The sequence below is a fragment of the Brevibacillus sp. Leaf182 genome (genome assembly GCF_001423865.2).
GTDB classification, from domain to species: Bacteria; Bacillota; Bacilli; order Brevibacillales; family Brevibacillaceae; genus Brevibacillus; species Brevibacillus brevis_C.
In genome coordinates, this window is the sequence record NZ_LMPN02000032.1 from 57,672 (window position 1) to 115,342 (window position 57,671).

General features: G+C 46.3%; 57 protein-coding genes (2 of these 57 cut by a window edge). 22 read left to right on the forward strand and 35 right to left on the reverse strand.

What is annotated here, in order from left to right; genetic code table 11:
* On the reverse strand, positions 1-914 hold the 5' portion of the coding sequence (locus ASG16_RS23495; protein ID WP_241970820.1) for a bifunctional diguanylate cyclase/phosphodiesterase. Its footprint begins 1,348 nt before the window's first position; only the first 914 of its 2,262 coding nucleotides appear in the window; the start codon lies at positions 912-914; its stop codon lies off the left edge, out of view.
* A 346-nt stretch (positions 915-1,260) separates the two neighbouring features.
* Here ASG16_RS23495 and uvsE point away from each other — a divergent pair, with 346 nt between their 5' ends.
* Positions 1,261-2,187, forward strand: a complete 927-nt coding sequence (uvsE, locus tag ASG16_RS23500) for a UV DNA damage repair endonuclease UvsE (protein WP_056490012.1) — start codon at positions 1,261-1,263, stop codon at positions 2,185-2,187.
* Here uvsE and ASG16_RS23505 read toward each other — a convergent pair.
* Positions 2,146-2,460 carry a hypothetical protein gene (locus ASG16_RS23505; RefSeq protein WP_082517224.1) on the reverse strand — a complete coding sequence of 105 codons (315 nt, stop codon included), beginning with the start codon at positions 2,458-2,460 and terminating at the stop codon, positions 2,146-2,148. The genes uvsE and ASG16_RS23505 overlap by 42 nt on opposite strands.
* A 152-nt stretch (positions 2,461-2,612) precedes the next feature.
* Here ASG16_RS23505 and ASG16_RS23510 point away from each other — a divergent pair, with 152 nt between their 5' ends.
* The 3 genes from ASG16_RS23510 (at position 2,613) to ASG16_RS23520 (ending at position 5,657) form a co-directional block, all read left to right on the forward strand.
* Positions 2,613-3,110: a hypothetical protein gene (locus ASG16_RS23510; RefSeq protein WP_241970821.1), complete on the forward strand. Its 498-nt coding sequence runs from the start codon at positions 2,613-2,615 to the stop codon at positions 3,108-3,110.
* Between the two features lie 512 nt (positions 3,111-3,622).
* Positions 3,623-5,137 (forward strand): histidine ammonia-lyase, encoded by a 1,515-nt coding sequence (gene hutH, locus ASG16_RS23515; protein WP_056490003.1) that lies wholly within the window; start codon positions 3,623-3,625, stop codon positions 5,135-5,137.
* 79 nt (positions 5,138-5,216) lie between these two features.
* Positions 5,217-5,657: a thiol-disulfide oxidoreductase DCC family protein gene (locus tag ASG16_RS23520; RefSeq protein ID WP_056490000.1), complete on the forward strand. Its 441-nt coding sequence runs from the start codon at positions 5,217-5,219 to the stop codon at positions 5,655-5,657.
* A 60-nt stretch (positions 5,658-5,717) separates the two neighbouring features.
* On the opposite strand, the gene ASG16_RS23525 is transcribed toward ASG16_RS23520, so the two are convergent.
* The 7 genes from ASG16_RS23525 to ASG16_RS23555 form a co-directional block, all read right to left on the reverse strand.
* Positions 5,718-6,014 (reverse strand): RNA polymerase alpha subunit C-terminal domain-containing protein, encoded by a 297-nt coding sequence (locus ASG16_RS23525; RefSeq protein ID WP_056489998.1) that lies wholly within the window; start codon positions 6,012-6,014, stop codon positions 5,718-5,720.
* A 14-nt stretch (positions 6,015-6,028) separates the two neighbouring features.
* Positions 6,029-6,949: an aldo/keto reductase gene (locus ASG16_RS23530; RefSeq protein WP_056489996.1), complete on the reverse strand. Its 921-nt coding sequence runs from the start codon at positions 6,947-6,949 to the stop codon at positions 6,029-6,031.
* 75 nt (positions 6,950-7,024) lie between these two features.
* Positions 7,025-7,534 carry an acyl-CoA thioesterase gene (locus tag ASG16_RS23535; protein ID WP_048032354.1) on the reverse strand — a complete coding sequence of 170 codons (510 nt, stop codon included), beginning with the start codon at positions 7,532-7,534 and terminating at the stop codon, positions 7,025-7,027.
* Between the two features lie 56 nt (positions 7,535-7,590).
* Positions 7,591-8,355, reverse strand: a complete 765-nt coding sequence (locus ASG16_RS23540) for a DUF3109 family protein (RefSeq protein WP_056489994.1) — start codon at positions 8,353-8,355, stop codon at positions 7,591-7,593.
* Positions 8,352-8,672 carry a hypothetical protein gene (locus ASG16_RS23545; protein ID WP_048032352.1) on the reverse strand — a complete coding sequence of 107 codons (321 nt, stop codon included), beginning with the start codon at positions 8,670-8,672 and terminating at the stop codon, positions 8,352-8,354. The genes ASG16_RS23540 and ASG16_RS23545 overlap by 4 nt, the downstream gene beginning before the upstream one ends.
* Positions 8,673-8,783: 111 nt before the next feature.
* Complete coding sequence (locus tag ASG16_RS23550) at positions 8,784-9,068, reverse strand: 4a-hydroxytetrahydrobiopterin dehydratase (RefSeq protein WP_048032351.1); 285 nt, start codon at positions 9,066-9,068, stop codon at positions 8,784-8,786.
* Positions 9,069-9,144: 76 nt separating this feature from the next.
* Positions 9,145-9,882 carry a class I SAM-dependent methyltransferase gene (locus ASG16_RS23555; RefSeq protein ID WP_056489993.1) on the reverse strand — a complete coding sequence of 246 codons (738 nt, stop codon included), beginning with the start codon at positions 9,880-9,882 and terminating at the stop codon, positions 9,145-9,147.
* Positions 9,883-10,058: 176 nt separating this feature from the next.
* Here ASG16_RS23555 and ASG16_RS23560 point away from each other — a divergent pair, with 176 nt between their 5' ends.
* Both ASG16_RS23560 and ASG16_RS23565 read left to right on the forward strand, forming a co-directional pair.
* A complete protein-coding gene (locus tag ASG16_RS23560; protein WP_056489990.1) occupies positions 10,059-10,484 on the forward strand; it encodes a VOC family protein in 426 nt (141 codons plus the stop codon).
* Between the two features lie 33 nt (positions 10,485-10,517).
* Positions 10,518-11,108, forward strand: a complete 591-nt coding sequence (locus ASG16_RS23565; RefSeq protein ID WP_056489988.1) for a TetR/AcrR family transcriptional regulator — start codon at positions 10,518-10,520, stop codon at positions 11,106-11,108.
* A gap of 69 nt (positions 11,109-11,177) precedes the next feature.
* On the opposite strand, the gene ASG16_RS23570 is transcribed toward ASG16_RS23565, so the two are convergent.
* From ASG16_RS23570 to ASG16_RS23585, 4 genes are all read right to left on the reverse strand, one after another.
* Positions 11,178-11,870, reverse strand: coding sequence for a deoxynucleoside kinase (locus tag ASG16_RS23570; protein WP_048032347.1), 693 nt, complete (start codon positions 11,868-11,870; stop codon positions 11,178-11,180).
* A gap of 42 nt (positions 11,871-11,912) precedes the next feature.
* A complete protein-coding gene (locus ASG16_RS23575; protein WP_056490129.1) occupies positions 11,913-12,554 on the reverse strand; it encodes a deoxynucleoside kinase in 642 nt (213 codons plus the stop codon).
* 154 nt (positions 12,555-12,708) lie between these two features.
* Entirely contained in the window at positions 12,709-13,782 is a 1,074-nt protein-coding gene (splB, locus tag ASG16_RS23580) for a spore photoproduct lyase (RefSeq protein ID WP_056489986.1), read from the reverse strand.
* 73 nt (positions 13,783-13,855) lie between these two features.
* The gene (locus tag ASG16_RS23585) at positions 13,856-14,083 is read right to left on the reverse strand and encodes a hypothetical protein (RefSeq protein WP_017247807.1); all 228 of its coding nucleotides are present in this window, start codon (positions 14,081-14,083) and stop codon (positions 13,856-13,858) included.
* A gap of 129 nt (positions 14,084-14,212) precedes the next feature.
* Here ASG16_RS23585 and ASG16_RS23590 point away from each other — a divergent pair, with 129 nt between their 5' ends.
* Both ASG16_RS23590 and ASG16_RS23595 read left to right on the forward strand, forming a co-directional pair.
* Positions 14,213-14,737 (forward strand): sigma-70 family RNA polymerase sigma factor, encoded by a 525-nt coding sequence (locus ASG16_RS23590; RefSeq protein WP_056489983.1) that lies wholly within the window; start codon positions 14,213-14,215, stop codon positions 14,735-14,737.
* A 5-nt stretch (positions 14,738-14,742) separates the two neighbouring features.
* Positions 14,743-16,077, forward strand: coding sequence for a DUF4179 domain-containing protein (locus ASG16_RS23595; RefSeq protein WP_056489980.1), 1,335 nt, complete (start codon positions 14,743-14,745; stop codon positions 16,075-16,077).
* A 62-nt stretch (positions 16,078-16,139) separates the two neighbouring features.
* Here the strand turns inward: ASG16_RS23595 and thiD are convergent, their stop codons facing one another.
* On the reverse strand, positions 16,140-16,934 hold the full coding sequence (gene thiD, locus ASG16_RS23600) for a bifunctional hydroxymethylpyrimidine kinase/phosphomethylpyrimidine kinase (protein ID WP_056489976.1): 795 nt from the start codon (positions 16,932-16,934) through the stop codon (positions 16,140-16,142).
* A gap of 108 nt (positions 16,935-17,042) precedes the next feature.
* Between thiD and ASG16_RS23605 the strand changes: the two genes are divergently transcribed.
* The 3 genes from ASG16_RS23605 (at position 17,043) to ASG16_RS23615 (ending at position 18,979) form a co-directional block, all read left to right on the forward strand.
* Positions 17,043-17,849 (forward strand): sensor histidine kinase, encoded by an 807-nt coding sequence (locus ASG16_RS23605; RefSeq protein WP_056489973.1) that lies wholly within the window; start codon positions 17,043-17,045, stop codon positions 17,847-17,849.
* On the forward strand, positions 17,846-18,493 hold the full coding sequence (locus ASG16_RS23610; protein ID WP_007724217.1) for a response regulator: 648 nt from the start codon (positions 17,846-17,848) through the stop codon (positions 18,491-18,493). Before ASG16_RS23605 ends, ASG16_RS23610 begins: the two co-directional genes overlap by 4 nt.
* An 81-nt stretch (positions 18,494-18,574) precedes the next feature.
* Positions 18,575-18,979, forward strand: a complete 405-nt coding sequence (locus ASG16_RS23615; RefSeq protein WP_012685826.1) for an SET domain-containing protein — start codon at positions 18,575-18,577, stop codon at positions 18,977-18,979.
* 87 nt (positions 18,980-19,066) lie between these two features.
* On the opposite strand, the gene ASG16_RS23620 is transcribed toward ASG16_RS23615, so the two are convergent.
* The 4 genes from ASG16_RS23620 to ASG16_RS23635 are packed head-to-tail and all read right to left on the reverse strand — an operon-like array spanning position 19,067 to position 22,946.
* Positions 19,067-20,521: a M1 family metallopeptidase gene (locus ASG16_RS23620; protein ID WP_241970822.1), complete on the reverse strand. Its 1,455-nt coding sequence runs from the start codon at positions 20,519-20,521 to the stop codon at positions 19,067-19,069.
* Between the two features lie 24 nt (positions 20,522-20,545).
* Positions 20,546-20,998, reverse strand: coding sequence for a GNAT family N-acetyltransferase (locus ASG16_RS23625; RefSeq protein WP_056489971.1), 453 nt, complete (start codon positions 20,996-20,998; stop codon positions 20,546-20,548).
* An 18-nt stretch (positions 20,999-21,016) separates the two neighbouring features.
* Positions 21,017-22,009 carry a TIGR03943 family putative permease subunit gene (locus ASG16_RS23630; RefSeq protein ID WP_056489968.1) on the reverse strand — a complete coding sequence of 331 codons (993 nt, stop codon included), beginning with the start codon at positions 22,007-22,009 and terminating at the stop codon, positions 21,017-21,019.
* Between the two features lie 10 nt (positions 22,010-22,019).
* Positions 22,020-22,946, reverse strand: coding sequence for a permease (locus ASG16_RS23635; RefSeq protein WP_483296481.1), 927 nt, complete (start codon positions 22,944-22,946; stop codon positions 22,020-22,022).
* A gap of 230 nt (positions 22,947-23,176) precedes the next feature.
* Between ASG16_RS23635 and ASG16_RS23640 the strand changes: the two genes are divergently transcribed.
* From ASG16_RS23640 to ASG16_RS23650, 3 genes are all read left to right on the forward strand, one after another.
* On the forward strand, positions 23,177-23,590 hold the full coding sequence (locus ASG16_RS23640; protein ID WP_056489962.1) for an ArsR/SmtB family transcription factor: 414 nt from the start codon (positions 23,177-23,179) through the stop codon (positions 23,588-23,590).
* Between the two features lie 140 nt (positions 23,591-23,730).
* Complete coding sequence (locus ASG16_RS23645; protein ID WP_056489960.1) at positions 23,731-24,771, forward strand: flavin-containing monooxygenase; 1,041 nt, start codon at positions 23,731-23,733, stop codon at positions 24,769-24,771.
* A gap of 27 nt (positions 24,772-24,798) precedes the next feature.
* Complete coding sequence (locus ASG16_RS23650) at positions 24,799-25,812, forward strand: cation diffusion facilitator family transporter (protein ID WP_056489957.1); 1,014 nt, start codon at positions 24,799-24,801, stop codon at positions 25,810-25,812.
* 49 nt (positions 25,813-25,861) lie between these two features.
* Here ASG16_RS23650 and acsA read toward each other — a convergent pair whose 3' ends face one another.
* A complete protein-coding gene (acsA, locus tag ASG16_RS23655; protein ID WP_056490119.1) occupies positions 25,862-27,577 on the reverse strand; it encodes an acetate--CoA ligase in 1,716 nt (571 codons plus the stop codon).
* Positions 27,578-27,738: 161 nt separating this feature from the next.
* On the opposite strand from acsA, the gene ASG16_RS23660 reads away from it, so the two are divergent.
* The 5 genes from ASG16_RS23660 to ASG16_RS23680 all read left to right on the forward strand — a co-directional run bounded on the left by ASG16_RS23660 (position 27,739) and on the right by ASG16_RS23680 (position 33,281).
* Positions 27,739-28,638 (forward strand): metallophosphoesterase, encoded by a 900-nt coding sequence (locus tag ASG16_RS23660; RefSeq protein ID WP_056490115.1) that lies wholly within the window; start codon positions 27,739-27,741, stop codon positions 28,636-28,638.
* 42 nt (positions 28,639-28,680) lie between these two features.
* Positions 28,681-29,688 carry a PucR family transcriptional regulator gene (locus tag ASG16_RS23665; protein ID WP_056489954.1) on the forward strand — a complete coding sequence of 336 codons (1,008 nt, stop codon included), beginning with the start codon at positions 28,681-28,683 and terminating at the stop codon, positions 29,686-29,688.
* Positions 29,689-29,800: 112 nt separating this feature from the next.
* Entirely contained in the window at positions 29,801-30,916 is a 1,116-nt protein-coding gene (locus ASG16_RS23670) for an ABC transporter ATP-binding protein (RefSeq protein ID WP_056489951.1), read from the forward strand.
* Between the two features lie 111 nt (positions 30,917-31,027).
* Positions 31,028-31,798, forward strand: coding sequence for a Cof-type HAD-IIB family hydrolase (locus tag ASG16_RS23675; RefSeq protein WP_056489948.1), 771 nt, complete (start codon positions 31,028-31,030; stop codon positions 31,796-31,798).
* Between the two features lie 85 nt (positions 31,799-31,883).
* Complete coding sequence (locus ASG16_RS23680) at positions 31,884-33,281, forward strand: S8 family peptidase (protein ID WP_056489946.1); 1,398 nt, start codon at positions 31,884-31,886, stop codon at positions 33,279-33,281.
* Positions 33,282-33,387: 106 nt separating this feature from the next.
* On the opposite strand, the gene ASG16_RS23685 is transcribed toward ASG16_RS23680, so the two are convergent.
* From ASG16_RS23685 to ASG16_RS23715, 8 genes are all read right to left on the reverse strand, one after another.
* Positions 33,388-36,468: a hypothetical protein gene (locus ASG16_RS23685; RefSeq protein WP_056489943.1), complete on the reverse strand. Its 3,081-nt coding sequence runs from the start codon at positions 36,466-36,468 to the stop codon at positions 33,388-33,390.
* Positions 36,469-37,845 carry a bifunctional UDP-N-acetylglucosamine diphosphorylase/glucosamine-1-phosphate N-acetyltransferase GlmU gene (glmU, locus tag ASG16_RS23690; RefSeq protein WP_056489940.1) on the reverse strand — a complete coding sequence of 459 codons (1,377 nt, stop codon included), beginning with the start codon at positions 37,843-37,845 and terminating at the stop codon, positions 36,469-36,471.
* A 22-nt stretch (positions 37,846-37,867) separates the two neighbouring features.
* Positions 37,868-38,026 (reverse strand): YwzD family small protein, encoded by a 159-nt coding sequence (locus tag ASG16_RS30730; RefSeq protein ID WP_157966782.1) that lies wholly within the window; start codon positions 38,024-38,026, stop codon positions 37,868-37,870.
* 114 nt (positions 38,027-38,140) lie between these two features.
* The gene (gene glmS / locus ASG16_RS23695) at positions 38,141-39,973 is read right to left on the reverse strand and encodes a glutamine--fructose-6-phosphate transaminase (isomerizing) (RefSeq protein WP_056489937.1); all 1,833 of its coding nucleotides are present in this window, start codon (positions 39,971-39,973) and stop codon (positions 38,141-38,143) included.
* 42 nt (positions 39,974-40,015) lie between these two features.
* Complete coding sequence (locus ASG16_RS23700) at positions 40,016-41,377, reverse strand: nucleotide sugar dehydrogenase (RefSeq protein WP_056489935.1); 1,362 nt, start codon at positions 41,375-41,377, stop codon at positions 40,016-40,018.
* Positions 41,378-41,402: 25 nt separating this feature from the next.
* Positions 41,403-42,206, reverse strand: a complete 804-nt coding sequence (locus ASG16_RS23705) for a response regulator transcription factor (protein ID WP_056489933.1) — start codon at positions 42,204-42,206, stop codon at positions 41,403-41,405.
* Between the two features lie 27 nt (positions 42,207-42,233).
* Positions 42,234-43,637 carry a glycosyltransferase family 2 protein gene (locus ASG16_RS23710; RefSeq protein WP_056489930.1) on the reverse strand — a complete coding sequence of 468 codons (1,404 nt, stop codon included), beginning with the start codon at positions 43,635-43,637 and terminating at the stop codon, positions 42,234-42,236.
* 22 nt (positions 43,638-43,659) lie between these two features.
* Entirely contained in the window at positions 43,660-44,514 is an 855-nt protein-coding gene (locus ASG16_RS23715; protein WP_133257454.1) for a hypothetical protein, read from the reverse strand.
* Positions 44,515-45,085: 571 nt separating this feature from the next.
* Here ASG16_RS23715 and ASG16_RS23720 point away from each other — a divergent pair.
* Positions 45,086-45,415, forward strand: a complete 330-nt coding sequence (locus ASG16_RS23720; protein WP_056489924.1) for a helix-turn-helix domain-containing protein — start codon at positions 45,086-45,088, stop codon at positions 45,413-45,415.
* Between the two features lie 196 nt (positions 45,416-45,611).
* Entirely contained in the window at positions 45,612-45,773 is a 162-nt protein-coding gene (locus tag ASG16_RS23725; RefSeq protein WP_082517223.1) for an anti-repressor SinI family protein, read from the forward strand.
* A 100-nt stretch (positions 45,774-45,873) separates the two neighbouring features.
* Here ASG16_RS23725 and ASG16_RS23730 read toward each other — a convergent pair whose 3' ends face one another.
* From ASG16_RS23730 to ASG16_RS23760, 7 genes are all read right to left on the reverse strand, one after another.
* Positions 45,874-46,386 (reverse strand): DUF3907 family protein, encoded by a 513-nt coding sequence (locus ASG16_RS23730; RefSeq protein ID WP_056489921.1) that lies wholly within the window; start codon positions 46,384-46,386, stop codon positions 45,874-45,876.
* Positions 46,387-46,572: 186 nt separating this feature from the next.
* On the reverse strand, positions 46,573-47,751 hold the full coding sequence (locus ASG16_RS23735; RefSeq protein WP_056489918.1) for an ABC transporter permease: 1,179 nt from the start codon (positions 47,749-47,751) through the stop codon (positions 46,573-46,575).
* A complete protein-coding gene (locus ASG16_RS23740) occupies positions 47,741-48,931 on the reverse strand; it encodes an HlyD family secretion protein (RefSeq protein ID WP_056489915.1) in 1,191 nt (396 codons plus the stop codon). The genes ASG16_RS23735 and ASG16_RS23740 overlap by 11 nt, the downstream gene beginning before the upstream one ends.
* A gap of 35 nt (positions 48,932-48,966) precedes the next feature.
* A complete protein-coding gene (locus ASG16_RS23745) occupies positions 48,967-49,545 on the reverse strand; it encodes a TetR/AcrR family transcriptional regulator (RefSeq protein WP_056489913.1) in 579 nt (192 codons plus the stop codon).
* A 129-nt stretch (positions 49,546-49,674) separates the two neighbouring features.
* Positions 49,675-52,881, reverse strand: a complete 3,207-nt coding sequence (locus tag ASG16_RS23750; protein WP_056489910.1) for an AfsR/SARP family transcriptional regulator — start codon at positions 52,879-52,881, stop codon at positions 49,675-49,677.
* Between the two features lie 122 nt (positions 52,882-53,003).
* Positions 53,004-53,618, reverse strand: a complete 615-nt coding sequence (locus ASG16_RS23755; RefSeq protein ID WP_217366405.1) for a YhcN/YlaJ family sporulation lipoprotein — start codon at positions 53,616-53,618, stop codon at positions 53,004-53,006.
* 75 nt (positions 53,619-53,693) lie between these two features.
* Positions 53,694-54,524 carry a copper amine oxidase N-terminal domain-containing protein gene (locus tag ASG16_RS23760; protein ID WP_056489907.1) on the reverse strand — a complete coding sequence of 277 codons (831 nt, stop codon included), beginning with the start codon at positions 54,522-54,524 and terminating at the stop codon, positions 53,694-53,696.
* A 222-nt stretch (positions 54,525-54,746) separates the two neighbouring features.
* Here ASG16_RS23760 and ASG16_RS23765 point away from each other — a divergent pair, with 222 nt between their 5' ends.
* On the forward strand, positions 54,747-56,777 hold the full coding sequence (locus ASG16_RS23765) for an exo-beta-N-acetylmuramidase NamZ domain-containing protein (RefSeq protein ID WP_056490110.1): 2,031 nt from the start codon (positions 54,747-54,749) through the stop codon (positions 56,775-56,777).
* A gap of 69 nt (positions 56,778-56,846) precedes the next feature.
* On the opposite strand, the gene ASG16_RS23770 is transcribed toward ASG16_RS23765, so the two are convergent.
* Positions 56,847-57,671, reverse strand: partial view of an acyl-CoA synthetase gene (locus ASG16_RS23770; protein ID WP_056489904.1) — the 3' portion only. It continues 741 nt past the right edge of the window; 825 of the gene's 1,566 nt are visible here — the last part of the coding sequence; the start codon falls outside the window, past its right edge — the gene reads right to left on this strand; its stop codon occupies positions 56,847-56,849.

Genomic DNA, 57,671 nt, shown 5'->3' on the forward strand with positions numbered 1-57,671 from the left:
ACTCCCGTAATCTGCTGATCGACAAATACGGGGGTATGGGTCATATTCAGATGAAGCTGACGACCCTCGCTTGTGGTCAAGGTGATCTCGTAGTTGTGCGCTTCACCATGCACTGCATTTGTAAAATGTGTCGATATGAGCTCGGCATCTGTAGAAGCACACATCGTCATTAATTTTTCGAGAGGCAGGCTCTGCTCCTTTGTCAAACGCATCGCCGCAGGGTTCATGACGCTTTGGCTACCATCGATCGAGTAAAAGATCACCCCGTCGTAATTGTGCTCAAATAGCGATTTATAGCGCTGATCACTTTCTAGTACGCGCATGGTTTTCCCTGCGAATTGCTTGTCCACGTACACAGAAGCCAAGGTCACGACCAGAATCAACACGATGACAATGCCAATCATGGTAGCGATTAGCCCCGAATCATCATGCGCGATCACTGTGGTTGTCATGTGCTCGTGAGCGACGAACGTGGTGGCGTACATACCCGTGTAATGCATACCGGTAATGGCTGCCCCCATCAACAGCCCTGCGAAAATTTTACGCCAGAGACCTTTTACAGGGTCTACCGAACGCAATTGAAACGTAAGAATCAACGCAACCATCGAAACCAGAATGGCAACGAAAATGGATACGGTAAACCATAGCCAATCATACAGAATAATGGCGTTCATCATCATCGCTGCCATCCCTGTATAATGCATTCCGGCGATACCAGACCCAATGACAACCGATCCTGTTATTACCCTCGTTTTGGACATGGACTGCTCGCTCACGATCCATAACGTAAGCGCTGATGATAAAACGGCCAAAACAATCGAGAAAAATACAATCAGGTTATCATACTGGACGGCAATCGGTAGATGCAAAGCAAGTATGGCAACAAAATGCATAGCCCAAATACCAAGCCCCATGGAAACGGCTCCAGCACATAACCAAAACACACGTCCCCTGCCTTTTGCATAATGGAGACGTGCGCCTAGATCTAATGCTGTGTATGACGACATTGCTGAAATAAAATAGGAGAGAAAAACCAGAGTCATACTATAGGATTGGTCAAGACTATTCATTGCATTCTCCTTCAAAACCCTCTACCGAAGTCTACTCACGAAGAACGTCCGCGCTTCTAAGGAATGTTTATCGACGTCCCTGTGACATTCTCCCATCTTATCCGTTTTATAATTCTCTGGCAAGAAGCCGACGACGTTCCCGTTTTGGAGATACTACAAAGGAATGCTGCTGCGAAGGAGGGAGATTTCCTTGATCCGTATGGGCTATGCCTGCATCAGTGTAAAGACGAAAAACAATCCAAACAAAAAAACGACGGTTGCCCAGGTAAATAAATTAGATCCCCAAGCTCGGTTAAAAAAGCTGCGGCAAGTTATGCAGGCAAACTTTTTCAATTTAATGGATTTGCTTGCTTATAATGTAGAAAATCATATCTTTGTGTATCGACTTCCTTCTGAATTTGTGCCACTGGCTACTCATCCAGTAGCAGCGCAATGGGATTGGGCAAAAGAATTCGCATGGGACTTCCAAAAGGCAGGGAATTATATCCGCAATCATGGCATTCGTTTGACAGCTCATCCCGGGCATTACAGCATATTGAACAGCGACAAGCCTTCTGTGCTGGAATCGACGATTGCCGATTTTTCCTACCATGCAAAAGTGTTTGATTTACTGGGGCTCGACGATAATTCCGTCTTGGTGACGCATGTGGGAGGAGTATACGAAGATAAGGCCTCTTCTCTCGAGCGTTTTGCATCCAACTTCGAGCAGCTTCCTGAAAACGTCAAACGTCGTTTAGTCGTGGAAAACGATGACATGTCTTTTACCATGCGTGAGGTATTGGAGCTGTGCGAACGGATCGGTGTGCCGATGGTGCTAGATATTCACCATCACAACTGCCATTCTGATGGCGAAGATTGGACCGAATACCTTCCCCGGATTATTCAAACCTGGGGAGAGCGCACACCGAAGATGCATATGTCCTCGCCTAAGTCAGCGAATGATTTTCGTGCCCATGCAGACGATATTGATCCAGAGGCGTTCCTTACATTTGTCACTGCGCTTGCGGATTACAATGTGGACATCATATTGGAATGCAAAAACAAAGATGATGCCCTTCTTACATTGAGGCGCGAGTTAAAGAAAAAAGGAGTTGCGGTTGAAGCATTTACGAATTGAGTATGAAAAAGGACGCCGCTTAATTAGCTGGCGTCCTTCCTCATGTACTTCAAAATGAACATCCGCAGCCACACCCTCGTCTATGACCCCGTCTATGTCCGCAATGGCATCCGGAGGAAGAGCTACTGCCACCCGAAGATGAAGATGATGAGCCTCGACCAAAGGAACTGCTACCGTCATTCCATAATTGGCAACGGTCATGATAATGGTGCATTCTCCGTTCATGATGCTTGTAATGTTTGCGGTATTCCATGTATTTGCGGCGATTTTCACGATGTTCATCGCATTTGTGGCGGAAATACTGCATCCGGTCCATATGGAATTGGAATTTGAACAGGAACAGCTCCAGATCTCTTCCTATGTTCTCATTCGGTCGCGCATTCGGCCTGACATTCGGTCTAATATTTGGTCTAAGATTTGGCATCATGTTTGGACTTTCATTCGGCCGCACATTTGGTCTGATATTTGGTCTGATATTCGGTCTTACATTTGGCATCATGTTTGGACTTTCATTCGGCCGCACATTGGGTCTGACATTTGGCCTTACATTTGGTCCAACATTCGGCCTCATGTTTGGACTTTCGTTTGGCCTTACATTCGGTCTGACATTTGGTCTCATGTTTGGACTCTCATTTGGTCGCACGTTTGGTCTCACATTGGGCCTTACATTTGGCTTCATGTTTGGGCTCTCATTTGGCCTTACATTCGGTGAAGCGTTAGGCATAGGGTTTGCCGGCATTCGATTCGGTGGCATGGGCATGGGCATTGGATTCGACGGTTTGAGGTTTGGTGGCATCGGATTTGGTGGCATTGGATTCGCTGGCATCCGATTTGGCGGCATCACGTTCGGCACATTCGGGTTAGCCAGATTGGGAGCAGGCATGATCGGTTTTTGTGGCATTGGGCGCGCCGGAATAGAATGATTCGGATTGATTGGACTTTCCGACTTGGGCTTTTCAGGAGAAGGCTTCATAGGTGACGGCAATGGCATCGCTGAAGAAGGCGGTTTCGGCATTTCTTTAGGACGCCTGGGGAGTGCGGTAGGCATAGGCGGCATCTTACGTCGCTTTTCCACGGAATTCTACACGTCCTTTCGGATAAACTAACACAGTACATGGTATGACATTTATCCAACTCGAGAGACGACTCTCGCCCAGTTTGAAAAAATGGAGTAAGCCCGTTTTTTGCTCTCTAGGGAAGCCGCCGTGACAAGATCATCTTGACTGCACGTAGGCATTTGATACAATGATAGCAATAGCTAAAATAATCAGACAGTTGCACATGAACGAAAGTGAGGAAGAACGTATGCCGCGACGAATGCAGGCTTACACGTTTTTATCCAATCACATACATGCTCTCGAGCGAGGGGTTAGGAGATGATATCCTAACCCCTCGCTCTTTTCGTTCTCTGCTCTGCTAAAGGAGGAAATTACAGATGAATCAGCAAGCAAACGTTGTAAAAGTAGATGGGGATCAATTGCGTATCGAAGATGTTGTTTCCATTGCAAGAAAGGCCACCCACATTCAATTGACCGACGAAGCATTGCATCGTGTTCGTGCTTCACGTGCCATGGTGGAGAGAATGGTATCCCAGCAGCAAGTCGTATACGGAATCACTACTGGCTTCGGAAAATTCTCCGATGTCATGATCCACGATGAGGACGTAAGCAAGCTGCAAGAAAATTTGATTATGAGTCATGCTTGCGGAATGGGCGACCCTTATGCCGTTGAAGTTGTTCGTGCGATGATGGCTTTGCGCATCAATGCGTTGGCAAAGGGCTATTCGGGAATTCGGGAAGAAACATTACTGCAGCTAGTAGAACTATGCAATCGAGGAGTTCATCCAATTATTCCTCAACAAGGCTCCCTTGGTGCCAGCGGCGATCTAGCCCCTCTCGCCCATATGGTTTTGGTCATGCTCGGCAAAGGTGAAGCGCTCGTCAATGGTAAGCGGCTATCTGGAAAAGAAGCCCTGAGTGAAGTGGGTCTTTCCCCAATTCGACTGGAGGCAAAAGAAGGTCTCGCTCTTATTAACGGTACACAGGCAATGACTGCACAGCTTTGCCTCGCCTTGTATGATTCGCGAGTACTGCTTGAAAGCGCTGAATTGATTGCGGCGATGACGATTGAAGCGCTTCGTGGCATTCCAAAAGCGTTTGATCCCCAGCTCCATCTCGTCCGCCCGCATCCAGGACAGCAGGAATCAGCAAAGCGCTTGCTCCAGCACTTATCCGGCAGCAAACGTACCACAGCGCAGGGTGAGCTACGTGTCCAAGATCCTTACAGCCTTCGTTGCCTCCCGCAAGTACATGGGGCAACTCGTGATACGCTGGAGTATGTATGGACCACGGTTACACGCGAATGCAATAGCGTCACCGATAACCCTATTCTTTTCACGGAAACAGGCGACGTCATCTCCGGCGGTAACTTCCATGGTCAACCAATGGCATTCGCAGCTGATTTTCTTGCCATAGCCATCGCTGAGCTTGCAAATATTTCCGAAAGACGCACCGAACGTCTCGTCAATCCACAGCTAAGTGGTCTTCCCGGATTCTTAACCGAAAATGGCGGACTCCATTCTGGATTTATGATTACGCAATATGTAGCCGCTTCCATTGTTTCTGAAAACAAAGTGCTCTGCCATCCCGCATCGGTCGATTCGATTCCCTCATCTGCCAATCAGGAGGACCATGTCAGCATGGGTACGACTTCTGCTCGCAAGCTTCGCACGATCGTATCGAATGTCAGCAAGGTGCTTGCTATTGAATATCTGGCAGCAGCACAAGCTATCGATTTTGGCTCGGGGGATCTCGGGACAGGTACAGCGAGAGCCTATGAGCAGTTGCGCCGGGTGATTCCCCGCCTGCATGAAGACCGCGAAATGCATCCTGATCTCGTAAAGGCAGAAGAGCTGATCCAGCAAGGGACACTCGCGTTTGTGACGGAATAATCGTTTGTGTATAGGAACGATTGTCTTTCTTTGTTATGATGGAGCTAAGGATAAGCAATTAGACCAAACCACTTGAAGTATGGAGGGCTGTCTCATGAAAGCAGGCAGAGAACTGGACCATCCTGAGTACCTGTTACTGTTTGATGGGGTTTGTCATCTGTGCCACGGTGCCGTGCAGTTTATTTTGAAGCGTGATTCGCATGGACACATTCACTTTGCTTCCTTGCAGTCACAAAGAGCACAGGAAATTTTGTCTCATTACAACTATCAGGAAAAAGACATGTCATCCGTGGTCTTTATCGCCAACGGACAGCTATATACAAAATCGGATGCGATCTTGCATGTCGGCCGCAAGCTTCAAGGTGGATGGCCTCTGTTGTCAAATGTAGCTCGGCTCATCCCTAGACCTGTCCGCAATCCGATTTATGATTGGATCGCGAGAAATCGCTATCGGTGGATGGGCAAAGCAGAACAATGCATGCTTCCCACCCCCCAGATCAGATCCCGCTTTTTGGATTAAAAGCAAAAGGAGAAGTCGCTGTCCTATCGCGGCTCCTCCTTTTTTATTCTATGTGCCCAATCATTCACTCTTGAATGACAATCCCTTTTCCTTCAATGCTGTCCGAAGCTTCGGCATAGATGCTGGCCCCATCCCATGATATTTCAGGATTTCTTTTTCGCTGTAACTAGCGAGCTGTTCTAAAGTTGTGATTCCATTGTGTTCCAATGCCCTTCTTGCTGGTGCAGAGAGCTGAGAAAGAAATCCTATGTCCGGTTTGCGTTCTTGCTCACAGATTGGACAAGTCGGACAATCACTACTTTTCACGTAAGAATGACCATTCGCGCAAGTTCTTACCGTTTTTTTGGAAGTTGTCATGGCACGTATCCTTTTTATTTTGACGTCGCTTGTGGATGCTCATCGCTCACATAGTCAGCCGCTTTGGCATTTGCCTCTACCTGCGCCGGGCTCTTGCTGCCTGGGATCACGGTCGTGACAGCCGGATGCTTAAGGCACCACGCCAATGCCCACTGTGCCATATCCATACCCTCTGGAACTTCATTTTTCTTGATTTCTTCTACTTGGAGCAACAGCTTGTTGACATGCTCCTGATCGTGTCGGTGTCGCACATCGTTTCCACCGAATACAGAACCCGGCTTATACTTTCCGCTCAAATAACCACTCGCCAACGGAACGCGAGCCAGCACACCCAGGTCCTGCTGCTGGCAAGAAGCAAAAACACCTTCTTCCGGCTTTTGATCCAAGCGATTGTACACTACTTGAATTGCTTTTGCATTTACCGAAGTAGCGGCGGATGTTTGATGCATGTTGTCGTTTTTCGCAATCGAGAGGCCGATATGACGGATCGTTCCTGCCTGCACCTGCTTGTCGAGGTAGGTCCACAAGTCATCATTGTCAAAAGCCTCGTCAGGTCCCGAGTGGAATTGGTACAAGTCAATATAGTCGGTCTGCAAGGCTTGCAGCGATTTTTCCAATTGCTGCTGAACTTCAGTTGCTCCGTAATGATTGGTTCGAGAAAATTTGTCATGAAAATGATGTCCGAATTTCGTCGCCACAATCCAGTCTTCCCGGTGGCTTTTTTTCAAATATCCTCCGATAAGCTGTTCGGACAGATGATCTCCGTAGCATTCCGCTGTATCAATCAGGTTGATGCCGAGATTCTTTGCTTTGTCGAGAATTTGGTCAACAGCTTCTTGCGAGAAATCCATTCCCCACTCCCCGCCGAATTGCCAGGTACCTACACCGATTACGGATACGTTCAGGTCTGTTTTTCCTAATCTACGGTACTTCATTGCCCGATTCCTCCTCATCATGGATAAACGAGAATCCCCTGAACGAATGTTCGCTCAGGGTGTAGACTAAAAAAATTATATGCTTTTCTCGATGTTCAATTGGCTCACAAAATCTTGCAGATTCCCTTTTCGTTCCTTGCGCATTTTCTTACGCTCATCCGCAGTGGCCATCAATCGCTCTTCTTCCTCTGTTTCAGGGGAAATAGCTGGTACATCAGTCGGATTCCCTTCCTCATCTAAGGCAACAAAGGTGAGAAAAGATGTCGCGGTCAAAATACGCTTGCCAGTCTGGAGATTTTCCGAGATGACTTTTACGAAAACCTCCATAGACGTTCTGCCTGTTGAGGAAACAAATGCTTCCAGGCAGATAGAATGTCCCATTTTGACGGGAGCAAGAAAGTCAATCGAGTCAATCGATGCTGTCACAACAGGGCGACGCGAATGTCGCATCGCAGCGATTGCAGCTACCTCATCTATATAAGCCATCATCGTACCACCAAAAATAGTCCCATGGTAATTTGTATCAGATGGCTGAACCAGTGATGCCTGAATTGTACGAGATTCTTGAGTTGTCTTGACGTTCATTGCTGTTGCTCCTTTATCAATCTACTTGATGTATACATCATCATATCACAAGGCATTCAACGTTCCAATTGATAGCTGCTCGCAAGCATGCCTTCTATTCTCTCTGCATGTTCTTGCAAAATGTAACGTAACAAAGGGAGATTCCACTCATAGGCTGGGCGATAGCCGTCTAAAGCAAACAGCTTGTCATCTATATGCGTGGCAAGCTTTCGGCGGGCCGGACTGGCACAGTAAAACTGCTCCAAATAATCTGTACCCCATCTGGAAAAGGAAGACGTTTCGATGGTAACCGCCGTTAGCAGAATCCCTTCCCCTGTCTCAATCAAATCGATTGGATACAGTTGACAGCTAAATGGCTTGAGAGGCTCTACTTCACGACCAGCCTGCTCGGCATAAGCATGAATCGCACAGCCGTAACGCCCATTGTTTTCTTGATAAAAAAGACAATTGCCATGTCGCATGCGAATGGTTCCTGGAGGCTCATTGCGATCCCAAACCCCATGCGCAAGCCAATGATTGCGTTCAGATTCATCCTGGAGTCCAGCAGAGATAGAGGGGATTTCCCCCTCCATGATTGGAATCTGCCACTCTTCTACCGCGTAAGGTTGTCCACCCTCACAGCAGGTCTCGCGATGAACTGTCCTGCAATTCCAACAGTCCAAGTGAAACAAGGCCTGGAGGGCTGTAACATCAACCAAATATTGTCCCGCTCTCACCAAGGAATGTTTGTTTTTCTTTATATATTTTTCGCAGTGGTACGCCTCTTTATCAGACATGGGATCGGGCGTGCCTACATAACGAAAAGCTCGCTTCGTTTTCATTTTTGCAAAACAATCTCCGCTTCTGTTCCAAAAATGCGCAAATGGCCTTCCTCATAGCTAGCCAAATCTACTTCATCACCCGGAATCTCCATCAGAATTTCCATTTCTTCACCCTCTGCTGTCGTAAACACGAGGAGGAGATCTTTTTCTTCAAATTCATTGTCAGTCAGCTTGGTTTCGAGGAGCTGAGCCTGAAATTGTGTTACCTCTTCCTCTTCTTCACTATCGGTATCCCATTGGGTAAAAGTCACGGTAACCTTTTGATTTTTATACTCTGCTAACAGTTGAATCAATTGCTCGTGTTGTTGAATGTCCATCTTGTAATCCCTCCGAAATGGTTCATACTGCCCATCATAACAAAGTAGCTCTTAAAAAGCCAAAAAGAAATACCGCTTCGCTGTGGGAAGCGGTTATTTCTCTTCTGCCAGTTAGCTTACCTTGCTAATGGTCTGGGCTAACGCAAAATCTTTGCCAGTTAAACCTTTTGCCTCGCGGGTGGCTAACGTAAACGTGACCGTTCCACCTGCCAAATGAATTTCCACGTGCTGATTGTCATGCTCAAGCATCTCTGCCACACGGTTGACGAAACTGACCGCAGTGGAAAAGTCACGACAGTGGTACGTGCGTGATAGTGCCATTCGGTCTTCTACCAGCTTCCAGCCAGGTACCTTGCTCAGATACAATTTGACCTGTTCCAAAGACAGCTTGCTCATTTTAGCAATGCCCCCTTTTACCCGATGAATGGTTGTTACACCATCATATTCACGAGACGTACAGGTTATCCGCACCCTATTGCTTCACGGCATAAAAAATCATACGTGGTGATTCATGTGCCACATATTCTTCAAATTGGTAATTTCCAAATACTTGAATTTTTTCGAATCCCGCCTCTGTAAGCATCGAGATCATTTGCTCGGCAGAAAACAAGCGAACCTGTTCCATATACTCACGCGGTTCGTTCGACGATTCATCGGAAATCAGTATCCGCTTTTTCACAAAACCATCCTGAATCCAGCGTTCTTCTTTAATCAGCATCCCACTGACTTCCTTCGTAGAGTGCGGCACGAGATTATCGATGACGTACGCTGCATTTAAGAAATCGATGACTACTTCACCTTTTGTTTTGAGTGCTTGTGCCATGTTACGAATAACGTTAGCATTTTCTTCATCGGAGGAGAAATAACCAAAGCTGGTAAACAAATTCACCACGATATCAAATTCATCGTGAAACGGAATGTCGCGCATGTCACAGCGGGCAAAACTTAGCTGTGGATAGGTGTTTTGTTCCTCAGCCAACTGTAAGAGAACAGGCGACAAATCCACACCAACTACTTCATAGCCCCGGCGAGCCAGCGCACGCGAATGACGCCCGCTCCCGCAGCAAAGATCTAGTACGCGTCCTGTGTCCTTTACCGGCAATCTTTCCAACAGATTAGCGATCTCTCCATCTGCTGCCGAATCGTCCCTATGACGATACACAAGCACATAATCTTCGCGAAAGCTGCGTTCAAACCATTCTTCTGCCATGTCTGAGCCCCTTTAATTCCAAGATGTTCTTATTATACCACAGCGGGGTTTATCCGTTGCCGATTTGCATGCGGCAAAGTGTACGAAAGCTTTGTTGAAAAATATAGAAAGCACTTTACATACATACTGTATGTATGTTAAATTAACCTCATCCAATCGTGAGGGAGAGATCCATAATGAAAGTGAACAGCTTTTATCCTGTCATCTTGACAGAACAAATAGAGGCTAGCGCGAAGTTTTATCGAGAACACTTTGGATTTGAAATTGTTTTTGAAGCAGATTGGTATGTGAGCCTGCAAAATCAGAGCAGCACTCCGTCATTTGAGCTAGCCATCTTAGATCCTTCACACAGCACGATTCCACAGGGATTCCGAAAGCCAGTTGATGGTGGTCTTATCCTTAATTTCGAAGTCGATGATGTTGACGCTGAATACGAGAGACTTATTGTAAAAGCAGGTCTTCCCCTCCATCTCGACATTAGAGACGAGGAATTCGGTCAGCGGCATTTTATTACATCCGATCCAAACGGCATTTTACTTGATATCATAAAAGTAATCCCGCCTTCTGAAGCATTTGCTGAAAGTTATGTTGACCCTGTATAATCTGGCGTGAAATAAGTAAGGAGATCGTACAGTATGAAGTTGTCCAAAGCAGAGCAAAAACAGCAGACGATGCAAAAACTGATCGAAGTGGCAAGAGAGATGTTCTCCTGGCAAGGCTATGCGGATGCCGCCATGGAAGACATCGTGAAACAAGCCGGGGTGACCCGTGGCGCACTGTACCATAACTTTGGGAGCAAAGAAGGATTATTTGAGGCAGTACTGGCTTCTGTCCAACAAGAAATCGGAGCGCGCGTAGAAGCAGAAGCTGCGAAAAGTGAGGATCCTTGGCAACAATTGATCTTGGGTTGCTTGGCCTTTGTCTCCTCGGCTGTTGAACATCGAAACAAGCGGATTTTGCTTATCGATGGCCCTTCTGTCATTGGGTGGGAAACGTGGCGTCGAATGGACGAGGAAAACTCCATGCGCCATCTCAGGGAGCAGCTTCAAGCGATGCAGGAGCAAGGGTACCTACGTCCCGTTTCGATCGATGCTCTGACGCATTTGCTGTCTGGTGCGATGAATGAAGCGGTGCTCTGGATTTCGGAGACGCCTGATCATGAGAAATCCCTTGAGGACATTTCAGCAGCAATGACCCTTCTCTTGGAAGGATATCGCACCAAATAAAAGCAAAGCACCCCTACTTTAGCCTCTTACCGGCAAAATGCAGGGGTGCTCTGTTATTGTAAAGGGTTTTTATGATGAAAAGCGGGTAGCTCGTCCAAGCCGAATTTTTTCAGCAGCCCGAGCAATAATGCTCTCTACCGAAGATGGGTCATCCACAACATCGTATTCGTTGATATTGACCCGCAAAATCGGACAGGAAGTAAAGGAGGCAATCCAGCTATCATAGCGGCCAAACAAATCCTGCCAGTAATCCACCGGCGTTTGTTGCTCCATCGGACGCCCGCGCTCTTTTACGCGGCCAATAATATCATCAAAGCTTCCCTCTAAATAGATCAAAATATCCGGATGCGGGAAGTAAGGCGTCATGACCATCGCTTCAAAAAGTTCTGTATAAGTGCGGTAATCTTCTTCTGTCATGTTGCCTTGCTCGTACAGCATACGGGCAAAAATCCCGGTATCCTCATAGATGGAGCGATCTTGGACAAAACCGCCACCATAATCAAACATCCGTTTTTGTTCCTTAAAGCGTTCTGCCAAAAAGAAAATTTGCAAATGGAAGCCCCAGCGCGATAAATCGTTATAGTAACGGCCCAAATACGGGTTATTGTCAACCTTTTCTACCGACACACGAAATCCGAGCTGATCTGCCAAGGCATGTGTAAAGGTGGATTTTCCTACCCCTACTGTCCCTCCGATCGTAATCACTGCGTTGTTCGGTATCCCGTATTTTTCACGAAGCGTGCTGTTTTGAAACCTAGACATGTTCGCAACTCCTTATCCCCATGCTTACTTTTCCTTTGTTCCCTAACCTTTTTGTCCCATCAACTCTTGAATCCGTGGTGCAATTCGATCCAGTACAACCTTCAAATCTTCTGGTCTATGTACGAAATCCAAATCGTCACAATCGAATTTGATGACAGGCGTATCCTGATGATGCTTTTCAAATGCTTCCATAAACTCGTTGTAATCAGCAATCAGGTTCTCCATATAGGTGACATCCATGCTGCGCTCCATTTCGCGATCGCGCATCGCAATCCGCTTCATCACGGTCTCAATCGAAGCTGTCATGTAGATCACCAAATGGGCCTGAGGCAAATCCTCTGTAAGGATATCATAAATTTTGAGGTACTTTGGCAGGTTATCTCCTTGTAACGTCCGTTTGGCAAAAATCGTATTTTTGAAAATATTGTAATCAGAAACAACGGAAATACCTTGATTCAGGAACTTTGAATGAATATCCTGCAACTGCTTGTAACGATTGCAGAGGAAAAACATCTCGAGTTGAAAGCTCCATTCGGCAATATTTTCATAAAATTTACCCAGGAACGGGTTTTCGTAGACGATCTCTTCCAGTAGTTGCAAGTTGCATGCACGGCTTAGTTCCCGCGATAAAGAGGTTTTCCCAATACCAATAGGTCCCTCAACGGTAATCAATATGGACTTCATGTATGCTTCGATTCCTTTCAAGAAAATGAGAGCACCCCATATTCTAGCACGTATGTAAGCGTTTGTCGAAAACATTCGCATCGTGTCGTTTGGTATCGTTTGGTACTTGTTTTTTATTAAGAAAAACTGCTCTTCAGAAAGAGCAGTCTAGTTCTTACGTAAAATATTCAACACGAGCCTGTGGAAACAGTCGGGCAATTTCGCTTTCCAAATGTGCCTGCAAAGCCTTTGCTTGGATATCGGGATAGACATACTTCCCTTTCCCGTATTTGCCCCATTTGTACTTGCGCTCTTCTTCCTTCATCTCCAGCTTCGTTTTCGGGTAGCGCTGGAGGATCAAGCTTTTCGCAATCTTGGTAAAACGGTGCTGGATCAGTTCGAACGTCAAGTCCTCCATCGCTTCTGGAACCAACTGCGAACGCAGCCTTTCCAGCAAATCGGTATACCCCGCTTCCCATCCGTCAAACCAATACAAAGGCGCTAAAATAAAGCCGAGCGGATAACCAGCCTTGGCTACCTTCCCTGCTGCCTCCAGTCGCTGATGAAAGCTGGATGTGCCTGGCTCGAAATTTTTGATGACATAGTCGGCATTCATGCTGAAGCGAAATCGGGTATGCTTGTTGTGCTTGGCATCCAGCAAGGAATCCACGTGGTGAAACTTGGTCACGAAGCGCAACCGCCCAAACTCCTGCTGGCCCATAAACTCAATCGCTCGTTTCAGATTGCCCGTAAGATGCTCAATGCTAACCGGATCGGATGTACAAGCTGCCTCAAAACGCGTAATCTCACCCGGGCGTTCTTGGATATACTTCTCGGCTTGCGCAAGAATCTCATCTGTATTGACGTATACCCGCACGTACGGCTTAGTCCCGATGTTTGTGTTCAAATAGCAATAGTGACAGTGGGCAGCACATCCCGTAGCCAATGGAATGGCATATTCTGCGGAAGGCTTGGAAGTCTCGAACTTCAATGTTTTGCGTACACCAATGACCAACGTCCGCTTCGCATTGCGATACTTCTCCACTTCTGTATCCCCAGGGATGCCACGGACCTGATTATGGCTGGTCGTCATCTGCATCGGAATTCCTTCCTTTTGAAAACGACGATACAGCTCTTGACCAAGTGGATAATTCAATGCATGTGGCTCGACGAAAATATAATCCGGAACAAACAGCTTGCTACCTTTCTGCTCCGTCTTTTCCGATCTTTCCAAAAGGGTCGTTCCCATAGCCATCATCCCCCCTTCACCTAGTATGCCCGTGCCTTTCGACTGGACGTAAGGGGAAGTATGGCTGTGCCCGTCATTTCAGGGTGTTCTTAAAGTCGCGTAGCAGTGCCTTTGCTTGCTCCTGTTGAGCTAGCGGTACTTGCAGTGTATAGACATGTCCTGCTTTTTTGGTCTGTCTGGACAAAAGTCTGACCCGAATTCCTTTCATTTCTAAATAACGCCGACATTCCTGAGCAATCCGCGGGAGGCCATACGATTCATGAATCGTAACCCATTTGATCCACATGCACCTGCACCCCATCCTTACACACTTCTTTCTTTTACAGTAAGCAGTGGACGGGTGATTGGTTCAAAACAAAAGAGAGTTACTGGCATTTTAGGAAAACCGTTTTTGCCTCTGAGCCGTCTAATGGTATAGGAGGGGGAAAAAGTGAATCTGGAACAGCTCGTTTCACGCGCAAAAAATGGGGATGATGATGCCTTTTTTCAACTCGTCAGCCTTCATAAAGAACAACTGTATAAAATCGCCTACGCCTTTCTTCGTAATGAGACAGATGCATTGGAAGCCATTCAGGAAGCGACGTGCCGTTCCTATCTCAAGCTGGCACGATTAAAACAGCCTGCGTATTTTCGTACTTGGCTGACGCGCATCCTTATTCATATTTGTCTGGATGAACAAAAGCGCCGAAAACGGATCATCTTGGACCCCATGGTAGATGACGTCGAAAGTCGGGCAAGTATTCCTATGGACGACCAAAATGTCGAGCGTATTCAAATCGAAGAGGCTCTTGCTCGTCTCAGTCCGAACTATCGTCACATTATTATTTTGAAATATTTTGAAGATCGAACGATACGCGATATTGCAGAAGTACTCGGTCATCCGGAAGGCACTATCAAAACATGGCTACACAAGGCTTTAGGTGCACTCCGCAAAGATCTCGGGAAAGGCTGGTGAGCTTTATGCGTGATAATGAAAAAAAGAATGCGAGTCCATTCATAGTTCCCGCTGAGATTGATCAATACATTCGAAGAGGGATGGAACAAGCAAAAGAGCTGCGTCAAAATCGGAGCCGCAATCGGTGGATACGCGTTGGTTCTAGTCTCGTTGCTTGCTTGTTCATTTTTGTGTTTATTTTTTCCGTTCGCCTTTCACCCGCTGTTGCCGCTTATGTCAGCTCGATTCCTGGAATGGAAAAGATCGTGGATTTCCTTCGGGATGACAAAGGCTTGCAAAAGGCAGCCGAACACAATCTTGTCCAAAATATTGGCGCCAGTGGTTCACTTGACGGTGTCACTTTTACGATCGATCAGGTATTGGCAGATGAAAAACGGATGCTCCTCTTCTATACACTGAAGAATGATCTTCCCGATAAAGAAGTAGCACTTCATAAAATCGAGTTGTTTGATCAATCAGGAAAGGAGTGGGAGCACGGTGTTTCCTGGTCCGGCATGGGCAGCGAAGACCCTGTGATCCGAAACCGCATTGATATTATCATCAACGAAGCTACCGAAATACCTGATTTCATGGCAGCGAAAGTCTCGTTGGAAATCGATCATATCAAACAAGATAATCCCCTATCAATTGACTTTGTGGTCGACAAAAGCAAGTACAAGACTTTTGAGAAAAAAGTGTATCCGGTGACGAAGGAAGTCACGGTTGACGGACAGCGGTTTACGATTGAACAAATTGCTGTCTTTCCTACACAAACAGAAGTAAGTATCCGATTTGACCCAGCCAATAAAAAACATGTCTTTGACTTCGATAAGCTAAGACTTGAGGATGAAAAAGGGCAAACGTTTGCTTTTTGGGGGAATGGCGTTCCTGTTCGTGACAACGGAGAAAACGGAAAGATATACCATCTGGAAAGCATCTATTTTGTGGAACCCGAAAAACTCTACCTAAAAACAGATGGCATCCGTGCTTTGGACAAAGATCAATTACAAATCGTGATTGATGCGAAGACAGGTACACTCACAAAAGTCCCGAATGATCGCCTGAAACTAACGGCGCTGCGTCAAGTCGATGATGTGGTAGGCATGGACTTCTCTTTGAAGGTGCCGCCTCAAGATAATCACTCTCATATCTCTCTTGGGTATAACATGACGGATGACCTAGGAAATGAATATGAATACGTGCAAGGAAGCTCTTCATCTGCAACGAAAGATGAATCCATTCAAAACTATTCCATGCTATTCAAACGAAAAACAAACAAAGGTACACCTACTTCCTATTCCTTTCTACTGTCCAGCTATCCTGAACGACTTCAAGGCACTTTTTCTATTGAAGTCAAATAATAAATGCCCCATCAGCGATTGCTTGTACGGCATCGCTGTGGGGCATTCTTCATGTGATAACCTTAGTCTACAACCGCCCAGTGGTTGGTCGGCCCATGCCCGCCACCCAATTGCGGAGCTGTCTTAATTGCTTCGAAGATAAAGCGATTTGCTTTTTCAACCGCAGTGATGAGCGGTGTATTTTTGGCTAACTCTGCTGTAAGAGCCGCTGAAAACGTACAGCCTGTGCCGTGCGTATGACGTGTATGGATACGCTCATGGGACAATTCATGGAATGCCGTGCCATCGAACAAAATGTCCACGACAATGTCCCCCTGCATATGTCCACCCTTCATCAGGACATTGCGGGCTCCTAACGCATGTATCGCTTTTGCCCCTTCGCGCATCTCATCAGTCGTCTCGATTCTCATGCCAGTCAAGCATTCTGCTTCCGGCAAGTTGGGTGTGACGACTTCTGCGAGAGGCAACAACTCTTTTTTCAATGCAACGATCGCCTCATCCAACAGTAGTTTTGACCCTCCCTTGGCAATCATCACCGGGTCTACTACCAGCTTTTTCAGGCCAAATGCTTTGACCTCTTCTGCAACAGCACGAATGATATCAGCGTTAAACAGCATTCCCGTTTTCGCCGCGTCCGCGCCAAGATCACGCAGCACCTCATGCATTTGCTGGGCAACCGCCGCTGTCGGCAACGGATAAACGCCTGCTACGCCCAATGTATTTTGTGCAGTGATTGCTGTGATCGCACTCATTCCGTACACACCGAGTTGATGAAAGGTTTTCAGATCTGCCTGAATCCCAGCTCCCCCACCGCTATCTGAACCCGCTATCGTCAATGCTTTCGCAATCGTGCTCATGACATTCCCTCCTGCTTTCCACCTTTTCTCACCTGAGTATACCATCCGCTCGTCCTATTCGGTATACTAAAGGAATGTTTGCCAACAGTCATGCAAGGAGGCATCTGCATGTCCTATCGGATCTTTTATTGGTTGACCTTTTTGATACCAACCATCATCATCGGGGGGTTTGAATTCATCCGTCACGACTTTCTGCTGCCCTATATGTCTATGGAAGCCGGGAATGTGTACATTACCCTCTTGACGCTCTTTCTTTCTTTTTTATTCGCTACCTGGATGTTTCACACGCTTAAACAAATGAATGCACGAATTGTCGAGGAGCAAGCTCGTCGCGCTGTTTATGAAGAACGGGAACGCCTTGCCCGCGAATTACACGACGGGATTGCACAGTCTCTGTTCTTCCTCAATGTAAAGCTGAAGCAGGGACAATTGGACGATGCGCGGGTCGCTGTTTCTGCCATCGACAATCATGTACGCCAAGCCATTTTTAATTTGCGCTCATTGCCAGAAGAAGGCAGTCTGGATCAACGCCTTGAGAAATGGTTGGCGCAATGGAGCGCTTTATCTGGAATCGACGTTGCTAGCGAATTGCATGTCAAAGATGGCTTTTTCACTCCCACCGCAGAAGTACAACTGTTCGGGATCATCCAAGAAGCTTTTGCCAACATTCGCAAGCATTCTCAGGCCAAGCATTCGTGGATTCACCTCACGACAGATGAAACAACTGGCTGGGTTCTCGCTGTTGAGGATGACGGCATTGGGATTTCCAACCCTTCTCCCGATACGAAAAAATACGGTTTGTCCATGATGCGCGAGCGAGCACGCCAGTTAAACGCCACCATTGACGTTCAGTTACGACCGGCAGGCGGTACGATCATCCGCTTATCTTCTCATTCAGGAGGAAAAATACAATGAACGCTTACCGTGTATTGATCGCCGACGACCACCCGATGGCTCGTATGGCCATTCGCAGTCTACTTGATCCTGATCCCTCTTTTGAAGTCATCGGAGAAGCGCAAAATGGGGAGGAAGCTTTTCTCTTATGCGGACAAATACAACCGGACCTTGTGCTCATGGACATCAACATGCCGAAATGGAGCGGACTCGAAGCAACCCGCGAGGTTAAAAAAGCATACCCGCACATCAAGGTCGTCATTCTCAGTGTCTCCGATGACGTTGCTGACCTGATCACGGCTATTCAGTTCGGCGCCCAAGGTTACTTGCTGAAAAATTTAGAGCCTGATGACTGGATTAACTACTTGCATGCCTTGCTCGGCGAGGACAGTGAGTTGACTCGTGAAATGGCAACCCGCCTCATGTACCGCTTCCGTCAAGAAGAGGCGACAGATGAAATGGTACCAGATGTTCTGACCCCGCGAGAGCGAGAGATTGTCATGTATGTAGGAGCAGGAAAAACGAATCGGGAAATAAGTGAGGCACTGATCATCGCAGAAAACACTGTGAAAAACCACCTGAAAAACATTCTCGAGAAGCTGCAATTGGCTAATCGTGTCCAGCTCGCTGCTTATGCAGTTCGCCATCATTTGGTCATCAAATAAAAAACATTGCTTTCTGCTCGATCAACTGTCATCCTTAGTAAGATACGTTTTCCACAGACATAAGAAATGCAGGTGATCCGCATGATCGAAGTCAAGACCTCCAAACTAAGCAATGGAGAATTAAATAGAGGTGTATTTGCAACGCAAGATATCCGAAAAGGCGACCTGATTCATGAAGCGCCCGTGCTGCCCTATTTGAACGAAGAGCATGAGCATATCGAGAAAACCTTACTCGCGGATTATGCATTTGAGTACGGTGCCAATCACACAGCCTTCTTGTTAGGCTATGGTATGCTATTTAATCATTCCTACACGCCAAATGCCACGTATGAGATTAACTTCGATAACCACACGTTTGATTTTTATGCTTATACGGACATTCAAGCGGGTGAAGAAATCTTAATCAACTACAATGGTGATGAGGATTGCGATGATCCTCTCTGGTTCTATGAGGACCAACAGAAAGAAACAGATGATACCAAATAAGCAAAGGTCTTAAGGAAGTAAGAAAACCCGGAAACAGACACTTGGAATAAGTGCCCGTTATCCGGGTTGTTCTGTGTAGAGGGTCAATTATAAACGCAACCACTTGGCGAAGTACTGTTCGTTCACTGGAAAATATGCCGTGGCAAAACGAATAAACTCAGGCGTATCCACCTGTTTGTAGGCGTACGTCTGATAATAGTCATGCAAAAACTCCCAGCCATTCGCCTCATCGCCGTAAGTTGTAATCAGCTTCCATAACTCTTTCACTGGCTGTCCGTACACCGGACCCGTGATCGGTCCCTTGTCAAACGCATCCAACGGCAGGTTGGAAACCGACTTGGTCGCATCCGCTTGCTCGGCAAAATAAAAGCTGGCGTCCCCTTTTTTCTCCACATCGTAAAAATAGACCGTTGTGGCCAATTCTGTTATTCCTTCATCCAGCCAGGCGTGATGGAACGGATCATTCGAGACCACTCCATAAAACCATTGATGGGCAATCTCATGCACCACGGTATGACTCAAATCAGGGTCCACACTCCCCGTGTGTCCGACAGTCACCACGCCGGGATATTCCATACTTGCAGTTTCATCCAACAGGATATCGAGTTGTTTATGCGGGTAGGGACCCAATTTATCCGTGAATTGTTCAAACGATTTTTCGGCAGCTTGCAGAGCGGCTGTCATCGCTTCCTTGTCTGCGTCCTTTCCCCATACTCGAAGCTCGACACCTTTGACCTTTTTGCTTTTACTCTGCATTCCTTTTACAACTGCGATGAATACTTCTTTCGTATTTTTCACTTTTATTTTACCGCTCTGACTATTCGACGCCTTGTCCTGATCAGACGAGCTGATGACGGTATACCCTTGCGGCAAGCGGTACGAAATAGAAAAATCCGCATGGCTCGTATGATACGATTCGCCTCGAAGCGAGTACGGCTTTTTATTCCATCCGTCCTTCCCCTGGTAGGAGGCGAGCATCGGATATGCTTGCGCCAAATGGAAGCCATTTTCCGTACGGTCAAAGCGCAAACCTTTTCTAGGAACAGTAAACTCATATGTTACGGTTACATCTCGAGTCTCATGTGGCGCAAGCTTTTCGGCAAGTGGGATGGCAAGCGTATCACCGGTTAGCTGATACTTTGCTTTCACATCATCTAGCTTGACATCACGAATTTTCACTTCGGCTGCGTCCTCGAAGAATGGGGGTTTGTTCTCTTTTGTAAATGCATTGGGCAGGAAATAAAAGACCAACTGATCCCATTCGTCCTTAGAACGATTTTCAACAGTGATCTTGGCCTCAGCGGTAAACATTCCTTCTGGCGACATCTCGAACTTCAGGTCGTACGTGCCTTTACTGCCATCTGCTACGGGCTTGGCTGTGAAGTCGTCTATCTTCCCCACCGAAGGAGACTCCGCCTCTACCCGTTCTGGCATCCACCAGCCACTTCCAGATCCACCGAGCACCAAAGTCAACGCGGAAGCCATTACCGTCACCTTGAGCAAACGCTGCTGCCATTTGATTTCCTTCGTAATCGATTTCAACTCCAGCCCTCCCAACCTTTCGCCTTATCGTTGAATCGTTTTCTCGAAAAAAGACAGCCGCAGACCGGGCCTCACTTCTTTTTGATCCTTCAAGGTAAAACCATGTCTTTCATACAAGCGAACAGCCGGTTCATTCAAGGACCCCGTCGCAACGACGATCTTGCTGCAACCATGCTCGTGGACAGAGGCAAGCAATTGACTCGCGATCCCCTTGCGAAAATGAACAGGATCGACAATCATCCGATGAATATCCAACGTTTCCCCCTCGATCACAAAAGAAACCGCCCCTGCCAGCTTGCCTTCCTCTATGAAGCCATAAAACGTTTCTTCACATGTCCTCAGTTGTTCTACTGATTCTCGCAGAGGAGGAATATCTTCCGTTCCAATTAACTCCGCCTCTACACGATACGCTCTTTGCTGCATATCCCAAAGTTTTTGTACTGTTTGTTCATCCTGTAAATCTAGACGCATGATCATTTCGGTTTCCCCCGCATGTTAACTGTCTGGTGCTGCTTCAAAGCTATAGTACACATAAGGATCTTTCGGTGCGGAGACGGCTTCAACCTGAGAGGCTTTGAGAACGAGCATGTCATATCCGTCCACCTGACGTAGCTCGAGCTTTCCGCGAACTTTTACCCAGCTATCTTTTGCCCATTTGTTGGCGTCCTCCTTTTCCACCAAAACGCCATAAACACTGGAATCTGCTGTACAGCAGGTGACGGAAAAGCGCGCTACGACAAACTGTTGCTTCGTAAAATCAGGCTGCCGATAGACAAACCCGATCGTCTCAAGCTCTTTTCCAGCAAATTCTTTTGCATATAGCTCCATCGTAGTGAGTCCGTCCAGGAACACTTTGTCATTCAGTTCAATCACTGGCTGTTTATGTAAAAAGACGGCGATATCCGTGTAAAAGTCACCAAATCCCCCGTTCGAGAATCTTTGCCGCAATTGTTCGTCATCTGTAGCCTGCACCGGGGGTGTTGCTACTTGATTGGCAGCCTCTGGCTGTGGTTCTACGCTTGGCTTGGCATCTTCTTTTACCTCTGCTGTCTGCTTCTCATTCTCTGTTGCATTCGCGTTCGCGTTCGCCGTAACATCCGCCAGCTTTCGTACATCATTGCTGAGAAGGGTGATTCCCCGCTTCTCTGCTACATCACTGCCAAGAATTTTATCCGGCATGACAAAACCCATCACGATTGGGAGTACAAACAAGCCATAAACCAAAAGGGAGCCCATGGGAGTACGCGGTACTTTATGCTGCTCCTCACAATCGCAATCGTAAACACTACTGCCAACAAAAATTTGCCGGATGCTGACAATTGTCAACAAGGACAGGATGACGAGCGTGACATAACTGAACATGTGTAATCGCGGTGCGAGGTAGTGACTGAGCGTTTCCGACAGGATCAAATAGGCCAACAACGCTGTAATGCCCGCCAATATCAAACTGCGCATGACATGATGACGCTTTAATTTGTTCTGATCCATATTTTCCTCCTTACATCGGTATGAGCATAGTGACGCAAATGACCAAAAGCGTAATAGCTACGACTAGCTTGACAACAAAACCAAAGCGAAACGTTCCAAATAGCATCAACGTCGTTTTTAAATCGAGCATGGGACCGAAAACCAGAAAGGCAAGCAACGAGCTGCTTGAAAATGTATTGGCAAAGGAAGCAGCGATAAATGCATCTGCCTCTGAACAAAGCGAAAACAAATACGCCATCCCCATCATGACCAAATTGGACGTGAGCGGTGTTTGACCGATGTCCATGAGCGTGTCCCGACTAATGTACACCTGTAGTAGCGCGCTGATAAACGCACCAAACAACAAGTATTTTCCCATGTCAAAAAATTCATCTACAGCGTGGGCAAACGTCGAGGACAGCTTTCCACTCGTCGCTTTTACATGTTCGGCTTCATGACTGTTTTGCGATTCCATGCCGAGCCGTATCGGATTTTTTTTGACAAACAGGAAGACGAGCATGCCTACAATGAGGGCAACAACAAATCCCGCAATGCCTCGATACAGAGCCATTTCCGGCTGACGGGCAAAAGCGACATAGGTCGATGACAAAACAACGGGATTCACAATCGGTCCCGCCAATAAGAAAACAATCCCGACTGACAGCGGCATCCCTTTTTGGATCAGGCGACGAACCACAGGGATAATGGCACATTCACATACAGGGAACAAAAACCCCAGCAACCCGGCAAACGGCAGGGCTACGAGTGGATGCTTCGGTGTCCAACGCCTCACCTGCTCTTCAGTCACAAACGTCTGGATAAACGCAGAAAAGAATACACCCAAGAGGACAAACGGGATTGCTTCCAGCCAAATACTAAGGAAAAAGGTTTTCACATCTAGCCACAAAGGGGACCATTCTATACTCCAACCGGAAAACAAGCTGCTGTCTCTGCCCATGGTTAACCAAACGACACTTAGTCCAAGCAGGAGCGCCCCGATTATTTCAACCAGGAATTGGCGAATCTTCAGAATCAAGTGGGAATTCTCTCCTCTCCATTTGCAAATAGGTATCATTCCTATTTATATACAGACATCTAAATTTCCTTCTTGTCCTTAACCTTTTTTTACAAGATGAACAGGTTGTACAGCCTTCCCTTCCCCCTCTATCCGTCTTATAATGGTGAAAAATGGTACGGTTCGGGGTGAATGAAGTGAGCGATGATATTCAGCGCATTCCCACTGATCTAGAGGTTTGTGAGGTACAGACGATCGATGAAGAAAAAGTAAACAGGCTTCGGCCCAGAATGGTGGAGACGGCAGGTGTCGCCCCTCTTTTCAAGGCTCTCGCAGACGATACGCGAGCAAAAATCATTTACGCGCTGGCACTTGAAGGAGAGCTATGCGTTTGTGATGTAGCAGCAACCATCAATAGTTCGATCCCTAATACCTCTCACCATCTGCGCTTGTTAAAAAACATGGGCCTCGCCCGGTACCGCAAAAACGGCAAGCTCGTCTATTACTCGCTCGATGATGATCATGTCCGTCATTTAATCATGTGTGGTATTGAGCATGCTGCCGAATTAAAGCAATCAAAACCGTAAAACCACTGGCTACATACAGGTCCGTCACTATAAGTGGCGGCTTTTTTTGCGTATGCTCAAAAAACATTCAAACAATTACTTGAATATAATAATGAATATGGTATGATTTAGTTAATCCTTACCGAAAGAAGGCACTAATCATGAACGACTATGATGTCATCGTAATTGGCGGAGGGCAGGCAGGACTTGCTCTCGGATATGCACTCAAGCGCAAAAATCGCCGTTTTGTCATCGTGGAGCAAAACCAACGGATCGGGGACAGTTGGCGGCAACGCTACGATTCACTGGTGCTTTTTACACCACGTAAACATAATCAACTACCTGATCTTACGTTTCCCGGAGAACGGAATTCGCTCCCGAACAAGGATGAAGCGGCAGACTACCTCGAATTGTACGCCAAACATTTCGAATTGCCTGTCATGCTGGGTACGACTGTTTTGGAGCTCAGCAAAATTGGTTTCCGCTTCCAAGTACGGACACAAGACCGTCTGCTCTATGCGAAGCAAGTCGTCATTGCAACAGGGCCATTTCATACGCCGTTTATCCCAGGTATTGCGAATAGCTTGGACCACACTGTTCATCAACTGCACACTTCGCAGTACAAGAATGAGAGCCAGCTCATCGACGGCCCGGTCCTTGTCGTTGGCAGCGGCAACTCCGGGGCACAGATTGCGGTAGAGCTCGCCGCTCATCGACCCGTTATTTTTTCACAGGGAGATTCACGCTCTTACTTGCCAAACTTCATATTTGGAAAACCTATATTTGATTACATGAAGACACTTGGATTACTTGATGCTCCCCACTCCACCTGGATCGGCAAGAAAATGCGCAGCTCACCCGATCCGATATTCGGCTACAAAAAGCAGGTACGCGAGCTCTCTCGCTCAGGAGCATTGCGGTTGGTTTCTCGAACCGTACAGGTTAATGGGCATACCGTTTATTTTGCAGATGGAACAGAGGCAACAGTCAATAACGTATTGTGGGCCACTGGCTTTCGACCAAACTACGATTGGCTGAGTATTCCAGATGTGCTTGATTCGAAAGGCAGACCCATTCATCTTCGGGGTGTCACAAAAGTGCCTGGCCTATCCTTTCTCGGACTTCCCTGGCAGCATACGAGGGCGTCAGCGCTTATGGGCGGCGTAGGAAAAGACGCCCTTTATCTAGTGGAACATCTATAAATTATTTTCTAGAAGGAGGATTCTATCATGGGCTTTCACCATCACGATCATGGAGATGGACACGATCACCATCACCATGGAAAAGGAGCCAGTAAACGTGCTCTTCTCACTGCTTTCCTCATTATCGCTGTATTTTTGGTCGTAGAAACCATTGGGGGCTTCATCACTAACAGTTTGGCATTGCTATCCGATGCTGGTCATATGCTAAGCGATGCATTAGCGCTTTTGTTGAGCTTGATTGCTGTCCATTTCGCATCACGTCCCCCTTCTGCCAAGAGAACGTTCGGGATGAAGCGCTTTGAAATTTTGGCTGCGCTGACCAATGGCGTCACTCTCGTCGTGATTTCCTTGTTCATTTTCTGGGAAGGATTCGAACGTATGTGGAATCCACCTGAGGTAGCCAGCGGCTCAATGATCATCATCGCTACTGTAGGGCTCCTCGCCAATATCGCTGCAGCCATGGTACTCATGCGTGGTGATACCAAGAACAACGTCAATTTACGCAGCGCATACCTTCATGTACTCGGCGATCTACTCGGTTCCGTAGCCGCGATACTAGGCGGTATTCTCATGTGGGCATTTGGTTGGTATATTGCCGACCCGATCATCAGTATCATTGTTTCTATCCTGATCATGCTGAGCGCATGGCGCGTCACGAAAGAATCCATCAATATTTTGCTGGAAGGAGCTCCATCTCGGCTGGATACAGCCAAAGTAGAACAAAGACTCAGCCAGTTAACCGGAGTAGTCAAGGTGCATGATCTTCATATTTGGACTGTTACTTCCGGCTTTGATTCTCTTACCTGCCATCTCGTTGTCGAGGATGATTTGCCCAGCTACCCTGTTTTAAATGACGCGCTTGCCCTGTTGGAAAAAGAATTTGGCATTACACACGCGACCATCCAGATTGAGAACTCGTCTACTACACACGGTGACTTACATTGCCAGGCAACAGCCGATTCCCACGCTCATGATCACGATCATAACCATGAGCACAACCACGACCATCCGCATGATCATAAACAACATAGCCATTCCTAAATAAAAGAAACCATCTCCCGACATTTTCGAGAGATGGTTTTTCTTGTGATTAATCCTCCATGGTAGACAGGTCACCAGTCGGTAGACCTAATTCCCACGCTTTCAAGACGCGGCGCATGATTTTTCCGGAACGCGTTTTTGGCAACTTGTCGCGGAATTCAATTTCACGAGGAGCAGCATGTGCAGCCAATCCTTCTTTCACAAACTTGCGAATTTCTTCCATCAACGCTTCACTTGGCTCATAGCCAGCTCGCAGCGCGATGAATGCTTTAATAATTTCACCACGAACCGGATCTGGTTTGCCGATGACACCCGCTTCGGCTACTGCTGGATGCTCCACGAGCTTGCTCTCTACTTCAAACGGACCGACTCGCTCACCGGAAGTATTGATCACATCATCAATACGGCCTTGGAACCAGAAGTAACCTTCTTCATCCTTGTATGCAGAATCCCCGGATACATACCAGCCCGGGATGCTGAAGTATTCCTCGTACTTCGCTGGGTTGTTCCAGATTTTTCTCATCATGGCTGGCCAACCAGTACGGATTGCCAGATTCCCCATTCGATTCGGCGGCAGCTCATTTCCACGGTCGTCAATAATCGCTGCATAAATACCTGGGAACGGCTTACCCATCGATCCAGGCTTGATCGCCATACAGCGATAGTTAGAGATCAACTGAGCACCTGTTTCCGTCATCCACCAGTTGTCGTGAATGCGTTGATTGAACACGCGCATTCCCCAGTGAACGACTTCAGGATTGAGTGGTTCACCAACGCTCAGGACGTGACGCAGACTGGATAAGTCAAATTGCTTGACGAGTTCATCCCCTGCCCCCATGAACATGCGGAACGTAGTCGGAGCACTGAACCAGATCGATACTTTGTTTTTCTCAATGACTTTATACCAGTCTTCGGGAGTGAAACGTCCACCACGTACGACGATAGTCGCTCCATTCAACCAAGGTGAAAAGATGCCATAAGAAGTACCTGTTACCCAGCCTGGGTCTGCTGTGCACCAATAAACGTCATCCTCTTGCAAGTCGAGAATCCATTTCCCAGTCTGGTAATGCTGGATCATGGCATTGTGAACATGCAGAACACCCTTTGGCTTGCCCGTTGAGCCTGATGTGTAATGCAGGATCATGCCATCCTCACGATCAACCCATTCGATTTCCAGCTCTGTGGAGGCTTCTGCCATCGCTTTTTCAAAGCGGATGTAACCTTCTTTTAGCTCCTCTTCTGCACCTACAACAATTACGTGTTTTAAGGCAGGCAGGTCGTTTACGGGAATGCGCGGCAGGAGTGCAGGTGTCGTAACGATCGCAACTGCTTCGCTATTTTCCAAGCGATCACGAACAGCTGCTTCCATGAACGCTTCGAACAGCGGTCCTACGATTGCACCAACCTTGATCGTGCCTAAAACGCTTACATAAAGCTCAGGCGAACGCGGCATAAAGACGAAAACGCGGTCCCCTTTTACAATGCCCAAATTCCGCAAAACATTCCCGAATTTATTGGATAATTCACTTAATTGCGCAAAAGTGTACGTCTCGTCTCTCGTCGCATTGCTGTACATCAATGCGATTTTGTCTTTCCGATCAGTAGCGAGATGTCGATCAATGGCTTCGTACACCATGTTCACTTTCCCGGTCTCATACCAAGAGAATTGCTTCTCCACATCCGCCCAATCAAAATTCGCATATGCTTCGTCATAATTTTCCAGATTATAAGGGCCTTCCATTGCTGGAATTTTCTCCACGTTCATGTCTTCACTCTCCCACTCTACATCGTTTTTCTCACTACGCAACATTCATAATATTTCTACATTTTTTGCGTAATTCCTCCTGCCAGAACCTACTTATTCGATTGCGAACTTTTTCTTGTATAATGACGGTATTATGACCGCAAAGGAGATGGCTGACCATGATGATCTGGCTTATTTTACTTGGCGCTATCGCCTTGTTGCTTTTTCGAGCCTATCGCAATACATTTGATGTTCAAATAAAGGAAATAGCCATACCCTTGAAAAAATCCCGACACCTTCAACAACCGCATGAGTTTGAGCCGCTTTCGATCTTGCATTTGTCTGATTTGCACATGGAAAACTTATCTGTATTGCCCCAGTGCATTGTCGATGACTTCTCGGAGCGTCAGGTAGACCTGATTGCGATTACCGGCGATTTGCTTGACCGCGAAAAAAACATTCCGAAGGCAGTTGCTTTTGTGCAATGTCTTCAGCAATTGCAGCCAGCACTTGGAACCTATGTGGTTTTTGGCAATCACGACTACGTTCTTACCCCTTTCAAGCTCGCTCAGTTGAAATCAGAGTTAGAACGTATTGGCTGTCGTGTTCTTATCAACGAAAATGAAACCATCTATCACAAGGGCCAGCCCCTGCACATTATCGGTGTGGATGATTTCAGCACGCGCCATAGCAACCTGGACAAGTCTTTCTTCGGTGTACCCGAGACAGGAGCAAGGCTCGTCTTGACTCATGATCCTAATATAGTTTTGCACATGAAAGAGTATGCTTACGATTATTTGTTGTCAGGGCATTTTCATGGCGGACAGATCCATTGGCCTCGCCCCTTTCATCTTGCAACGATGGGGAAGCTGCCTAAGCTGAATATCGTGAAAGGTCTTCACGAGATGGATGGTCGTCTCTTTTACATCAGTGAGGGCCTGGGGCAAACAGGGGTAAATATCCGTCTGCGTTCCCGTCCCGAGATAACTTTGCATGTACTGGGCAGTGATGCTCCATTCAACGAGATGGCCGCTCCAGCTTTGGCGCTACAAGAAACAGCTGCCACGCTTGCCCTCGACTAAGGTATAATAGCCTTACTTTCATGTCGAGATGGGGGTCACCTTGTGGAAAAATGGAAGAGAGATGTTGAGCACATCCGACAAGCGACAAATTTACCTATCGAATATGTACATGTCTCACAAACAGAAGCAGCACAAGTCCAACTGGAATGGGTACAAAAGGGCTGGGAGCAAGTTGCCCTCCATTCGAGCAACGGTGAAATGACATTGATCCTTGTCGAAACGGCATCTTGGGATACTTCAGCCCGGGCGTTGTTGGATCTGATTTTTCCTCATGTGGATGATTCAGCAACCCTTCCCCTCTCAAAACAGATATTCAATTGGCTTTCGGGCATTGTCTCTGGCTCCCCTGTTGCAAGCCCTGATCAGTTGGAAGCGAAATGGCCGTGGAAAGAAGCACGCGTCTCATTTTTATTAGAGCGATGCAGACCAGACCGCAAAGGAGAATGGGGTTCCTTGCAGCCCTTGTTGCAAGATTTTTTCGAAGGTTCACCCGATTTCATTTCGTTGACCCAAACACATGCCCTTCTCATCGTCCCTGTCTCCATGCTCGATCATCAAAAATCGGCATCAGAGCTTTTGGAGTGGGCATCTGGCTTACATGATCTGATTTCGATGGAATGGATGGAACCCGTTCGCCTTGTTGTTGGATCGCCAATCACGAGTCCACTTGCATTGGGCGACACTCTTTTACGACAAGTATCACTCGCCCGCGCCCTTCAATCCTATCGACCACAAATGATGGTTGCTGGGGATTGGTCTTATCCGTTAGAACGATGGGCAGCTTCTCTCCCCAAAGAAATAGCAGTCGCAATCGCCAACGAGCTTGCCGCTGTCATAACCGTTCCGCAAATGACAGATGAACAACTGGAAACATTAGATACGTTGTTCGCCAGACAATTGAATGTAAGCGATACAGCACGGCAGCTTTTCCTTCACCGGAATACACTGCTGTATCGATTGGACAAGCTGACGGAACAAACGGGATTAGACCCGCGCTTGTTTCCTGATGCCGTCATGCTTCAGCTCTATCTTCTCTTTCGTCAAAATTAACAAAACATTTTGTATATACTGTCCGTATCCATCTTGCATGTGAATTGGTACCCTACCCTTACAGACATCCAAGAATTTGCTCTCTTCACAAACCCGAGGAGGTGCCTTTTTCATGGCAAAGGTAAGTCTTTCCCACATTTATAAACGATATGGAAGCAACGTTACGGCAGTTGACGATTTTCACTTGGAAATTCAGGATCGCGAATTCCTCGTTCTAGTCGGACCATCTGGTTGTGGAAAATCTACCACACTGCGCATGATTGCAGGTCTGGAAGAGATTTCGGAAGGTGATTTATACATAGGCGATCGCCGTGTCAACGATGTGGCTCCCAAAGATCGCGACATCGCCATGGTTTTTCAAAGCTATGCACTCTATCCGCATATGAATGTATACGAAAATATGGCTTTCGGCCTGAAATTGCGCAAATTCTCAAAATCCGATATTGATAAGCGCATTCAAGATGCAGCTCGAATCCTTGATATTTCCCATTTGTTAGACCGCAAGCCAAAAGCGCTGTCAGGGGGACAAAGACAACGTGTCGCATTGGGTCGTGCGATCGTTCGTGAGCCGCAAGTATTTTTGATGGATGAACCGTTGTCCAACCTCGATGCGAAGCTGCGTGTACAAATGCGCACGGAAATATTGAAACTGCATCAACGTTTGAATACGACGATTATTTATGTAACGCACGATCAGACGGAAGCCATGACTATGGGAGACCGGATCGTCGTCATGAAGGACGGCCTTATCCAACAGGTGGCAACCCCGACTGAAATCTACAATTACCCAGTCAATCTGTTTGTTGCGAGCTTTATTGGCTCACCTGCGATGAACTTTGTGAAAGGGAATCTTTCCGAGAAAGACGGGGCACTCTATTTTGATGCACAAAATATTCATGTACGCTTCCCAGAAGATAAAGCCAAAACGTTACGGGAAAAAGGTTATGTAAATAAGCAGGTTATTTTTGGTATTCGCCCGGAGGACATTTACAGCGACGCCTCTTTTATGGAAGCCAATCCATTTGAGAGCTCACTGGAAGCTGAAGTTGAAGTCGTAGAAAACATGGGCTCCGAATTGTACGTCTATTTCCACAATATCGGGGATACCCAGATGGTAGCACGCGTGGATTCTCGTGAAGCGCTAAAACCAAAGATGAAGGTAAAACTAGCGATGGATCTTGCCAAATGTCATGTATTTGACAGCGAGACAGAAGTAGCTGTATTCTAATAGCGAAATGAGAAGGAGTGTCCCAGCAGGCATTCCTTTTCCTATTTTTTTGTGCAAAAGCTTTTTATAGAGAGAACAACTAGAGATAGCGTGGAGAGGAGCGGATAAGAAGTGGCTTATCAAATCGTCTTTTTTGACATTGACGGAACCTTACTGAACACCGATCACATCATTCCACAAACAACGGTGGACGCCGTACAAACATTAAAACAAAATGGTGTCCATGTCGCGATCGCAACTGGCCGAGCTCCTTATCATTTGATGCCAATCGCAGAGCAATTGGGCATTGAGACTTTCGTGGGCTTTAACGGGTCGTATGTGAAGAGCGAAGGGAAGATCATCCATCACACGCCAATTGCTACAGATACATTGGCAACGCTCGAACAAATGGCTGAGGGTCATTCCCATCCCATGGTATTTTTGAGCGCAGATCACTTCTATGCCAATGCAATAGACCACCCACATATCATCGAGTCTTTTGATTGGTTGGGACTGGAATACCCAGCTTATCGCCATCGCTACTGGGAGGAAACGCCGATTTATCAAGCATTTCTCTACTGTGGCGCTGATGAATCAAGATACACGGGTGAATTCCATGACGTCTCTTACATTCGTTGGCATGAGCACTGTATGGATATTTTGCCCCCAAACGGCTCCAAAGCAAAAGGAATTGAGGCCGTCTTAAAACATTTTGGACTCACTCCTGCGGATGCTGTTGCCTTTGGAGATGGATTGAACGACAAAGAGATGCTCTCCTATGTTGGTATGGGGGTAGCGATGGGGAATGCTCATGAAGAATTGAAGCCGTTCGCCAATATGATTACGCGCCATGTAAACGACAGTGGCATCCAGCATGGCTTAGCAAGGCTTGGTTTAATCTAGTTACGCTAATTGTAAGCTATTTCCTTCATAATCACTCCCTTCATGTGCACGCTATAGACAACAGCACTGGAGGGAGTGAGTTTTTTTGCGCGTCTGGCCTTTTGTTGCCGTTGTTGCCTTGGTCGGTCTCGTAGTTGTCCCGTATCGGATGAATCAGAATGCAGAACAGGAAATGCGCGAACCTCATCCCCGCGTGACATCGGTACAAGCGAGAATTCCCCGCATTAACTACATTGAACAGGTGAAAGACATTCGTCGTGACCTGGAGAAAAAAAGCCATATTCAAACGCTTCATCATAACCAGCGTGACCGCAGTCATTATGTAGAAAATGAAGTCGTCGTGCGGTTTTCACCACGCCCCAAGCAAGAAAAAATTGATCAGCTCGTTTCTTCTTTGGATGCCAAGATCAAACGTGATTTTGACAAATTTCTCATTATCAAATCAAAGAGTATGACTACCAAGCAGCTCATGAAAAAACTGGCTGAACATCCCGACTCCGTATTTGCCGAGCCAAATTACCTCTTACTTCCGAACGTGAAACCAAACGATACGTATTACAAGGAATACCAGTGGAATCTTCCTCTGATCGGCATGGAGCAAAGTTGGGACGTCAGCGAAGGCAGCAGTGATGTCATCGTTGCAGTCGTCGATACAGGTGTGGATATGAAGCATCCGGAATTTGCTGGTAAGCTGGTCAAAGGCTACAACGTTTTAGATGGCAGTAACAAACCTGAGGATGATAATGGCCATGGAACCCACGTATCTGGTGTCATCGCGGCGAAAACGAACAACAAAGATGGCATTGCTGGAATGTCCTGGAATAGCAAGATCATGCCGGTCAAAGCTATTGGCGCAGACGGTTCCGGATCAGCGGTGGACATCGCACAAGGTATTTATTGGGCGACAGATAACGGAGCAGATGTCATTAACTTGAGTGTAGGTAACTACACCTCTTCTGCTGCTCTACGGGAAGCTTGTCGTTATGCCTTTGATAAAAATGTCGTGTTAGTCGCTGCTTCCGGGAACGATGCGAGCGATCAGCCTAGCTTTCCTGCTGCCTATGATGAAGTCCTTGCCGTTGCCGCTGTCGATCACCGTAAAGAACGCGCCGATTTTTCCAACTTTGGTGATTATGTGGATGTATCTGCTCCTGGCGTGGATATTCCGAGCACGTACATTTATAGTGACTATGCCTCGCTATCAGGTACTTCGATGGCGTGCCCTCATGTCGCTGCACTCGCTTCGCTCATCCGTTCCATTCATCCCAATATGAGTACCCCAGACGTGATGAATCTCATTAGACAATCTTCGACTGACCTCGGTGCTCCTGGGCACGATCAGTTATACGGGTACGGTATGATCAATGTGAACCAGGCCCTTCGCCAAGCCCAGCCGGCCGAGCGAGTGAAAACAGAACAGCCTCCAAAAACAATCGGCGGCTTGCTTAATAAATTCTTTCAACGACTGCGCTTTGGTGGGTAATAAGTTCAGTGAAAAAAAAGGCGTACGAACTGATTTCGGGTTCGCACGCCTTTTTTATGTGGGGATCACTCCCCCACCTCTCTGTTTTTCGGTGTTAAATGAGATATCACTCAGACTTTGGCATACCATAGGCTTCATAAGCCTTGCGTAGAATCTCAAAGCTCTGCTTTTTTCGTTCATGGTACGTTGGCAGATCCCATTTGTCCCATTGGTACAAGAGTGGTTTGGAAGCTTCCCGCGAGAATGGCTTCTGATTGGAATGTGCGAATACTTCTACGCCGATACCTATACTTTCGGTTGGTACAATTCCATTCGCTTCATACGGATATTTCCAAACCTGCTTGCTGCTCGGGTCAGTATACCCCAAAAGCATCCAAGGAATGCGTATTTCCAAGACATTTCCCTTTGCATACCAATCTGCCAGTGAGTAGTACACCGGATCTTGCGGATCGGAAATCCCTGGCTTCATAATGCCCACTTCCAGCTCTTCGAAAGGTACTGTTTTCTTTGATTCTGGTAAATACAATGCTTTGTTCAATGCCAGCTTCCATGGCAAGAATATGCCGTTATCGGCTTGATCATAACGCTCGTCCCAAGGCAGCATTCCCTTGATGTACCCATATAGCCAACTATGCTGATCATAGGCGCTGTTGACAAAAATGCGAGAATTGCTGTCCCCTTGCATTTGCAACAAAAATTCGATCTCTTGGGAAAATGTAATACCTGGTGCTTTATCAGCAGTTCGACTCCCACCAGTCACCGTATCGAAGCCAATATCCAGCGTGTCCTTTGAGAAATCCCAAACGCCTTCGCTCTTCTTTAGCATGAGAAACAAGTACGCTTCATCGTGTGTAACAGATAGATCAAATCCCGGATAAGCACGTTTGACTCGCTGAAGTCTTTTTTCCCAATCTGCTGTTTTCCCATCAAGGATGATCTGGTCAGAGGCGTAATTACCCGGTTCCACCGCAATGACACCGAATTTTTCCTCGTTCGTCAACGGATTATTCCACATCGCCCTCCGCTCCCACGGCAACTCTAGGTCAATCGTATTCCAGGTAAATTTGAACCATTCATCCTGCCATGCAAACAAAAGTGCGCCATCATAACCTTCTTCATAAATATTGCGCAGCATATCGGCGTTCATCTCGCCTTGCTCTTGTTCCGTATGCATTCCTTGGTTCCGTCCAGCAGGCCCATAATGAGTCATTCCCCTTGAGCTAGGTACGCCATATTCGGCAACCAACAATGGGATTCCTTTATGGTGGGCACGCAAATCGCGCAGGTATCCGGCGTACGGGTCTATCTTGCCGCTCGAATCCCGGTACGCTTGGTACTTTTCCTCATATCGCAAAAAGTCCGGGTAATACGGATAAACATGATAAGCGGCAAAGTAACCGGCTGGCCATTCCGGGGAGGCCTTCAGATTCATCGGGTCGATCGAGACCATATCCTCTTGTGGTAGCGGCTCGTTAGGATGCGACAGCGGATCGGTCGTCAGCCAGTTTGTGAACGATACGGGATGCTGCCATCCATATTTCATCTCTTCCTCAGCCAAATAATCAAGCATGAAGGCCAACCAGCTTTCAAAAGGAGAAGCTTTTTCCGATGCCTTGATGTATTTTCCCTGATAAGGAGGCATGTCCGGATGTAATGCATTCGTCACCTGTACTGTATACGGATACCACTCAGTACCGAGTATCCATCCTACCAAGTACTGTGACACATCTGTCCGATATTCACCGCTGGCACGACCGTACCGCTCTGGGAGTGTCACGTCTCCATGGACTGCTTGCACAGCGTCTCTAATCTCTTGGCGAAAATCTTTGGTGATTTCGGGAGTAAAGGCATCCCGTCCTTTCCGATCTTCACCCGCGAGCGCTTCATCCGGCGACCAGATTCCTTGCAGCAGGAGCAAAGGCTCTTCCTGCTTTTGGTTGAACTCGTGTAAGGCCTCATAAAAAATCGGAGGTAGAATCGTATAAATGCGGACGACTTTGTTATTCATTTCCTTCATCTGCGAAAACCAGCGCAAGTAATCTTCCCGGGTCGGGGAGAGCTCTCCAGGATAGTGTCCTGGTGTCGTTGCACCCAGATTGATTCCCGCCCAAAACACGGGTTCCCAGCCTTGCCCGTTGTAGAGGGTAATATCCCCACCATCTACTTTGGCAACCAACTTTTTGCCTTCACCTTCGAATACAGGCATCGGTTTTGACGCTTTGCTTGCTTCCATCTGGGCTTCACTTTTTTTGACCAGTTCCCTCCACTTCTCGTAGTCATGGATGGCGTATCCGGCGTAGCCTGCAAATTCTTCGAGGTTATCTTCGAGAACGGTCAGTTGCTCCTCCAATCCGCCATGCCCTTCCTCATAAAAGGTTGTGTTTTCTCCCTCTGCACTTTGCAGCAGGTTAAGGCCTACAACCACTTTGTTTTTTTGATTGTCCGCTTCGTTCATGATCGGATTTACAATTTCCAATACCCCGTTCGGTCCCTCTACCCTATCGCGATAGGCCATTAACGTTACATGATCTAGCGTGCTGACCAGCCATTTGCTGACCGTTTCCGATTTGTCTGCCAGCGACAGCTCGTACATCCAAAACGGGATATCGACACTTAACTCCAAAGCCGGGTCCTTTTTGATTTCCGTGGACAAGTACTCGATATTGGCTACCCATTCGTTTTTGATAACTTCCTTGTTCTCATTCCATTCGGGTAGTACGTGAGGTTCAATATCAAGATGGAGGCCACTAAATCTTTCACCTTCTCCTGCTGATTGATTATAGGTCTGAACCCAGTTTAAAAAGGTGGTAATACTTTTTCGATTGGAAACGAGAGACCAGACCGGATCTCCTGCAAGAGCATCCACGCGAATACCAGATGCATTTGCTTCCTTCATAAAGGAACGATAATCTTGAGTGGCAACATTTTCTTGGTCAATATGCAAATAAATGAGATTGACGTCATGTTGCTTGGCAAATGCGATGATTTCTTCTCTTTCTGTGACAATGAGCTGCGTATTCCAAATCCAGGTCGCAATCATCGGCGGAGTCCTATACAAATAAGCGATGATTGCGATGACTGGTATGATGATGATCAAAAAGCCAAGCAGCAGCTTTTTTTTGCTTGATCGATTCTGTTCTGGTTCTGTGTTAGCTGTAAAAATAAGACATCCTCCTACTGACTGCAATTATGTGCGGGTTACCATCAATCTTTTGGCATACTGCTCTTTGATGCTTTGGCGTTCTCTGGCGATGGCCAAAGCGTCGTTCGGAACATCCTCTGTGATCGTAGAGCCTGCGGCTACATAAGCGCCCTCTCCGATGGTAACTGGAGCTATCAAATTGGCATTGCAACCAATAAAGGCGTGATCACCAACGATCGTTTTATGCTTGTGTACGCCATCGTAGTTGACAGTGATTGTACCGCAGCCTACGTTTACCTGTTCACCAATATCAGCATCACCAATATACGAGAGATGAGCAACCTTTGCCCCTTTCCCGAGACGTGAATTTTTCAGTTCGACAAAATCTCCGACCTTCGCCTCCTCACCTACCTCCGAACCTGGACGAATGTAGGCATAAGGACCAACAGCTGCTCCGTCTCGAATCGTGCTATTACATACATTTGAGTAGCGAATTTCTACGTTACTCCCTACGATGCAATCACTTACATCTACGTTCGGTCCGATGACACAACTGGGTCCTATTGTTGTTTTCCCGCGGAGGTACGTTCCCGGATGAATAACCGTATCAGATCCGATACACACATCGGCATCAATATAGGTGGAGGTTGGATCAATGATTGTGACCCCGTTTTGCATATGCTGCTCATTGATTCGCATACGGAGCAATCTCTCGGCGCAAGCCAGCTGGATTCTGTCATTCACGCCGCCCCCCTCTTCCGCATCATCGGTCATGAAAGCCGCAATGGGCTCGTTTTGCTCGCTTAAAATAGTCAAAACATCAGGCAAATAATACTCTTTCTGAGCATTATTATTTTTCACTCGGGATATGGCTTGAAACAGCTTTTGGTTGTCGAAACCATACATTCCTGTATTGATTTCACATACGAGCCGTTCTTCGGCTGTCGCATCCTTGTGCTCCACGATCCGTTCTACAAGACCGTTTGCGTCGCGGATTAATCGTCCGTACCCTGTAGGATCGTCTACTCGTGCCGTTAATACAGTTGCTGCTGCATGTTGCGTTTCATGCTGCTCGAGCAGTTGCTTCAGTGTTTTCTCCCTCACCAATGGTGTGTCACCACTCAACACGAGCGTTGTCCCCTGTTTGTCTTGCAGGAGGTCAGTTGCCATCATCACTGCATGGGCAGTTCCCAATTGCTCGGACTGGTAAGCATAGCGGACAGAAGCACCGAACTGCTTTTTCACTTGCTCGGCCCCATGCCCTACAATCAAAATAATCTCATGGATGCCAAGACCATGTAATCGGTCGACAATATGCTGAATCATTGGTTTTCCACAAACCTCATGGAGCACTTTGCAACGCGTAGACCTCATCCGCGTCCCTTTTCCCGCTGCCAATACAATTGCATAACGACTACTCATGTGATCCTCCCAACAGATCGACTTATTTGGCTTCTTTGAAGTACGGCCTTACTCTGTTGACAATATCCTCAACAATATCTCTCGTCCCCATTGTCGTTGTCTGTTGACCCTTCTCGTAAACCTGAAGCATGATTTCTATCAATGTTTTTTGATCAAGAGTTTGGTCAGTGGAATCCATCATGGACAATTCAGCCCCTTACGGAAATAATGTAAATCCGACAAGTCAAAATGGGGAAAGAATCCCGTTCTCTCCAACTAAGCTGGCTGTTCCGGGATTCTTCCAAATCATATTTTTTTATTCAACAGTTACACTTTTGGCAAGATTCCGTGGCTTGTCTACATCATTGCCCAATGCCAGAGAAGTGTAATACGAGATCAATTGCAGTGGAATAACGGACAGGATAGGGGTAAACACAGGTAATGTCGCAGGCACAAAGCACACTTCATCTACATTTCTGTGCAGTTCAACATTCCCATCCAATGTGATCGCTAACACATTCCCACCTCGTGCCTTCACTTCTGTAATATTGCTAACCATTTTTTCTTCCAGCTCTTTTTGTGTCACCAAGGCAATGACAGGCGTACCCTCTTCGATCAAAGCCAGTGTCCCATGCTTCAATTCCCCTGCAGCGTATGCCTCTGAGTGAAGGTACGAAATTTCCTTCAACTTCAAGGACCCTTCCAACGCCACAGCATAATCAATGCCTCTGCCGATAAAGAACAGGCTGGTATGATTTTTGATGGACTCGGCATAGACGCGAATATCATCCGCATGTTGGAGTGCCTTTTCAGCCTGCTCAGGCAGCTGTCTCAAATTGGCAATCATGAATTCCCGTTCTGTTTCCGCAAGTGTCTCCTTCACTTGAGCCAGATACAATCCGAGTAGATAAAAAACGATTACCTGAGAGGTGTACGCCTTCGTTGAAGCCACAGCAATTTCCGGTCCGGCAAAGGTAGCAAGCACATAATCGGCTTCACGGGCAATCGAGCTGCCTTGTACATTTGTAATGGCCAAGACCTTGGCTCCCAGGCGTTGGCTCTCCCGCAACGCTGCCAGCGTATCAGCTGTTTCACCCGACTGACTCACGACAATGACCAGCGTTTTTTCAGATATAATAGGGCGTCTATATCTGAATTCTGAAGCGACATCGACTTCTACAGGTATCCTCGCCAATTCTTCGATTACATTCTTGCCGATCAAACCTGCATGAAATGCGGTTCCGCACGCTATGATGAATATTTTCTCAAATCGATTGATCTGTTCTAGTTGTAATTGGAAATCCTTCAAAACAATTTGCTTTCCGTCCTCGTCAATCCGGTTGAGTAATGTGTTACGAAATGCATTTGGCTGCTCATAAATTTCTTTTAGCATGAAGTGCTCAAAACCGTCCTTCTCCGTCTCTTCCACATTCCAATCTACGCGGAACAGCTCTCGCTGAAGCGGTTCGCATGTTTCCACTTTCATAAGAGAAACGCTGTCTTTCTTGAGAACCGCCATTTCCCCATCTTCTAAGATGACAATGTCTCGTGTGTGCTCAAGAACCGCAGAGATGTCGGAACCAATGAAATTTTCTCCTTTGCCTACCCCGATAATTAAAGGACTTGCCAATCGGACTGCCACCATTTTATCTGGCTCGTACTCGCAAACAACACCGAGAGCATATGCGCCGCGCATACGCAGTACTGCATTTCGAACCGCGGCGACGAGATCGCCTTCGTATAGGACAGCAATCAGATGAGCAATGACTTCTGTATCGGTCTCGGATGTAAACGTAACCCCATGGTCCAATAGCTCCTGTTTGATTTCCAGATAGTTTTCGATAATACCATTGTGGACAACAGAAAACTTTCCTGATTCATCCGTATGCGGATGTGAGTTCTCATCGGATGGACGGCCGTGAGTGGCCCAACGCGTATGTCCGATTCCTAAACAACCTCGAATAGGAGATTGGACGAGCCGTTCTTCCAAAACGGCCAGCCTTCCTTTCGATTTGCAAATCTCTATTTTTTCACCGTTAAAAATTGCGACACCAGCCGAGTCATAGCCGCGATACTCCAACTTCTGCAAACCATTTGTCAGGATTTGTTGCGCTTGTCCCTCACCAATATATCCCACGATACCGCACATACGATTGCCTCCCTGTTCCGTAATCATCAGCCAGTTTTCTAGTTAAGCCAGGAGTACGACTCGTTCTTCCTCGACGTGCATCCTTGCTGGATTCCCCAGCTTGTAAATGTGTTGACACGTTATGCTGTCAAAAGCATTTCGTGTATCAATGATAGCCACACCCAGTTCAGCAAACTTCTGGTAGTCAAAGCTCTTATGATTCGTAACGAGTACCATGCAATCGTAATTTTTCATTTGTTCCAAGTCATGCGGAATGGAACGAACTGTGTTCCCGCGTTTGTCTACAAAGCTTTGTGCATAAGGATCGTAATAATCGACACGTGCCCCGTTTTCTTGGAATAGCTCGTAAATATGCAAGCCAGGGGATTCACGCAGATCATCAATGTCAGGCTTGTAGGCCATCCCCAAAATGAGAATCCGCGAGTTTTTGATTGATTTGGCATAAAGATTTAGTACCTGTGCGGTTTTATTAATCACATAGTCTGGCATATTGTCGTTAATCGATTGTGCCAGTTCGATAAATTTGCTATGAAAACGGAAGCCCTTTGCCTTCCAAGAGAGGTACATCGGATCAAGCGGAATGCAATGTCCCCCAATTCCAGGACCTGGATAAAACGGCATATAGCCGAACGGTTTCGTTGACGCAGCTTTGATAACCTCCCACACATCAATGCCCATTTTATCGCACATCATAGCCATTTCATTGATAAAGGCAATGTTTACACTCCGGAACGTATTTTCCAATAATTTAGACATTTCCGCAACTTTCGGGGATGAAACCGTTACTACGTTAGTAACCAGATTGCTATACAGCAGAGCCCCCAACTCCAAGCACTTCGGCGTGGTTCCCCCGATTACTTTTGGCGTATTGTGCGTGTTGAAAGAATAGTTACCTGGATCGACACGCTCAGGAGAGAAGCAAAGGAAGAAATCCTTTCCGACGGTCAGACCCAGCTTTTCGAACTCCCATTGGATCAATTCTTCTGTCGTACCAGGGTAAGTTGTGCTTTCAAGCGTAATCAGAAGGTTTTTCTTTTTGTATTTGATAATTTCACGGACAACTCCCTTAATAAAGGACGTATCCGGGTCTTGATTTTCACTGAGCGGCGTTGGAACACATATGCTGACCGCATCCAGCTCCTTGAGCACCCGATAATCAGTGGTCGGGAAGAATCGCTGAGCAGAAAGACTTGATTGGATCACATCGCAAGGAACGTCCTGGATATATGACCTGCCTGCGAGCAAGGTTTCTACCTTTCGCTGATCCAAATCGATCCCATAAACAGAGAAACCGCTTTTTGCCATTTCCATAGCAAGGGGCAGACCAACGTACCCAAGTCCAATTACCCCAACTTTTACGGTCTTTGATTCCATTTTTTGCTTCAATTTTGTGAAGTAGCTCATTTTTCTTCCTCCCTTTTATCTGTGTTTAAGACAATAGACTTCTCACTCGTGCTTCCAGGTCTACGGGTGAAAATGGCTTCGCTATATAATCTGAGACTCCCAGCTCGAATGATCTTTTCTTGTCGTCTTCCAACCGTTTGTGAGTTAATACCACAATTTTGGTACCATGCTCCACTCCATTGATCTTGCTGATGAGCTGGTAACCGTCTTCAATGGCCAAATTGATATCGGTGATTACCGCGTCCGGTAAAAATCGCTTGTATTTTTCCCAAGCCTCTCTCCCGTTGTCCGCCAAATAAACGCAGTAACCTTTTCTTTGTAAATAGATGCGTAAAAACTCATTCACAGTTTCATCTTGCGAAACAAGCAAAAGACTCCCCTTTATTTCCGATGATCTTTTACCGCTGTATATGTGAATATCACCAGCACTTCCCATTCCAGCAGTAATCTCCTGTACCATACCACTGAGAACTTGTGCTGCTGATTCCCCCTGTTCAGGGAAGCTCGCGATGAATACTGGCCCTGCCAGCATACGTTGGGTCTGTAGCTGTTCCTTGATGAAGAGAGAATGGAAATGAGTATTACCTAGCATTTGGTCGCCGAGGAGAATACCGAGAATACTGCTTTGTTTGTCGTAAAAACAATGGATATCCGTAAACCCCTCTGCTTTTGCCAAAGAAATTTTCAAATCTTGGATCTTTTCTTCACTGCTTCCATTCGTTACAGCCAGAATAATCCCGCATGGCAACTGACTCGATTCATAGAAGGTAAGCACATGTTCAAAGGCTTGAAATAAAGGAAACGAATACGCTTTTGCAATCTGACTCATGGTATCTCCCTCCTGTGCCCTGGTTCTCTATGTTTTCCAGCTTGTTCTCGTCATGGTTCCCCATGTGTTATTGTTGCGAAGAAACTCGATATGACCCAAAAATCTCCAGATGACTCCCAACTGCTGATATCCAAGAAACATGAAGAAGAGGAATGCCAACATCTTGAGGTTGTCGCGAACTCTTGTGTAACGCTTGAAGGCCAACTCTTCCATAAACAGGGAGCCTATCCCGAGCAGTACGCCAAACAAGAGATTCAGCAACGCATAGATAGCTAGTATTCTCCATTGAGTCATGTCCATCAATGTATATCCCAGCAGAGCCAAAAAACCGGTAAATCTGAAATATGGATTCAGTGTTTCAAAAATGATGTTATAGGGAAATGTAATCAACCCCATAACTTTGTACTTGGGACGGCCTACTATATAAATGCCGTACTCCAGCATGTTTTTGAGGTTGCCGCGTCCCCATCTTCTTCGCTGGCTGCCAAGTATTTTCAGGGTATCAGGAGCCTGGGTCCAGCAAACGGCATCGGGGCAAAAAGCCACTCGATACGGAAGTTTATTTTCAAGCATATATTTATGAAGTTTGATGATGATGTTCATGTCCTCGCCGGGATATCCCCCTCGATAACCGCCGGCTTTGACAACGAAATCTTTTCGAAATACCCCAAAGGCACCAGACACAATAATCAGCCCGTTGATTGAACTCCACCCAATCCTTCCCCCTAGGAATGCCTTTAAGTATTCGACACACTGGAACATAGGCAAGATTTTGGTTGGAAGATTGACTTTCTTTATCATTCCATCCTCGATTTCACAGCCGTTTGCGATTCGGACGATACCGCCGATCGCGACCGTTTCTTCAGGGTTTTCCATGTACACCTTGGCAATGCGGATCAACGCGTCCTTTTCCAATAACGAATCAGCATCGATGGAAGCAATCAATGGGTAATGGGAAAGATTAATCCCGGCGTTTAGCGAGTCGGCTTTTCCTCCGTTTTCCTTATCAATGAGATATAAATTGGGATATTGCGGATTGTAATAAACGCCTTGTACGTTGGAGGTTTCCAATACTCTAGAGCCCCCTGCATACTCTGTGCGGGTTAACTGGAACTCCTGTAACAAAACTTGCAACGTGTCATCTTTTGAACCGTCATTAATAACAATAACTTCATACTTGGGATAATCGAGCGCGAGAAGCGAGCGAACGTTTTCAATGATGGTCAATTCCTCATTGTAAGCGGGAACGAGAATCGAAATCTGTGGTACGTACTCTGACCCAGAGAGTGACTGAAAGCGAGAATACATGGAGCTTTTTATGATGGAAAAAATATTTTTGATGGACAGGCTTAGAATCGTTAAATAGAGCGTCTCAATTACGATTACGTAATAAACAGCAAAGATCCCGTATGCTTGCAAAAAGTCCCTCATGTCAATCTCCTTTCAGGTGTAGTTACACGGCATAAACATATCGATTTTTCTTGTCCTCTTGCTCCTCCTCACTGATTTGCTTTTTGCAACTGGCATACATCTCAATCATTTCAGTATTCTGACAGACTTCCGTATCGTTCGTCTTCATCAACGACTCGAATAATGTCGTTGCCAAAACAGCATCATATCCGAACAGCAGCTTCACTGACTGGATGCGGACTTCCTTGTCTTCCGAATCGATCTGCCGATATACCAAATCGGCAATCTCTGCGGTTAATGGAGCAGACCATCCAATCAAAGCGATTTTAATCAAATCCTTGTCCGTACTTCGCAAGCATTCAAGCAATAATGGTGTACAATCCAGCTCTGTCTCTTTCATGATGTCAACAGCAAGGTAATGAATGCTTTTTCGATGCTTTACAAGGAGCATCAGCATGTTCCTTAAATCGTCCAGATTTCTCGCACACTTGGCGATAGATCTCGCGATGATAAAATGAGTAGGATCGAGTTTTTTTGTCTGCAACAATTGCAGAAGTCTTGGTACGGCTTCCTCGGATCGCATTGCTCCTACATGGTAGGCCGCATCGATCCTTATCCAATGGGAGCGACTATACAGCCTTTGGAGGTTTTGCTTGACGAGCCCTGTATCCTCACATAGTGTGATCATTTTCTTTCGGTGGCTGCCTGTAAGAGATTCGATCCAATCAATGAGTTTTTGTTGCAGAACGCTCATTTCCAAACGATTTAACTGCCAGTAAGGCGGTTTCAACCTCTCAGGCGAGTCCATATGAGACTGGATATACGTGAAGTAGTCTTGAAACTGTCCCAGGTAAATGCGCGTTCTCCTTTCTATCAACAAATTCCTTGATTTAATCACCAAGATCCCCATAAAAAATAGTATAATTATTACAATTAGCAGGCAGATTACCGTTACTGCTTCTGACAAATTGGCATGCAGATTGGATCTCTCCTCTCCAGTTTTTTGTAAGTTTTTCTGTGCATTCCTATCCATTTCAAGTCGACAGCGGTTAACACTATTCAAAGTCGAACGTTTCTTTATAGAGAACAATTCGTTCGTTTTGTTCTTTATAAAGAACGATTTGAAATTAGTATCCTGTACGGGCAATGGAATGTAAAATATCAATTTTCTCTAAAAATAGACCAAAAACAGCGAAAATCGACTATTTTGTAGAATTTCGTCTGAATATCTCGTTTTTTCTCAATCTTAATAACGAACACTACGTTTCTTATAAAGAACGAACGCAATTATAGATACATAGCCATAATGACGCTTCATTTTATCTAGTAGAAAGGTAATTTTTTAGCAATGTCAGTAGAGTCAAATCGAATAAATGAGCCAAACGACACAGGACTAGTCCCACAAAAAGTTGTGTTTCAGCTATATTGACGTTATAATAAACGAAGAGATTTAAAGGGGTGGCTATTACATGATCGGCTCGCGTATACAGCAGCTTAGAATAGACAAAGGCCTTTCTCTTTCTGATTTAGCTGAACGCGCTGGTGTCGCAAAGTCTTATCTGAGCTCAATCGAGCGCGGCATTCAGCAAAATCCTTCTATTCAATTTCTTGAGAAAATCGCACTAGTATTAAATGTGACAGTAGACACATTGCTTCAGGAAAAAGATATTCCTTCAAGCGAGAATGTTGATGAAGAATGGTACAAGCTGATCGAAGAGGCTATGAAATCCGGGGTAAGTAAAGAACAGTTTCGGGAGTTTTTGGAGTACAATAAATGGCGGTTAAATCGACATAAATAACATTTTTGCCAGCACTAATATAGTGGTGGCTTATTATTTTTTTTGCATGAATTTAAAACAAAAGTCACAAATACTAGATTTACATATGAAACTGAATTAAGTATCATTTCTGATATAAGCTTTTTACCTATCTTTTCCAACCATTTTTTGGGTATTTTATTTGTTTTTACAAAAGGAGGGTAAAAGGGGAACTAACATGAAAACCACTCCGTCTCCTAAAGATCTCCTGGATAAGGAATGGATCGATTTAATCTTTACAGCACGAAAAATGGGATTAAGCATTGAGGAAATTCGTTTTTTTCTTGTGAACTCTTCTCTCTCTTTTGATGAGGAAAAAAGTGATTCCTTCGAAGCATAATGTAAACAGCCATTATCCATTATGCTACACTTTTATAAATAATAGGACTTCCATCAGGGTTCATCCCCCGACCGGGAAGCCATAGAAAAACACAGGCTTATTAGGCCTGTGCTTTTTCTATTTGCATACTTTTTTTCGCGATATAGTCTGTCTCGTAATATTGAAGATCATTACGCATCGGTTCGAACACTCTCGATAGGGACAAGGTCAACTGCTGTAACTCAGGGGTGACCTGCTTGCGAAAAATGATACAGTCCTGACCCGTATAGGCCAATCGTCCATCTTCTTCGTAAACCTCACCTTTGGGATAGTAGAAGTTATTTATACAGGTATGGTATACCTGATACAATACTTCCTCGGCAAACTCCTCATGAAATCGTGCGCGTCGGAGCGATACTCCCAGCCTTTCGTATGCATTTTCGCAGTAAACCAAAAGGTGGCGCAAGTCGGAAAGATAGTTACGGTAATACGTTTCAAATTCTTCAGGATCACCTGACGCGGATACAAGACCAGCTAAGGTAATCTGATTCAAAAAACGTTCCACTTCCATGCTGACCTTTTTCAACTTGGTGTACGTCTCTTCGCACAATTGCTTTAGATGAGTCGCTGACATAAAGTCCCCCTAATGTTGAAGAATCTGCCTTTTTTATAATAAGTATAAAGGAAAGATTATTTATTACACAAGGGTTATTTTTATACAGCCAGGCTGCTTTGGAAGTTTGATAAGGAACATCATATAAGCGCAAATAAGGCTACGCCAAAGCTTTGGCGCAGCCCACTTATCCTATGCAAATGCTATTTATGCTGCTGTTTGCTCACTAACTTTTCCCTTCATTTTCCTTATCTGCAACAAATAAATAACATAGGCTGCGAACAACCCGATGAGAGTCATGAAGCCGAGAACAACAAAGTCGTTCCTCACTGCTGACAGACCATGTCCCTTCGTCAATATTTCTCTAACACCATTCAAGAAATACGTCAGCGGCAAAGATTTTGCAATCGCGACAATTCCGGTCGGCATCGACATGAGTGGCCAGGTATAGCCAGATAACATGAACGAAGGTACTGCAATCATCATCCCGATCTGAGTAGCTTGGAGCTGGCTGCTAGACACAAAAGAGATGGCATAACCAATAGCCAACACCGCCAAGTTAAACATGGTAGCCAGTAGCATCAGGTCGAACGTGCTTCCGTAATAAGGGATATCAAAACCTTTTAACAATAGTGTAAACGCCAGGAACATGTTGAGGGTTCCTGCCAGAAAGTACGGCAGCAATTTGCTCGCTGTGATTGCGAAGAAGCTATAGCGAGAGAGTGTATCCTTCCAGGTACCCTCTTCTTTTTGTTGGGCTACAGACAATACGATTCCGAGGAACAGCACTTGCTGAAGTACTGTACCTGCAAGTCCGAATACCATGAAAGACAGATAGCTGAAGGTCGGGTTATACAGCACTCTGTATCGATAGTCGATACCGGTAAACATGTTTTTCCCTTCTTCTCCCCAGCCGCCAAGTGCTTCCATCTTCTTCAGCGTGGTTCCTGCTGAAACAGACTTAATCGCTGTATTCGCTGCTCGAACTGCCGTATTCGAAATCATGATGTTACTGCCGTCGATTACAGTCAATACCTCTGCCTCTCTCCCAGCCTTCACATCCTTTTCTAATCCAGCAGGAATGATCAGGGCGATATTTGCTTCGCCCTTGTCAACCAATTTCATTGCTTCTTCTTCTGTTCCTACAACAGACGTGATTCGAAATGTATGATCGACCTCAAAGGCGCGATAGAGCTCACGACTCAATTCGGTTTGATCGGCATCCACCATCACAGTAGGGATCTCCATCACTTTTTTCTCACTGTACAGAAATCCGAACATCGTCAGATAAATCAGCGGAACAAGGAAGAGAATATTACGAATGGTTTTGTTTGCAAAAAGATTTTTCCATTCGCTCCAGAACAGGTGAGAGAAACTATTCACCATTACCAGCTCCTTCAAGTTTCCACTCAACCGTCAGGCCTGGACGTAATTCCGGATCGGACACCAGCAGCTTCACCTGGAAGGAACGAATGTCACGATCACCGAGTTCTTGTGTCGCTTTTTTTACGGCAAAGTCAGCAGCAGGAGCTACAGTAACCACTTTGGCGTCTACTTCTCTACTCAGGGCTGGGACAAACAATTTCACTTGATCGCCTGTTTTCACATTCGCGAGCATGTATTCATTTACATAAAATTTAACATAGTTGTCTGATTTCGTTTGGATCGTCAAAACGGTGAAGCCTTGGGAAACCAGCTCTCCCTTTTGAACGGCAACTGATTTTACAATACCGTCTACTGGAGCTGTCAGCTTGGTGTTGTTCACATAGGCTTCCATTTCTGCTAGTGCACCTTTTGCTTGCATTACGTTCGCTTCTGCGGATTTAACATCCAGCTCCTTCAAGCCTACTTGACCTCTCCCTGCGACAGCTTGGTTGTATGCAGCTTTTGCTTGATCCAACTGTGCTTGTGCAGCATCGACCTGTTCTTTTCGCGCTCCAGTTTGAGCCATTTTCAACTGCTCTTCTGCTGCTTTAAACTCCGCTTGCGCCTTATCTGCTTGCATCTGCGCCTCTTCCACTTTTACTTGTGGAACGGCACCTTCCGCCATTAATTTTTTCATTCGCTCCAAATTCGTCGCGGCAATTTGATTCGAAGTTTGTGCTGCTTGCAATTTCGCTTTGAGCTGCGTAATTTCTTCTGAACGCGCTCCATTTTTGTTCGCGTCAAGCTGTGCTTGCGCTGAGTTAACTGCTGCTTTTGCTTGGTCGACTTGGGCATTGCTGGAGTTATCCGTCACCGATACTCCTTTTTTCGCCTGGTCAAGTCTGACTAGAGAGAGCTTGTAAGCAGCTTCAGCCTGCTCTTTTTTCGCGAGAATCTCCGCGCTGCTTAGCGTGGCAACTACTTGCCCTGCTTTTACTTCGTCTCCTTCTTTTAGTGAGAGCTGTTCAATGGAACCGCCCATCTTAAAAGAGAGGTCTACCTCTGTTCCCTCGATTACACCTGCTAATTTCGTTGTATTCTGACCGGCCATGCTACTCACATTTGAACCAAACAATACGGTTCCCAGTACTGCAATACTGACTACAAAGCTACCTACACCGATCCATGCACGTTTGTTCATCTGTCTTCTCCTCTTGTTTTACGTTTCTCTAGACGTTATTTGGTTTGAAACATTCCTGAAAGCATATAACGAAGCGTCTGTTTATCTGCGGCACTATTCACTGGCTCTTTGCGAAATTGCTTGCGTAGCACGGTAAAGCCAACCATGCCAAACAACGCGGAAGCGAGTGTACGAATATCGATATCTGCCCGGATATACCCTTGCTGCTGCAATTCCAGCATGTGTGACTCCATTGTGCTGAAATAGCCACCTAACAGATTGCCAACCATCCTGTCGCGCTGTCCATCTCCTGAAAAGGCGCTCAGCAACAGGAAACACAAATCTTGATTCTCGGAAAAGAAGCGAAGATGCTCATCCAGCACATTCAGAATGCGATCCTCCAAGGAAAGCTCTTCATTTTGCATGACATTATTTACATGGTAAATCAGCATCTTCACGCCTTTTTCTATCACGTACAAAAACAGCTCTTCCTTTGTGGAAAAGTGATAATAGAGTGTTCCTTTTGCCACCTGCGCCATTTCCGCGATTGCATCCATGGTTGTTTCGCTATATCCCAATTGGGCAAATGCGGTTAAAGCTCCATTTGCAATTTGATCTTTTTTGGATGGTGCCATCACTCCTGTCCCCTTTCGATTTTTTGAACTGACTGGTCAGTACAAAGATTATATTACGAATACTTCCTAGTTTTGTCAAGCAGCCATTACTTCTATGTACAAAAAAAAGATCGCTTTGTAGGCGATCTTTTACTTCTCTATAATTTTAAGGTATGTCTCCATGGTTGCAGGCATTGGTGCGACCCCGAGGTTCTCCCTCAGTTTTGCTACACATTTCTCGTACCAGCGAATGGCCTGTGTCCGATTATTTTGCTGATAATACGCAGTCATAAGTAAGCGGTACGACTCCTCCCAGCAATCGTCCACCCGCAAAATCGCTTCACACCAGCGGATCGTTTTTTCCAATTGCCCATCCTCAAGCATGATTTTGGCTACCCTCTCTGCTCCGCGTAAAAACAGTGCCTGCACTCTCTCACGCTCTTCTACACACCAATCCTCATAACGGCATTCCGGCATGTAATCGCCCAAGTAATACGCAAGTCCTTTTTCCAAAAGGATGGCGCCCTGACGTCGGTCTGATTCGGCCAAGCCCAATGTAACGAGCTTCTCGAACTCCTCGACGTCCATATGATAACCCGATGCCAGGTTAAAACCGTAAGAGCTGCCATGGCGTTGAATGAAGAATGTATCTGTTCTTGCAGCACGATCTGGCTCGAGTGCTTTGTTCAACGCATTCAGCGACACTTTAAAATCGCGGATTGCCGCTTCCTCGATACTGTCTGGCCAAAGTCGGTTCATGATTTCTTCCCGGGCTAACAAATGATGTCTCTTTGTCAATAAAAGTTGAAACAACAGCTTTGCCGTCCCTCGCTGCCATGCCTTTTCGCTCAATTCCCGCTCTCCCAGCCATACACGGAACGCGCCCAACGTCTGAATGCGAAGGGTATAGCCGGGGTGGAATGTCACGTTTTGCAAGCCCAAATCATTTAACAGTTGAGAGACGTAATCCGGCGATACCTTTCGACGCTCTGCCTCAATCAGAATTGGCATAAGCTGCTGCACATCATGGGGGGTAAGCAGAGTAGGCCTTTGCAGAAGGAATTGATATTCACCAGACTGCATCAAGGACAGAGCTTGCGTCACCGCAGGTATGAACAAATCCCATTGCTTTTTACGATAAGCCAAGAAGCTCAGCCATAATTGGCAAATGACGACACTGTAGCTATCCCCGCAGTGACTAAGTCGATCGGCACAATCGATAAAGGTAGCCCACGCTTCTTCTTCTTTACCGTATTTGGCGTATGCAATCCCAATCGCCATCCGTACCAGACTGCCTAACCAGTCGTCGCGCATCGCCTCAGTCTCTTGTATCCCCCTGTTGCCATACAAAAGAGCTTGGTCGAGTGCCTTTTCTCTTGCGTGAAGCAAGGTTAGTCCCAGAAGCGTTTCTGACTTGCCGCGTGTCGACTGGAGCTCCTCCATGATTTGCAAGCCTTTTTCATAAAGCTGGCGAATCTCATCCGTAGGCAATGTTTGACTGATGAGGGCCGCATGGGCTTTTCGAACATAGCCATTTGCCTCTACAAAAGGGGAATGTGCTGCACGTCCGAGTTGTATGGCCGTTTCTGCGGATTCCCACCCTCGCTCCCATTCGCCATTCAATGCATAGACGAAAGATAGCAGCAAAGAGGTTTCCCGATACGATCTCGTCAGCGGAGGATGCTTCCTCTGTTCTACCTGCCACTTACTCTCCAAGAGCTGAATGGAGGACTGCAATCGGCCAGTACGGAACAACAGGCGCGATTCCAGCTCCACCTCCGTCTGCTGCTCTAATTCCTGACTCCGTTCATACCATGCTGCCGCCTGTTTGGCATCTCCGCGATTCGTATAAATTTCTGCCAGCAAACGGTATAGTCTCGGTGCCATTTCATTCTCTTGCTCAAATGGGGGCAACAGTTGAATCGCCCTCTTCAGTAGTTCTTCTGCCCGAACGCCTTGTACGCTGTCGAGATGAACGCGTGCTTGCCCTTCCAGCCCGCGGCACAATCCGATTTGATCTTGCTTGTGTTCACATTGTTTCATAAATTGCTCATAAGAAGAAAAGGCCTTCGCATATAGACAGCGATAGCGTTCTACTTCACCTTGATAAAACAACAGCCAATGCTGTTCGCACTTGATGCTATCTGGTAACAGTGTTATCCACTCGTATAAAAAGTCCAGCTTCCCTGCTTGCAGCAATCTTTCCGATGCTTGGCACAACCATTCACCCAGCACCCCCCACTGCTCGACGAGACGCAACCGCCCAAAAGCTTTTGCCTCGTCCCCTTTACGTCTGTACCATCCTGCGGCCTTGTGATTGACATGCACGTATGTCGCTTGGTTCGCAGCCAGCTTGCTAGATAGGAGGCGCTGGAAAAGCGGATGAAAGGAATAATGAGATCCTGCATGGACATGAAGAAAAAGATTACAACGCTGTGCTTCCAGCAGATACTCAATGCATCCTTCCCCGAGTATTTGCTTGCAATCCTCCAGATCGAATTGTTCGAGAACCGCTGCCTCCATCAAGAAGCGCTGCATACCTGCATCTAGCTGTGTCCAGACTTCCACTTCCAGCAAATGCAACAATCGCGATAACTCACGCAGACTGTCAGAAACCGTCTGCCCCCTCGTTACCATTTCCCCAAAAGTGCGAAGCGCCATCACCCAGCCTTGTGCCACTTCTTCCACTCGGCCCCAATCGTCTTCGGATAGCGTGATGTCGTATTGATCAGAATAAAAGGCTTCACTCTCCTCCAGCGTAAAAGAAAGGTCATTTGTTGTAAGTTCGAGACACTCTCCTCTTGCGGACAACAAGTCGAGATTGGACCATTTCGGTCGAGCGCGCGTTAAGATGACCAGCTTGACCTTTTGTGGAAGAGCCTCGGCTAACCGTTGAACAAATCGATCGACGTCACTCCCACTATTAATTCGTTGGTAATGGTCCAAAACAAGTATGTGGTCCACCTGGAGCTGTACACATTCCCCGACGAACCAGTCGACCAGTACCTTACTGTCTATGGAAGGCACCGGACTTTGCTCTGTGATACGTATAAGCTGCTCTCGTAATACCTGACCAAAATCAGAATGAACCTGACGAACACTTTCGACAAGACAGATGACAAACGCAAGAAGAGCATCGTCTCCATCCTGGATGGTATACCAGGACGCAGCCAGTGCTTCATCATGTAGAAATGTAGCCAGTGATGTCGTTTTGCCATAGCCTGTCCCTGCATGAATGAGACAAAGCTGCGTATATTTCAACAGGCGCATTTTTTTTGCCAATGCAGGTCGCCGTAAGACATATGGCTTCTGTCCTGGAGGAGTTATTTTGGATATAGGGATGTGGATTGGAATCATAAAATGTGCACTCCTTGCCGTTCTCCTGCTCTTCTTTGACTATTTCCCCATTTCTAACTATTCTCCTGCCATTTAGCCCTTAATCGACAAAAAGCCCACCCGGGAGTCCAGGTGGTGCTCTTTCAATCCACTAAATTATATCCAATGACTGAATAGCCAATATCATTTAACAGGACTTGGAATTCTTCGTCACTGATGTGCTCTCCGTTCGTAATTCGTGAATGCAAATTTGCGATTCGGTCATAAACTGCTCGATTGGTAGACACGTACAAAATGTTGAAGCGTGTTTCTGCCTGTAAGCGTGATCTCATCCGATCCACAACACGTTTATGCAGCGAATCTGGATGTCCATTATCGACTCGCACAATTTTCCCAGGCGTATACGGGATCGACGGCCGCGGATTGACTTCGTCTGGTTTTGGTGTATCGACTGGCAGCACACCTACAATCAAGTTATCCTTGTAGGCCAACACCTTGATATCGGTTACACCGGGCAGCTTTTCCGCATGTCCTTCCAAGCGCGTCACGAGTTGCGGCTCTCGCTGATGAACCATCTTTTGGCTAATCATGGCTGCCGGTCCTTTGTCCCTAGCGACGTTATCGTTCTGGATGTTAATCCCGAGAGATTCAAATTTGGCCTTATTTCCGTTCTGATCTTCGGTGCCCTGTTCTTTGTTAGGCGAACACCCTGTCAGCAAGCCGGCAAACAGGAGCACAGCAATGATACTCCCACTCATTCGTCTCACAACAAAAACACCTCCTTGCACTTAGTGTGATGTGCAGGAGGTGTTCTTACTCAGGAAGTAGCTGCCTTAATTCGTCTTTTTGAAGTCCCCTTCAAACGTATCCTTTTTGCCGCCTTTTTCAGCATTGAGCGTGTAACTTCTGATTCCATCATTCGTGGATTGGTAAAACTCAAAAGTACCTTCAGCAGTTACTTCAACTTCGTATGTTTTGTCTTCCAACGTTACGGTAACCTCTGTTCCAGGTTCTACTTTACCGACGATTTGGTAAACTCCCAAATTGGCTAAAGAAAAAGTCTTACCTTCAACACTTTCCTTGTCAATAAATGCAACCTGCTCAGGCTTTTTCTCGTCTGTTGCTGGTTTCGTCGGATCTTTTGGTTTTTCCTGTTGTCCGGCTTGATTAGGGTTCACATTATCCGCAATCAAAACGGTTTGCGTTTTTGGATCCCAATCTACTTTGTAACTCAGCGCTTCTGCAATAAAACGAACAGGTACTACAGTACGCTTGTTCACAATCTGTGCAGGCACGTCCAGGTTGATCGTTTGTCCATTTTTCTTGGCAATTTTTTGTGTAACGACCAGTCTGATGTTATCTTTCCCTTTATTAATGGTTACGGTACGAGTAGCTTCGTTCCATTGCACTTCAAAACCAAGGTTTTCTGCAATCGGACGAATCGGAACCAGTGTACGCCCCTGGCTTATAATAGGTGCTTGGTCAGGAAACGCGATTTGTTTTTTATTGTACTCCACTTTAACAGCATTCTGTACGGCTTTAGGCGCTACAGATGCAGGTGCTGCCGCTGCAGAAAATGCTGCCATCGGTACCAGGGCAATCGCTAGCAGTAATGAGGTTACTTTTTTAAGCAAAACATTCACTCCATTTCCAAAAAGGTTCACACGATTCTTAATCTACTATAGGATGAGGGCTGTTTCAAGAATTTCCTGTAGTCTTCCTTTTAAAAGATCGTTCTTTCCTAGTAGTTCCCTCTTTTACGTTACTTTTTCCTCCTCCTTTTGACCTAATTTCAAATTGTTACAAAAATGCAACCATCTTGCTTTCCAAAAACGTTACAATAGACAAGAAGCGACAGTATTTTATCTTGAAAGAGGCAATGAATGATGAACAAATTTCTCCCTTTCCTCATCCTGGCACTTATCTTAACTTTAATTCCTCCAGTAGGAAGCTCCGCCAATACGACTGCCATTCAATTGGGAAGTGATGTACTGTTCAATCAGTTCCACCATCTCATTGAAGGCAAAAAAGTCGGGTTAATTACGAATCAAACAGGTCTGAACAGTCAAATGGTTAGCACGATCGACATACTACGACGTGATCGTTCTGTCCATTTAACCACTCTGTATGCACCTGAGCATGGCCTCGACGGAAAAACGGTCGCAGGAAAACAAGTAACGAGCTTTGTTCATCCCGTCTACGCTATACCGGTCTACGGCTTGTCTGGATCAACTCGCAAGCCGACACCAGAAATGCTGAAAGACATTGATGTACTTCTCGTCGATTTACAGGATATCGGATCGAGAACCTACACATACATATCTACCTTGCAATACGCCATGATAGCTGCAAAGGAACAAGGAAAAGAAGTAATGGTACTGGATCGACCGAATCCTCTCGGCGGAACAATTGTCGAGGGTCCTGTCGTTGAACTGCCTTACCGCTCCTTTATCGGAGTGGATACCCTCCCGCTTGCACATGGCATGACCATCGGAGAGCTGGCATTGTTTTTCAATCGTACCATTGGCGTAGATCTTACCGTCATTCCCATGCAAGGGTATACACGCAACATGATTTATCAACAGACAGGTTTGGCCTGGATTCCGAGTTCTCCGCATATCCCTAACTTGACCTCGGTTTTCGGGTATATGGCAACTGGTTTGGGTGAGGGTACTCCTATTCGCCAAGGCGACCATTTTACCTGGATCGGGGCAGAGGGTTTAGATTCGCACAAGTACGCCGATCTGTTAAATGGAAGTCTTCTACCGGGCGTCATCTTTATTCCTGAGAATAAAGGAACGGCCGGGGGCGTACGCCTTCAAATCAACGATCCACATCAGTTTAATCCGGTAAAAACAGGTATTTACGCGCTTGCTTATGCCAAGCAATTGAAGCCATTCCCTATACCAAAAAGTACGAGTACGCAAATCTCCATGTTCGACAAGGTGATGGGTACCAGCAAAATCGGTCTGCTTCTCGAACAAGGCAAATCCCCACAGGAGATTGTTTCTTCCTATGAAGCGGATCTTAAGAAATTTGTAGAGCTCCGACAAAAATATTTGATCTATGGCGATGAACCGTTAATCCCGATACAGCCGATTCAACAGAAACAACCAAAGCAACCAGAACAACCGAAACCATCCAAGCCAGGAAAGCCAGAAACACCGACTCCAACGCAGCCTGGTAAGCATAATGGAACAGCCAATCAGACGAAGAAGCCTGAACCAGCTACAAAACCGGTCCCTCAGACACCGAAGTCTTCTGAGAAGATCGCTTATTTAACCTTTGACGATGGACCCTCTCCTGTAACTCCACGCGTTTTGGATACGCTGAAAACGCATCAGGTCAAAGCCACCTTCTTTATTGTAGGCCGTGAGGTAGCCGGTCATGAGGCCATTCTCAAAAGGATTGTAGCCGAAGGTCATGCGGTGGGAGGACATTCGTATTCCCATAATTATCAGCTTGTTTACAAAAACATGGAGAGCTTTTTTGCAGACGTAGAAAAAGGAAGTCAAATGATTGAAAAAGTAACCGGCGTAAAACCAACAGTATTCCGCTATCCAGGTGGCAGCACGAATACAGTCAGTTTGAAATATCAAGATCCCAAACGGTATAACAAGCAGCACACAGTCATGCAGGCGATCAAAGCAGAGTCGCAACAACGTGGCTATACGTTTATCGACTGGAATGTAACAAACGGCGATGCAAGAAGCAACAAATACACAGCCGCTCAAGCACTGGCAAATATAAAGCAGCAAGTAAAGTCACAAAAAGAAATCGTCGTCTTGATGCATGATTCCAGCACAAAGTCGCCAACAGCTGAAGCTCTCCCAGAAATCATTTCGTACTTGAAACAAAAAGGTTATCGTTTTGAAGTCATTCAAGCCGATCGTCCGACTGTTTCCAACGTAAAATAATCTCAGCAGCAAATAAACCCGCTCCATAACAGAGCGGGTTTTGCTGTTCTTTGACCTTGTGATGACTGGCTAAGTCGTCATCGTTTCGTATCGGAGGCGCAGCTCTCTTTTCAAAATTTTGCCGCTCGGGTTTCTTGGAAGATTGTCAGCAATCACTACATATTTGGGTGCTTTGAAGGAGGAAAGACGATCTTTGCAAAAAGCAAGCATCTCGTCAGCAGTCAGTAACTCACCTGCTTTTGGTACAACGACAGCCGTCACTGCTTCGATCCAGTACGGATGTGGAACTCCGATCACTGCGACCTCAGATACTTTCGGATGTTGATAAATAAGCTCCTCAACCTCTCTGCTTGCTACGTTCTCTCCCCCCGATTTAATCATATCCTTTTTCCGATCAACAACGGTGATATAGCCTTCGTCATCCATGATGCCCAAATCCCCGCTGTGAAACCACCCTCCCTGGAAGGCAGCCTGTGTCTTTTCCTCATCACGGAAATAACCCAGCATCGCATGGCTGGTCCTGTGAACAATCTCACCAACACTCCCACGAGAGACTTCTTTTCCCTCATCATCGACGATTTTCGTTTCCACATTTAACGCTGGCTTGCCTGCAGAGCCTGCTTTTCTCATTTGATCCTTTGGTGGCAAAACAGTTGCTAATGGCGCCACTTCCGTCTGCCCGTAAAAATTGTAAAACTGGGCGTTGGGGAGGCGTTGACCAAGTTCTTTTAACACTTCTACCGGCATGATTGCTGCACCGTAATAGCACTTTTGCAAAGAACTCAAATTACGCGCGGCAAAATCGGGAGAACGCAGCAAAGCAATCCACACGGTTGGCGGGCAAAACAACTGAGTAGCCTTGTACGCCTCTACCGTTTGCAACATCAACGCAGG

Bases quoted from the DNA above. Each gene is read 5' to 3' on its own strand.
- ASG16_RS23510 (WP_241970821.1), top strand. From the start codon at position 2,613: ATGTTTGGACTTTCATTCGGCCGCACATTTGGTCTGATATTTGGTCTG.
- hutH (WP_056490003.1), top strand. From the start codon at position 3,623: ATGAATCAGCAAGCAAACGTTGTAAAAGTAGATGGGGATCAATTGCGT.
- ASG16_RS23520 (WP_056490000.1), top strand. From the start codon at position 5,217: ATGGAGGGCTGTCTCATGAAAGCAGGCAGAGAACTGGACCATCCTGAG.
- ASG16_RS23525 (WP_056489998.1), bottom strand. From the start codon at position 6,014: ATGACAACTTCCAAAAAAACGGTAAGAACTTGCGCGAATGGTCATTCT.
- ASG16_RS23530 (WP_056489996.1), bottom strand. From the start codon at position 6,949: ATGAAGTACCGTAGATTAGGAAAAACAGACCTGAACGTATCCGTAATC.
- ASG16_RS23535 (WP_048032354.1), bottom strand. From the start codon at position 7,534: ATGAACGTCAAGACAACTCAAGAATCTCGTACAATTCAGGCATCACTG.
- ASG16_RS23540 (WP_056489994.1), bottom strand. From the start codon at position 8,355: ATGAAAACGAAGCGAGCTTTTCGTTATGTAGGCACGCCCGATCCCATG.
- ASG16_RS23545 (WP_048032352.1), bottom strand. From the start codon at position 8,672: ATGGACATTCAACAACACGAGCAATTGATTCAACTGTTAGCAGAGTAT.
- ASG16_RS23550 (WP_048032351.1), bottom strand. From the start codon at position 9,068: ATGAGCAAGCTGTCTTTGGAACAGGTCAAATTGTATCTGAGCAAGGTA.
- ASG16_RS23555 (WP_056489993.1), bottom strand. From the start codon at position 9,882: ATGGCAGAAGAATGGTTTGAACGCAGCTTTCGCGAAGATTATGTGCTT.
- ASG16_RS23560 (WP_056489990.1), top strand. From the start codon at position 10,059: ATGAAAGTGAACAGCTTTTATCCTGTCATCTTGACAGAACAAATAGAG.
- ASG16_RS23565 (WP_056489988.1), top strand. From the start codon at position 10,518: ATGAAGTTGTCCAAAGCAGAGCAAAAACAGCAGACGATGCAAAAACTG.
- ASG16_RS23570 (WP_048032347.1), bottom strand. From the start codon at position 11,870: ATGTCTAGGTTTCAAAACAGCACGCTTCGTGAAAAATACGGGATACCG.
- ASG16_RS23575 (WP_056490129.1), bottom strand. From the start codon at position 12,554: ATGAAGTCCATATTGATTACCGTTGAGGGACCTATTGGTATTGGGAAA.
- splB (WP_056489986.1), bottom strand. From the start codon at position 13,782: ATGGGAACGACCCTTTTGGAAAGATCGGAAAAGACGGAGCAGAAAGGT.
- ASG16_RS23585 (WP_017247807.1), bottom strand. From the start codon at position 14,083: ATGGGGTGCAGGTGCATGTGGATCAAATGGGTTACGATTCATGAATCG.
- ASG16_RS23595 (WP_056489980.1), top strand. From the start codon at position 14,743: ATGCGTGATAATGAAAAAAAGAATGCGAGTCCATTCATAGTTCCCGCT.
- thiD (WP_056489976.1), bottom strand. From the start codon at position 16,934: ATGAGCACGATTGCGAAAGCATTGACGATAGCGGGTTCAGATAGCGGT.
- ASG16_RS23605 (WP_056489973.1), top strand. From the start codon at position 17,043: ATGTCCTATCGGATCTTTTATTGGTTGACCTTTTTGATACCAACCATC.
- ASG16_RS23610 (WP_007724217.1), top strand. From the start codon at position 17,846: ATGAACGCTTACCGTGTATTGATCGCCGACGACCACCCGATGGCTCGT.
- ASG16_RS23615 (WP_012685826.1), top strand. From the start codon at position 18,575: ATGATCGAAGTCAAGACCTCCAAACTAAGCAATGGAGAATTAAATAGA.
- ASG16_RS23625 (WP_056489971.1), bottom strand. From the start codon at position 20,998: ATGATCATGCGTCTAGATTTACAGGATGAACAAACAGTACAAAAACTT.
- ASG16_RS23630 (WP_056489968.1), bottom strand. From the start codon at position 22,009: ATGGATCAGAACAAATTAAAGCGTCATCATGTCATGCGCAGTTTGATA.
- ASG16_RS23635 (WP_483296481.1), bottom strand. From the start codon at position 22,946: ATGGGCAGAGACAGCAGCTTGTTTTCCGGTTGGAGTATAGAATGGTCC.
- ASG16_RS23640 (WP_056489962.1), top strand. From the start codon at position 23,177: ATGGTACGGTTCGGGGTGAATGAAGTGAGCGATGATATTCAGCGCATT.
- ASG16_RS23645 (WP_056489960.1), top strand. From the start codon at position 23,731: ATGAACGACTATGATGTCATCGTAATTGGCGGAGGGCAGGCAGGACTT.
- ASG16_RS23650 (WP_056489957.1), top strand. From the start codon at position 24,799: ATGGGCTTTCACCATCACGATCATGGAGATGGACACGATCACCATCAC.
- acsA (WP_056490119.1), bottom strand. From the start codon at position 27,577: ATGAACGTGGAGAAAATTCCAGCAATGGAAGGCCCTTATAATCTGGAA.
- ASG16_RS23660 (WP_056490115.1), top strand. From the start codon at position 27,739: ATGATCTGGCTTATTTTACTTGGCGCTATCGCCTTGTTGCTTTTTCGA.
- ASG16_RS23670 (WP_056489951.1), top strand. From the start codon at position 29,801: ATGGCAAAGGTAAGTCTTTCCCACATTTATAAACGATATGGAAGCAAC.
- glmU (WP_056489940.1), bottom strand. From the start codon at position 37,845: ATGAGTAGTCGTTATGCAATTGTATTGGCAGCGGGAAAAGGGACGCGG.
- ASG16_RS30730 (WP_157966782.1), bottom strand. From the start codon at position 38,026: ATGATGGATTCCACTGACCAAACTCTTGATCAAAAAACATTGATAGAA.
- glmS (WP_056489937.1), bottom strand. From the start codon at position 39,973: ATGTGCGGTATCGTGGGATATATTGGTGAGGGACAAGCGCAACAAATC.
- ASG16_RS23700 (WP_056489935.1), bottom strand. From the start codon at position 41,377: ATGAGCTACTTCACAAAATTGAAGCAAAAAATGGAATCAAAGACCGTA.
- ASG16_RS23705 (WP_056489933.1), bottom strand. From the start codon at position 42,206: ATGAGTCAGATTGCAAAAGCGTATTCGTTTCCTTTATTTCAAGCCTTT.
- ASG16_RS23710 (WP_056489930.1), bottom strand. From the start codon at position 43,637: ATGAGGGACTTTTTGCAAGCATACGGGATCTTTGCTGTTTATTACGTA.
- ASG16_RS23720 (WP_056489924.1), top strand. From the start codon at position 45,086: ATGATCGGCTCGCGTATACAGCAGCTTAGAATAGACAAAGGCCTTTCT.
- ASG16_RS23725 (WP_082517223.1), top strand. From the start codon at position 45,612: ATGAAAACCACTCCGTCTCCTAAAGATCTCCTGGATAAGGAATGGATC.
- ASG16_RS23730 (WP_056489921.1), bottom strand. From the start codon at position 46,386: ATGTCAGCGACTCATCTAAAGCAATTGTGCGAAGAGACGTACACCAAG.
- ASG16_RS23735 (WP_056489918.1), bottom strand. From the start codon at position 47,751: ATGGTGAATAGTTTCTCTCACCTGTTCTGGAGCGAATGGAAAAATCTT.
- ASG16_RS23740 (WP_056489915.1), bottom strand. From the start codon at position 48,931: ATGAACAAACGTGCATGGATCGGTGTAGGTAGCTTTGTAGTCAGTATT.
- ASG16_RS23745 (WP_056489913.1), bottom strand. From the start codon at position 49,545: ATGGCACCATCCAAAAAAGATCAAATTGCAAATGGAGCTTTAACCGCA.
- ASG16_RS23750 (WP_056489910.1), bottom strand. From the start codon at position 52,881: ATGATTCCAATCCACATCCCTATATCCAAAATAACTCCTCCAGGACAG.
- ASG16_RS23755 (WP_217366405.1), bottom strand. From the start codon at position 53,618: ATGAGTGGGAGTATCATTGCTGTGCTCCTGTTTGCCGGCTTGCTGACA.
- ASG16_RS23765 (WP_056490110.1), top strand. From the start codon at position 54,747: ATGAACAAATTTCTCCCTTTCCTCATCCTGGCACTTATCTTAACTTTA.